The organism is Acinetobacter sp. V89_4 (assembly GCF_029967875.1).
GTDB classification, from domain to species: domain Bacteria; phylum Pseudomonadota; class Gammaproteobacteria; order Pseudomonadales; family Moraxellaceae; genus Acinetobacter; species Acinetobacter oleivorans.
In genome coordinates this window covers 346,029-403,699 of record NZ_JASCAI010000028.1, presented here as the reverse complement: position 1 = coordinate 403,699, position 57,671 = coordinate 346,029, and the positions used below count along the sequence as shown (strand labels likewise).

Annotated in this window: 50 protein-coding genes (2 of these 50 cut by a window edge); 17 read left to right on the top strand and 33 right to left on the bottom strand. The window is 37.0% G+C overall.

The window, feature by feature from the left end:
• The 7 genes from QLG01_RS13575 to QLG01_RS13545 all read right to left on the bottom strand — a co-directional run.
• Positions 1-1,425: the 5' portion of an acyl-CoA dehydrogenase gene (locus tag QLG01_RS13575; RefSeq protein ID WP_282496703.1), read on the bottom strand. Its footprint begins 399 nt before the window's first position; only the first 1,425 of its 1,824 coding nucleotides appear in the window; the start codon lies at positions 1,423-1,425; the stop codon falls past the left edge of the window.
• Positions 1,426-1,437: 12 nt separating this feature from the next.
• Entirely contained in the window at positions 1,438-1,914 is a 477-nt protein-coding gene (locus QLG01_RS13570; RefSeq protein WP_282496702.1) for a MaoC family dehydratase, read from the bottom strand.
• Between the two features lies 1 nt (position 1,915).
• A complete protein-coding gene (locus tag QLG01_RS13565; protein ID WP_282496701.1) occupies positions 1,916-2,824 on the bottom strand; it encodes an SDR family NAD(P)-dependent oxidoreductase in 909 nt (302 codons plus the stop codon).
• 105 nt (positions 2,825-2,929) lie between these two features.
• Positions 2,930-3,694, bottom strand: coding sequence for an SDR family oxidoreductase (locus QLG01_RS13560; RefSeq protein ID WP_282496700.1), 765 nt, complete (start codon positions 3,692-3,694; stop codon positions 2,930-2,932).
• Positions 3,695-3,781: 87 nt separating this feature from the next.
• The gene (locus QLG01_RS13555) at positions 3,782-4,474 is read right to left on the bottom strand and encodes a histidine phosphatase family protein (protein ID WP_282496699.1); all 693 of its coding nucleotides are present in this window, start codon (positions 4,472-4,474) and stop codon (positions 3,782-3,784) included.
• Positions 4,475-4,489: 15 nt separating this feature from the next.
• A complete protein-coding gene (locus QLG01_RS13550; RefSeq protein ID WP_282496698.1) occupies positions 4,490-5,551 on the bottom strand; it encodes a phosphotransferase family protein in 1,062 nt (353 codons plus the stop codon).
• Complete coding sequence (locus QLG01_RS13545) at positions 5,551-6,813, bottom strand: acyl-CoA dehydrogenase family protein (RefSeq protein WP_282496697.1); 1,263 nt, start codon at positions 6,811-6,813, stop codon at positions 5,551-5,553. The genes QLG01_RS13550 and QLG01_RS13545 overlap by 1 nt, the downstream gene beginning before the upstream one ends.
• Before the next feature lie 83 nt (positions 6,814-6,896).
• Between QLG01_RS13545 and QLG01_RS13540 the strand changes: the two genes are divergently transcribed.
• From QLG01_RS13540 to QLG01_RS13530, 3 genes are all read left to right on the top strand, one after another.
• On the top strand, positions 6,897-7,853 hold the full coding sequence (locus QLG01_RS13540; protein WP_282496695.1) for a LysR family transcriptional regulator: 957 nt from the start codon (positions 6,897-6,899) through the stop codon (positions 7,851-7,853).
• Positions 7,854-7,969: 116 nt separating this feature from the next.
• A complete protein-coding gene (locus tag QLG01_RS13535) occupies positions 7,970-9,586 on the top strand; it encodes an AMP-binding protein (protein WP_282496693.1) in 1,617 nt (538 codons plus the stop codon).
• 74 nt (positions 9,587-9,660) lie between these two features.
• Positions 9,661-10,515 (top strand): acyl-CoA thioesterase domain-containing protein, encoded by an 855-nt coding sequence (locus QLG01_RS13530; protein ID WP_282496692.1) that lies wholly within the window; start codon positions 9,661-9,663, stop codon positions 10,513-10,515.
• 78 nt (positions 10,516-10,593) lie between these two features.
• Here the strand turns inward: QLG01_RS13530 and QLG01_RS13525 are convergent, their stop codons facing one another.
• The 5 genes from QLG01_RS13525 to QLG01_RS13505 form a co-directional block, all read right to left on the bottom strand.
• Positions 10,594-11,925 (bottom strand): FAD-binding oxidoreductase, encoded by a 1,332-nt coding sequence (locus QLG01_RS13525; protein WP_282496691.1) that lies wholly within the window; start codon positions 11,923-11,925, stop codon positions 10,594-10,596.
• Between the two features lie 338 nt (positions 11,926-12,263).
• On the bottom strand, positions 12,264-13,523 hold the full coding sequence (locus QLG01_RS13520) for an outer membrane protein transport protein (RefSeq protein WP_282496690.1): 1,260 nt from the start codon (positions 13,521-13,523) through the stop codon (positions 12,264-12,266).
• 97 nt (positions 13,524-13,620) lie between these two features.
• On the bottom strand, positions 13,621-14,310 hold the full coding sequence (locus QLG01_RS13515; RefSeq protein WP_151768691.1) for a DUF4386 domain-containing protein: 690 nt from the start codon (positions 14,308-14,310) through the stop codon (positions 13,621-13,623).
• Complete coding sequence (locus QLG01_RS13510; RefSeq protein WP_151768692.1) at positions 14,297-15,670, bottom strand: FAD-binding oxidoreductase; 1,374 nt, start codon at positions 15,668-15,670, stop codon at positions 14,297-14,299. Before QLG01_RS13510 ends, QLG01_RS13515 begins: the two co-directional genes overlap by 14 nt.
• A 380-nt stretch (positions 15,671-16,050) precedes the next feature.
• The gene (locus QLG01_RS13505; RefSeq protein WP_005040635.1) at positions 16,051-16,656 is read right to left on the bottom strand and encodes a TetR/AcrR family transcriptional regulator; all 606 of its coding nucleotides are present in this window, start codon (positions 16,654-16,656) and stop codon (positions 16,051-16,053) included.
• 430 nt (positions 16,657-17,086) lie between these two features.
• On the opposite strand from QLG01_RS13505, the gene QLG01_RS13500 reads away from it, so the two are divergent.
• Both QLG01_RS13500 and QLG01_RS13495 read left to right on the top strand, forming a co-directional pair.
• A complete protein-coding gene (locus QLG01_RS13500) occupies positions 17,087-18,619 on the top strand; it encodes an NAD(P)/FAD-dependent oxidoreductase (protein WP_282496689.1) in 1,533 nt (510 codons plus the stop codon).
• A 73-nt stretch (positions 18,620-18,692) separates the two neighbouring features.
• Positions 18,693-19,607, top strand: coding sequence for an alpha/beta hydrolase (locus QLG01_RS13495; protein ID WP_282496688.1), 915 nt, complete (start codon positions 18,693-18,695; stop codon positions 19,605-19,607).
• Between the two features lie 106 nt (positions 19,608-19,713).
• Here the strand turns inward: QLG01_RS13495 and QLG01_RS13490 are convergent, their stop codons facing one another.
• The 5 genes from QLG01_RS13490 to QLG01_RS13470 form a co-directional block, all read right to left on the bottom strand.
• On the bottom strand, positions 19,714-21,018 hold the full coding sequence (locus tag QLG01_RS13490; RefSeq protein WP_282496915.1) for an MFS transporter: 1,305 nt from the start codon (positions 21,016-21,018) through the stop codon (positions 19,714-19,716).
• Positions 21,019-21,209: 191 nt separating this feature from the next.
• Positions 21,210-21,764: a TetR/AcrR family transcriptional regulator gene (locus QLG01_RS13485; RefSeq protein WP_282496687.1), complete on the bottom strand. Its 555-nt coding sequence runs from the start codon at positions 21,762-21,764 to the stop codon at positions 21,210-21,212.
• Positions 21,765-22,460: 696 nt separating this feature from the next.
• A complete protein-coding gene (adeC, locus tag QLG01_RS13480) occupies positions 22,461-23,861 on the bottom strand; it encodes a multidrug efflux RND transporter AdeABC outer membrane channel subunit AdeC (protein WP_013197864.1) in 1,401 nt (466 codons plus the stop codon).
• Positions 23,862-23,939: 78 nt separating this feature from the next.
• A complete protein-coding gene (adeB, locus tag QLG01_RS13475) occupies positions 23,940-27,050 on the bottom strand; it encodes a multidrug efflux RND transporter permease subunit AdeB (protein ID WP_013197863.1) in 3,111 nt (1,036 codons plus the stop codon).
• Positions 27,047-28,237, bottom strand: a complete 1,191-nt coding sequence (locus QLG01_RS13470) for an AdeA/AdeI family multidrug efflux RND transporter periplasmic adaptor subunit (RefSeq protein WP_192837024.1) — start codon at positions 28,235-28,237, stop codon at positions 27,047-27,049. Before QLG01_RS13470 ends, adeB begins: the two co-directional genes overlap by 4 nt.
• A gap of 144 nt (positions 28,238-28,381) precedes the next feature.
• On the opposite strand from QLG01_RS13470, the gene adeR reads away from it, so the two are divergent.
• On the top strand, positions 28,382-29,125 hold the full coding sequence (gene adeR / locus QLG01_RS13465; RefSeq protein WP_191900826.1) for an efflux system response regulator transcription factor AdeR: 744 nt from the start codon (positions 28,382-28,384) through the stop codon (positions 29,123-29,125).
• A 31-nt stretch (positions 29,126-29,156) separates the two neighbouring features.
• Positions 29,157-30,227, top strand: a complete 1,071-nt coding sequence (gene adeS, locus QLG01_RS13460; protein ID WP_282496686.1) for a two-component sensor histidine kinase AdeS — start codon at positions 29,157-29,159, stop codon at positions 30,225-30,227.
• 18 nt (positions 30,228-30,245) lie between these two features.
• Here adeS and QLG01_RS13455 read toward each other — a convergent pair whose 3' ends face one another.
• The gene (locus QLG01_RS13455; RefSeq protein ID WP_005305407.1) at positions 30,246-30,653 is read right to left on the bottom strand and encodes a hypothetical protein; all 408 of its coding nucleotides are present in this window, start codon (positions 30,651-30,653) and stop codon (positions 30,246-30,248) included.
• A gap of 217 nt (positions 30,654-30,870) precedes the next feature.
• On the opposite strand from QLG01_RS13455, the gene QLG01_RS13450 reads away from it, so the two are divergent.
• The 4 genes from QLG01_RS13450 (at position 30,871) to QLG01_RS13435 (ending at position 33,804) form a co-directional block, all read left to right on the top strand.
• Positions 30,871-31,764, top strand: a complete 894-nt coding sequence (locus QLG01_RS13450; RefSeq protein WP_002050117.1) for a LysR family transcriptional regulator — start codon at positions 30,871-30,873, stop codon at positions 31,762-31,764.
• Between the two features lie 103 nt (positions 31,765-31,867).
• The gene (locus QLG01_RS13445; protein WP_005305413.1) at positions 31,868-32,272 is read left to right on the top strand and encodes a DoxX family protein; all 405 of its coding nucleotides are present in this window, start codon (positions 31,868-31,870) and stop codon (positions 32,270-32,272) included.
• A gap of 75 nt (positions 32,273-32,347) precedes the next feature.
• Complete coding sequence (locus tag QLG01_RS13440) at positions 32,348-32,947, top strand: dienelactone hydrolase family protein (protein WP_282496685.1); 600 nt, start codon at positions 32,348-32,350, stop codon at positions 32,945-32,947.
• 92 nt (positions 32,948-33,039) lie between these two features.
• Positions 33,040-33,804: an isochorismatase family protein gene (locus tag QLG01_RS13435; RefSeq protein WP_174724500.1), complete on the top strand. Its 765-nt coding sequence runs from the start codon at positions 33,040-33,042 to the stop codon at positions 33,802-33,804.
• Positions 33,805-33,871: 67 nt separating this feature from the next.
• Here the strand turns inward: QLG01_RS13435 and QLG01_RS13430 are convergent, their stop codons facing one another.
• Positions 33,872-35,644, bottom strand: a complete 1,773-nt coding sequence (locus tag QLG01_RS13430; protein WP_282496684.1) for an amidohydrolase — start codon at positions 35,642-35,644, stop codon at positions 33,872-33,874.
• 522 nt (positions 35,645-36,166) lie between these two features.
• Here QLG01_RS13430 and adeT1 point away from each other — a divergent pair.
• The 4 genes from adeT1 (at position 36,167) to QLG01_RS13410 (ending at position 39,566) form a co-directional block, all read left to right on the top strand.
• Complete coding sequence (adeT1, locus tag QLG01_RS13425; protein WP_282496683.1) at positions 36,167-37,162, top strand: putative multidrug efflux protein AdeT1; 996 nt, start codon at positions 36,167-36,169, stop codon at positions 37,160-37,162.
• A gap of 242 nt (positions 37,163-37,404) precedes the next feature.
• Positions 37,405-37,722, top strand: coding sequence for a hypothetical protein (locus QLG01_RS13420; RefSeq protein WP_282496682.1), 318 nt, complete (start codon positions 37,405-37,407; stop codon positions 37,720-37,722).
• Positions 37,723-37,762: 40 nt separating this feature from the next.
• Positions 37,763-38,830 (top strand): SagB/ThcOx family dehydrogenase, encoded by a 1,068-nt coding sequence (locus tag QLG01_RS13415; protein WP_282496681.1) that lies wholly within the window; start codon positions 37,763-37,765, stop codon positions 38,828-38,830.
• Positions 38,820-39,566 (top strand): hypothetical protein, encoded by a 747-nt coding sequence (locus QLG01_RS13410; RefSeq protein WP_282496680.1) that lies wholly within the window; start codon positions 38,820-38,822, stop codon positions 39,564-39,566. Before QLG01_RS13415 ends, QLG01_RS13410 begins: the two co-directional genes overlap by 11 nt.
• A 224-nt stretch (positions 39,567-39,790) precedes the next feature.
• Here QLG01_RS13410 and QLG01_RS13405 read toward each other — a convergent pair whose 3' ends face one another.
• Entirely contained in the window at positions 39,791-40,309 is a 519-nt protein-coding gene (locus QLG01_RS13405; RefSeq protein WP_282496679.1) for a GNAT family N-acetyltransferase, read from the bottom strand.
• Positions 40,310-40,497: 188 nt separating this feature from the next.
• Here QLG01_RS13405 and QLG01_RS13400 point away from each other — a divergent pair, with 188 nt between their 5' ends.
• Positions 40,498-42,435 carry an ATP-binding protein gene (locus tag QLG01_RS13400; RefSeq protein WP_282496678.1) on the top strand — a complete coding sequence of 646 codons (1,938 nt, stop codon included), beginning with the start codon at positions 40,498-40,500 and terminating at the stop codon, positions 42,433-42,435.
• Between the two features lie 69 nt (positions 42,436-42,504).
• On the opposite strand, the gene QLG01_RS13395 is transcribed toward QLG01_RS13400, so the two are convergent.
• Positions 42,505-43,053, bottom strand: a complete 549-nt coding sequence (locus QLG01_RS13395; protein ID WP_282496677.1) for a TetR/AcrR family transcriptional regulator — start codon at positions 43,051-43,053, stop codon at positions 42,505-42,507.
• An 805-nt stretch (positions 43,054-43,858) separates the two neighbouring features.
• Between QLG01_RS13395 and QLG01_RS13390 the strand changes: the two genes are divergently transcribed.
• The gene (locus QLG01_RS13390) at positions 43,859-44,299 is read left to right on the top strand and encodes an HD domain-containing protein (RefSeq protein ID WP_282496676.1); all 441 of its coding nucleotides are present in this window, start codon (positions 43,859-43,861) and stop codon (positions 44,297-44,299) included.
• Positions 44,300-44,334: 35 nt separating this feature from the next.
• On the opposite strand, the gene QLG01_RS13385 is transcribed toward QLG01_RS13390, so the two are convergent.
• The 12 genes from QLG01_RS13385 to QLG01_RS13330 form a co-directional block, all read right to left on the bottom strand.
• Positions 44,335-44,979 (bottom strand): hypothetical protein, encoded by a 645-nt coding sequence (locus tag QLG01_RS13385; protein WP_192835541.1) that lies wholly within the window; start codon positions 44,977-44,979, stop codon positions 44,335-44,337.
• A gap of 11 nt (positions 44,980-44,990) precedes the next feature.
• Positions 44,991-45,962: a 5'/3'-nucleotidase SurE gene (locus QLG01_RS13380; RefSeq protein WP_282496675.1), complete on the bottom strand. Its 972-nt coding sequence runs from the start codon at positions 45,960-45,962 to the stop codon at positions 44,991-44,993.
• 232 nt (positions 45,963-46,194) lie between these two features.
• Positions 46,195-47,358, bottom strand: a complete 1,164-nt coding sequence (locus QLG01_RS13375) for a hypothetical protein (protein WP_282496674.1) — start codon at positions 47,356-47,358, stop codon at positions 46,195-46,197.
• Entirely contained in the window at positions 47,351-48,679 is a 1,329-nt protein-coding gene (locus tag QLG01_RS13370; RefSeq protein ID WP_282496673.1) for a TolC family protein, read from the bottom strand. The genes QLG01_RS13375 and QLG01_RS13370 overlap by 8 nt, the downstream gene beginning before the upstream one ends.
• Complete coding sequence (locus QLG01_RS13365) at positions 48,676-50,262, bottom strand: GH3 auxin-responsive promoter family protein (protein WP_282496672.1); 1,587 nt, start codon at positions 50,260-50,262, stop codon at positions 48,676-48,678. The genes QLG01_RS13370 and QLG01_RS13365 overlap by 4 nt, the downstream gene beginning before the upstream one ends.
• A complete protein-coding gene (locus QLG01_RS13360) occupies positions 50,259-51,047 on the bottom strand; it encodes a hypothetical protein (RefSeq protein WP_171056769.1) in 789 nt (262 codons plus the stop codon). Before QLG01_RS13360 ends, QLG01_RS13365 begins: the two co-directional genes overlap by 4 nt.
• Before the next feature lie 188 nt (positions 51,048-51,235).
• The gene (locus QLG01_RS13355) at positions 51,236-52,783 is read right to left on the bottom strand and encodes a DHA2 family efflux MFS transporter permease subunit (protein WP_282496671.1); all 1,548 of its coding nucleotides are present in this window, start codon (positions 52,781-52,783) and stop codon (positions 51,236-51,238) included.
• Between the two features lie 24 nt (positions 52,784-52,807).
• Complete coding sequence (locus QLG01_RS13350; RefSeq protein WP_282496670.1) at positions 52,808-53,869, bottom strand: HlyD family secretion protein; 1,062 nt, start codon at positions 53,867-53,869, stop codon at positions 52,808-52,810.
• A gap of 696 nt (positions 53,870-54,565) precedes the next feature.
• Positions 54,566-56,026: an indoleacetamide hydrolase gene (gene iaaH / locus QLG01_RS13345; protein ID WP_282496669.1), complete on the bottom strand. Its 1,461-nt coding sequence runs from the start codon at positions 56,024-56,026 to the stop codon at positions 54,566-54,568.
• A gap of 91 nt (positions 56,027-56,117) precedes the next feature.
• Positions 56,118-56,837: a helix-turn-helix transcriptional regulator gene (locus QLG01_RS13340; RefSeq protein WP_282496668.1), complete on the bottom strand. Its 720-nt coding sequence runs from the start codon at positions 56,835-56,837 to the stop codon at positions 56,118-56,120.
• A gap of 199 nt (positions 56,838-57,036) precedes the next feature.
• The gene (locus tag QLG01_RS13335) at positions 57,037-57,465 is read right to left on the bottom strand and encodes a hypothetical protein (RefSeq protein WP_035331565.1); all 429 of its coding nucleotides are present in this window, start codon (positions 57,463-57,465) and stop codon (positions 57,037-57,039) included.
• Between the two features lie 174 nt (positions 57,466-57,639).
• Positions 57,640-57,671 carry the 3' end of a hypothetical protein gene (locus QLG01_RS13330; protein ID WP_023274231.1) on the bottom strand. 520 nt of this gene lie beyond the right edge of the window, so the window shows 32 of its 552 coding nt (coding positions 521-552); its start codon lies off the right edge, out of view; the stop codon is at positions 57,640-57,642.

Here is a 57,671-nt window from a genome sequence, read left to right as displayed (position 1 = left end):
TAGCCCATCATTGATACGAGTTTTTCGATCCAACAAGTCTAGCGCCTGAATACCAAATGTACCTTCGTGAATTGGATTTAGTCGGTTATCTCGATAGAACTGTTCTACATTGTATTCACGGGTATAACCATATCCGCCATGAACCTGAATAGCTAAATCGTTTGCGACCAGTCCCCACTGAGAAGACCAACTTTTTACCACAGGCGTTAATAAGTCTAGTAATGCATTAATATTCTGGCGTTCTTTCTCGTCTTCAACAGAATGGATATCATCTACAAGACGTGCTGCATATAAACATAAGGCTAAAGCGCCAGAAGCATATGATTTTTGTGCCAATAGCATACGGCGAACATCTGCATGCTGAATAATTGGAACTTGAGGTGAATTTACATTACGGTCAGCTCGTGGACGACTCTGCAATCTAGTTTTAGCGTAATCGAGAGCATGTAAATAGCCTGTATAACCTAATGCTGCTGCTGTCAAACCCACCGAGATCCGGGCTTCATTCATCATATGAAACATGTAGGCTAAGCCTTTCCCAGGTTCACCAATTATCTCGCCTAATGCTCCCGCTTCGCCCTCAGGTTTAAACCGACCTTCTCCAAAGTTTAATACACAATTTACCGTGCCGCGGTTACCCATCTTATGGTTGATACCAGCGAGTACAACATCATTACGCTCGCTTGGTTGGCCATTTTCATCCAGTACTTTACGTGGAACTGCAAATAATGAAATTCCTTGCACACCTGGTGGTATTTGGCCGTTTTCATTCGGTATTTTAGCTAAAACCAGATGGAGTATATTTTCGGATATATCGTGATCCCCGCCGGAAATCCACATTTTATTACCGAATAAGCGATATCTTCCATCAGCCGTCGGGACAGCACGGGTACGGATGTCAGCTAGACTAGAACCTGCTTGAGGTTCAGATAAACACATTGTTCCAAAACAATTTCCTTCCGCCATTGCATTGACATAAGGAGAAACTTTGTCCTGTTTACCATGTGCGATCAAAAGGTTCGCATTTGCAATTGTTAAAAATGCATAACCCGCCGTGCCCGTATTTGCTGCTAAAAGATATGCCATTCCTGCTCGCTCAACCGTACTAGGCAGACTCATTCCGTTCCATTCAGGAGGAAATGCAGCACTCATTAACCCAGCATCAGAAAAAGCACGTAAAGCAATTCCCACCTCAGGATTTACTGTGACTTTCTCTCCATCAAATGAAGGCTCGTTACTATCATTCTTCTTGTTATGAGGAGCAAACAGATCTTTAGCTAAACTTTCATAAACATTTAAAACTGACGTATAGTCAAAACGATCCTGACCAGAAAAATGTGGACGCTGATTTAGCGATTCAATATTCAACCAATCAAATAACAAAAAATCTAGATCATTGCGAGAGAGAATAAGTTCATCTGTCATGATATCTACCTACTATAAATTTAGCAGTGAGAGCCATTCAGCGACAAGGGCTGGTTTAGTCTCATCTTCGATTTCAATAGTTACTTCAAGCGTCATTTGATAACGTCCGACAGCTTTTTCTGTAAGTGCTTTTAATAAAAAATGCCCACACACTCGTTTTCCACTACGTACAGGATTAATAAAGCGCAAGCTATTCATTCCATAGTTTATGGAACTCGTTAATTCTTTAATGGGAGGCATTGCATCTGCTGCCATCGCAGATAATAAAGACAGTGTAAGAAATCCATGGGCAATGGTCCCACCAAATGGACTCTGACTTGCGGCTTGCTCATCTACATGAATGTATTGCCAATCTCGAGTCACATCAGCAAAGGCATTAATAGAGCCTTGATCAATCGTAATCCAATCAGAAATACCTATCACTTCACCTTGTAAATCAAAAAGTTGTGCAATTGAAAGTGGAGTTTTTTGTGCTAGAACATCAACCATTTTATTCTCCCACTTGTAAACCAGCTTTGTTCAATTCAAGGTTCCCTTGAGCAAAACCTGTGGCAGGAATGAATTCACCGTTACGATCTGAAACTTCTGATAGTTTTGTCGCTAATACATGACATGTGTCGTCACCAGTTCCGATATGAATGCCTTGAGTCATTGTGATATGTGCTGCTTCAAAGCTTCCTGCACCTGCGCATAAAATCATTCTGGTTGGTGCATCTTCACTAACAAGTACAGCAACCGCAGGACTTACCGCACTTGGAGCAAGTGCTTTAAGAGATGCTTCAGGTAATAAACCTTCTAACATACGTGTTGCAGCGGTTGGGGCAAGACAATTGACTCGTACGTTGTGTTTCTCACCTTCGAGTGACAAAGTTTGCATTAAACCCACTAATGCCATTTTGGCAGCACTATAATTAGACTGACCAAAATTTCCATATAAACCAGATGAAGAAGTTGTCATTACAATACGGCCATACTTTTGCTCACGCATGATATCCCATACCGCTTTAGTACAATTTACGGCGCCCATTAAATGCACTTCTACAACTGTTCGGAAATCATCTAAGGACATTTTGGTAAAGGTTTTATCACGTAGAATCCCGGCATTATTAATTAAAATATCTACTCGTCCCCAACGCTCAATCGTTTCTTTTACCATTGCTTCTACTTGCGAAGCTTCTGTGACTGATGCACCGTTTGCAAATGCTTCTCCACCCACACTTACAATTTCATCAACGACTGATTGAGCCGCATTTGTTGATCCGCCATTTCCATTGACATCACTTCCTAAATCATTCACTACTACTTTTGCACCGAGACGAGCTAATAACAAAGCATGTTCTCTTCCTAGACCTGCGCCAGCACCAGTCACAATTGCTACTCGATTTTTTAAATCAATCATTTTTTAATCCATTAATATAATTATCAGTAATATCAAGACACTTTAGCCTTGCTACCTAAGCTATGAGTAGTAACTATAATGTAAAAAATATAGTTACTACTTCTTTTAAATAGTTAAGCCACCATCAACAACAATACATTCGCCATTGGTATAGCTAGAGGCCTCTGAAACGAGGTATAAAACTGTTCCTGCCATTTCACGTGGTTCAGCATGACGGCGTAACGGAATTTCAGCCATTAATTTTTCATATAGTTCAGGGTCACTGAACAATGCGCTTGCAAATTTGGTCTTAGTAAAACCAGGAACCAAGGCATTAACTCTAATTCCAAAAGGCCCACATTCTTTTGCAAATGTTTTGGTCATATTGATGACAGCAGCTTTCGTAATTGAATAGATGCCTTGTTTATCGCCAGGCTGTAATCCATTTACCGAGGCAGTATTTACAATTGCACCGCCACCTTGTGATTTCATTAATTTCCCTGCCTCAATAGACATGAAGAAATAACCGCGAATATTCACTTCTACCGTTTTGTTATAGGCTGCTAAATCTGTATCTAAAACATGGCCAAAATATGGATTTGCCGCTGCATTATTAACAAGAATATCTAAGCGGCCATGTTTATTGCGAATATGTTCAAAAATAGAAGATATGTCTTCCATTTTTCCAACATGACATGCAAATGCTTCAGCCTTTCCACCCAAGGCAATAATTTCTTCTGCAACAATTTTACAGTCTTCAATCTTTCGGCTTGAAACGATGACATAAGCACCTTGTTCTGCTAATAATTTAGCAATTTCTTCACCAATGCCTCGACTAGCTCCAGTCACCAGCGCTATTTTTCCTGATAAATCAAAAAGATTAGTTGCCATGCTTTTATACTCCTCTTTCCCTTTTCTTCTATATGTTTTAAAAAATTAATCATTTCCTTAAAACACATAAATCCTTGTATTTTAAAATTAATGCCAAGTTAATAAGTTTATGCCATATTCACGAAAATGCTGATGCTCGTTCAGACTTAAAATGCTATGACGTTTACTATCACTTAAAATTTGCGTGATACCGCAATTCACCATTGACCAATTCAACTCAAAAGTAGCTTGATCAGTTAAACCTAGCAGTGATTGTATAATTACGGAAATCACGCCTCCTGAACTGAAAACAACAACATTTTTTCCTTTTGAGCTATTCACAATGTCTGTAAAAGCACTAACACATCTATGCTGAAACTCTTTCCATGTTTCACTATAGTCAGAATCATATTCACCGCTTTGCCAACGGTTTACAGCCTTACCAAACATGACTCCCATGGTTTTTACAGGATGAGACGAGCTCTTAATTTCCTCTAAAATTTCAGCTTTACTTGAATATTTTTTCTTATCCAAATTTACTAAAACTTGATCATGATCAAATTCATTTAAACCTTCATGGGGTAAAGCTATAAGTGGTAAATGCATTTCTGCTAAACAATGTTCTGCTGTTTGTTGATGTCTTAGCATTCCTCCTCTCCATGCACTGTCGAAAGATTTAGCTTGATCATCAAAAACTTTACCTAAAACCCTAGCTTGCTCAGCACCTTTTATGGATAGCTGATCATATTTATCAGTACCCCATGATGCCTGACCATGTCTTACAAAAGTAATTAGAGCCATCTCATCCTCTTATTTTTACTTAGCCTGCCAAGTCAGTTGTAAACAACGTACAAACATAGCTTCCACAAAAACTCCAAAATCTTTAAAAGCTGGGTTTTGTGTTTCCTTGTGGTAATAGCGATAATAAATTTGCTGAACAATGGCTGCTAAACGGAATAATCCAAAAACCTCATAAAAGTTCCAGTTATCTGTCTGTAGACCTGTTTTCTGCAAATAATATTTAACGACTTCCTTGCGGCTAAACATTCCTTTTAAGTGTGTTGGTTGGCGTCTTGTCGATTTCAACAAAACGCTATCATCATCTTGTATCCAATAAGCAAGTGCACACCCTAAGTCCATTAATGGATCTCCTAAGGTTGCCATTTCCCAATCCAATACGCCGATGAGACGAGTTGGATCTTTAGGATCTAAAATGACGTTATCAAACCGCCAGTCATTATGAATAACACATGTTTTAACGTCTTTAGGTATATGGTTTAGAAGCCATGTTCTTATAGCTTCAAAACTAGGTACATCTGGTGTTTTCGCTTTTTCATAACGCTTAATCCAACCTTCTACCTGTCTACGACAATAACCTTCACCTTTACCTAAATCTTCTAAATCTGTGCCTTTGTACGGCACCTGATGAAGTGCGATTAATGCATCAATCGTATTCATGCACAACTGATTGACTTTTTTAGGCGTAAAATTTAAATCTTCGGGTAGATCTGCTCGAGGAATCACACCTTCAATCCGATCCATCACATAAAAATCACAACCAATAACGGTCTCATCAGTACATAATGCAACCATATCTGGAACTAATGGGTATAAAGGCTTAAGTGATTTTTGAACTTTATACTCACGGTTCATATCATGTGCAGATTTTGCTTTGGTTCCCGCTGGCGGACGGCGTAAAATTAAATCTCGATTATCGTAACGAATACGATATGTCCAATTAGAAGCACCACCTGAGTACTGGGTAACTTGCGGCATCCCATTTAGAACAACTCCCTGTTCCTTCAACCACTGGTCAACCGCTTTAATATCCAGCTCCTCACCTCGGCGGACAGCTCCTCCTACATCGATGACATTCATTACGCGATCTTTCCCTTTAATGGCTGAGTAGTACGGCCATAACCACGTTTTTTAAGCTCGATTTTTGTGATTACTCGCTTGTGTACTTCATCAGGACCATCAGCCAATCGTAAAGTACGAGCAGCGCCAAAGAAGCGTGCTAAAGGTGTATCGTTGGCTACGCCCATTCCACCATACATCTGAATTGCCATATCCATGACTTGCTGCATTACATTTGGCGCAATGACTTTAATGGCAGAAATTTCTGTCATGGCTGCTGTATTTCCAACAGTATCCATTTTCCATGCAGCATAAAGAGTCATTAAACGTGCTTGAGCAATAGCAATTCGTGCATCGGCCACTTTCTCTTTATTTCCACCTAACTCTAAGATGGGTTGACCAAATGCAATTCGACTCATGCCTCGATCAATCATTAATTCTAGTGCACGTTCTGCCGCACCTACACATCGCATGCAATGATGAATTCGTCCCGGTCCTAAGCGCCCTTGTGCTATTGCAAATCCTTCACCCGGACCACCAATAAAATTCTCGACTGGTACACGAACGTTTGTAAAACTCACTTCTCCATGACCATGAGGCGCATCTATATCACCAAAAATCGGTAACATTCTTTCAATTTTTACTCCAGGTGTATTGATAGGTACAAGAACCATGGAGTGCTGTTCATGTCTTCCTTTTTTGGAATCAGGAGTGTGAGCCATAAAAATTAAAAGTTTTGCATTTGGATCACCTAAACCTGATGACCACCATTTACGGCCGTTTAAAACAATTTCATTGCCATCAACAATAGCTGTAGCTTGCATATTGGTTGCATCACTTGAAGCAACTTCTGGCTCTGTCATACAAAATACAGAACGGATATCACCATTCAATAAAGGTTCTAACCATTGCTTTTTTTGTGCCTCACTGCCATAACGCCATAGCACTTCCATATTTCCAGTGTCTGGCGCGCTACAATTGAAAACCATTGGTGCTAAAAAGCTACGTCCAGTTTGTTCTGCAATATGTGCATATTCTTGAATACTTAATCCAGCTCCAAGCTTTTCGTCTGGCAAAAACATATTCCATAAACCAGCTGCTTTCGCTTTTGCTTTTAAAGTTTGTAGTGTTTTAGGCCATTTCCACGTTGTCCAATCTTCCGGATCACAAGTCCGATGTACCTCTTTCCAGAAATCATCTTCAATTGGAACAATTTCATTCTCCATGAACTGTTTTGTTTTTTCTAAGTACGCCTTACCTTTTGCGCTAAGTTCAAAATCCATTATCTTTAACTCTGTTTCTTGGTATTTGCCAAGCGTACATAAGTTTGTATAATGAATAAAATGAATTAATTTTATAGTGAATCATGCACAAAGATAATGAAAAAGTAGCATCGCTAGCTCGAATTGATCTAAATTTATTTCGAGTCTTCGCAACAATTTATAAAGAGAAAAACTTAACACGTGCGAGCGAGCAGCTATTTCTTAGCCAACCTGCTGTAAGTCATGCACTTGCTAGATTACGTGAACACTTCAATGACCCCCTGTTTATTAGAGATGGACATGGAGTAATGCCTTCACAAGTTGCAAAACGAATTTGGCCAAATATTGAACACTCACTTGCTTTATTAAATGAAGCTATTCAAAGCACCTTAGATTTTCAACCAGAAAGGGATTTAAAGAAAATAACTATTGCAATGAATGATGAGTTTGAACCCATATTACTGCCACTAATCATTCAACATTTTTCAAATTTTAATGATGAATTAAAAATAAATAGTGTTCGTATTGATCGTAAGAATTTACGTCAAGAACTCGCATCTGGAAGAATTGATTTTGCGATAGATGTTACACATTCAATTGAAGAAGGCATTGCTCAACAAACGTGTATGAAAGATAAGTTTGTTATTATGTGCCATGAAAAACATCCCATCCTAAAATTAGGCTTAAATATAGAAAATTATTTAAAAACTGAACATATCACAGTCTCAGCTCGACCTACGGGAAGAGTCTTTGAAGACTTTATATTGTCAAAACAAGGATTAAAAAGATCAATCAAACTCAGATGCCAACAATACCAAACAGCGATTAGTATGCTCACGCAATCAAACTATTTGCTTACCATTTCATATTGCCAAGCACTGTATCTTAAAAAAAATCATCCAGAGATTAAAATTTATCCTCTTCCTGTGAACATTGAAGGATATGAGATGAATCTATATTGGGATGAAGAAAAAACAAACGAGCAAGAAACGTCATGGTGTAAGACTCAATTACTTCAAGTAATGGCTAATCTACAAGCAAGTTTGACTGAGAAGAAATAAGTCTGACAACTTCAAACGATTAGTTTGATGCATAATTTAATATCTATTTTATTCATTTTATTCATCGTATAAAAAGCTTTAAGCTCATTTTATTTCATGGAAGACGGAAATTAAAAATGAGTAAAGTTTGGCAACAAACATACATTGAGGCTGGTATCCCTGATGAGATCTGCTTACCTCCAATAAGTAGCTCAATGATTGACATCTTTGAACGAAACAGCAAAGAATTTGCTGATAAAACTGCCTATATTTTTAGAGATGAAAAATTAAGCTATAAACAAGTTGATCACTTATCTTTGAAGTTTGCTGGTTTTTTACAATCACTTGGACTTAAAAAAGGCGCACGTGTCGCTGTCATGCTACCAAACATCTTGCAGTACCCTATTTCAGTGATGGGTATTCTTCGAGCAGGATTAATTTTAGTAAATGTAAATCCTTTATATACGCCAAGAGAGCTTGAGCATCAATTAAAAGATTCAGGTGCAGAAGTTATTATTGTTCTGGACAGTTTAAAAAATACTTTTCAGCAAATTGCTGCTAACACTGCAGTCAAACATTTAATCGTAACGAGTATAAATGAGTCTTTAGTTGAACCATTTGCACAAACAAACAATGATGAGTCCATCTTATTTAGTTCGGCTTTAGCGTCTCCTATATCAACGTACACTAAACCTGACCTCACTTTAAATGACACAGCTGTTTTGCAGTACACAGGTGGCACAACGGGTGTTTCTAAAGGCGCTGAATTGACTCATCTTAATCTGGTGTCAAATCTATTACAAAATAACGCTATTTTTGGACCAATCTTGTTAGGTGGAAAACAAGAACAGCAAAATATGATTTGCGCTTTACCTCTTTACCATATTTTTGCATTTCAACTTTCCATGGTATCTCAATATGTTGGATTTGCATGTGTGTTAATTTTAAACCCGAGAGATACTCCGAGCCTAATAAATGAAATGGTTAAGCACCCACCTGTGCTATTTCCTTCAGTCAATACGCTGACAAATGCATTAGTGAACCATGAAGATATTCATAAAGTTGATTTTAGTCATATAAAATTAGCAACGAGTGGTGGAATGGCAACGTTACCGACAACGGCGGAAGCTTGGCATAAGTTAACCCAAAAACCGTTACTTGAAGGTTATGGCCTATCTGAAACTTCCCCCGTAGTTTCGGTTAATCCTCCAAATATCAAAGGATTTACAGGAAAAATTGGTATTCCACTTCCGTCAACAGAAATTGCGATTATTGATGATAATGGACAAGAAGTTCTCTTAAACCAAGAAGGCGAAATTGCGGTTAGAGGCCCTCAAGTCATGAAAGGCTACTGGAACCGTCCTGAAGAAACCGCCCAAGTAATGACACACGATGGATACTTCCGTACCGGTGATATTGGTGTAATGGATTCAGCTGGTTTCGTTAAAATTGTCGATCGTAAAAAAGATATGATTCTCGTATCTGGTTTTAATGTTTATCCAAATGAAATTGAAGAAGTCGTCAGCAGACATCCTAAAGTTCTAGAAGCAGCAGCTATAGGCGTTATGGATGAAAAAAGCGGTGAAGTACCAAAATTATTCATTGTAAAAAAAGATATTAACTTAACTGAAAATGAAATTTTTGAATTTATTTCAGATAAACTCACGGGTTACAAACAACCAAAATATATCGAGTTTTTAGGTGAATTACCCAAATCAAATGTGGGTAAAATTTTACGTAAAGAACTGAGATAATAAGTTAATAGGTATCTGAAGAGGCATATATTCATGACTATGCCTCTTTATCTGTAAATAATAGAGCATAAATAATGGATAACTTTACTCAGGACTTAATTACTCTATTAGATGTAAAGCAAATTGATAGTTTGCTCTTTCAGGGAAATTGTACGCAGATATTTGGTTCTCATTTATTTGGTGGACAGCTTTTAGGTCAATCTTTAGTTGCTGCGGCAAAAACGACTGATCGTCCAGCGCATTCACTTCATGCCTACTTTCTTAAAGCTGGAGTAACTGACGCACCGATTTTATATCAAGTCATAAAGTTACAAGATGGCTCTACATTTAGCCGAAGAGAAGTAAAAGCGCTACAAAATGGACAATTAATTTTTACAGCTTTGATTTCCTTTGCACATCCTGAACAAGGAGCAGAATTTCAAACTCCACCTCCAAACTATCCATCTCCTGATCAATTACAATCAGAGATCGATCATAAACTTGAAATTTCAGAACAAATCCCTGAGCACTTTAGATCTGAATTTTTAAATCCTTTTCAAATTGAAATTAAGCCCGTTAAATTCTTTAATCCTCTTAATTCAACCAAGTCTTCTTCCTATGCGGAATATTTCAAAACACATAGTAAATTAACAACTCGAAAAGACTCAATTATTTTATCTCAAGCAATTACTGCCTATTACTCAGATTATAACTTGCTATCTGTTTCATTACTAAAAAATGGCTTTAGCTACTTAACAAAAGGTATTAGAGCTATAAGTTTAGACCATACTATTTATTTTCATCATCATTTTGAAATTGATGAATGGTCTCTTTATGATTTAAATACAACTGTTAGCTCACAAGCAAGAAGTCTAAACTATGGAAAAATCTGGCAAAATGAAAAATTAGTATGCAGTACAGTACAAGAATGTCTAATAAGAAAATTTTAAATTGGTTATAAACTTAGCCTGAATAATAAAAAGTAAGGTTAAACCCATGTTTCAACCTTACTAAAATATAATTTCTATTTATAGACCTTTGACTTTTTGATTAACTTTTTCATCAAGCCTACTTGCTGCATACAATGCGCTGTTTAGTACACACCAACGAAATGGCTCTGGTAGTGTTGAAGGGTTTTTATGAGCCATTAAAAAAGAAAGTAGCGGATTTTCATCTTTCTTCTGGATCTTTTGAGCAATCATATGCCCAACCATTCCTTGTGTACCCAATCCATGTCCAGAACAACCTGTAGCATAATAAATATTATTGCTAGAACCTAAAGTTCCTACGACTGGAATCGAATCATTCGCATAGCTAATATAGCCACTCCAACAACTTTTAATAGAAATATCTTTTAAGAATGGAAAACGTTCATTTAAAGCATTTTTTAATGCTCTATAGTGAACATAATCTGGTTTATTGGGAGTATTTGATCCATAGATATAACGTAATTGCTTAGTTGTACAGACCAACGTATTTCTTGCCGTCAAACGATGACTTTCCATAATATGATGTGATGTGGTTATGCCTTCGCGTCCTGGCCATCCGAGTGCATCTAATTGTGCTTGAGAAAGAGGCTCTGTTTCTATCGCTGATACGCGTAAAGGTACTATTTTGCTAGCGAGCACACCCATTTTTGGGGTAAAAGCATTACTCGCAAATATTAAATTTGGAGCATTTACACTTCCATTAGGGGTCTTAACATTAATAACGGCCCCCTCCGTAAAGGAAATTAGAGGTGTATTTTCATATAGCTTTACACCAGCTTGTATGGCTGCTTCTCTTAACCCTAAAATATATTTACCGGGGTTAAGCGTTCCTCCTCTAGGAATATAGCTACCAAATAAAAAGGCTGAAGGAATACCTTTAGCACGCATTTTAGAATTGTTCCAAAACTCAAGTGAACACCCTAATTCTGCGGCAATTCTAATTTCTTCATGGATTTGCTTTTCTTGAGATGGGTGTATCCCTGCCCTAATCAGACCAGACTGGTTATAGTCACATTGAATATTATATTCTTGAAATATCTTTTCGGCGAAGTTAACACCTTCTTCATAAAAATTAACAACATTCTTTGCCGCTTCATTTCCTAACTTCTTTAGAAAAAGTTCATATTTTAAACCTAATGCGCCACCTAAATAGCCAGCGTTACGTCCGCTTGCACCAAAACCTGCAAACTCTTTCTCAAGTACAACAACCTTAGAAACATCTTTAACAAGTTCTAAAGCAGCACATAAGCCTGCTAGTCCAGCCCCAATAATGACGACATCGGCAGAAATATCACCTCTAAGCTCTGCTTGAATGTTCTTCGGCTTTTCTTCCCACCCACCGATTTCTCGAAATTTGTCTTCCAAATCCATAGCCTAATATTCCTTTATAAATTCATAAGGTTTAAAACTAAAACTTAAAATCTATATAAGAAATTAAAAATTAGTTCACGCCTTTTCTGTAATTTTAAAACTATAGTCTATCTATATACTTAATTTAAATGAATTTAACTAATGGTTTGATATAAATGTAATTTATAGTAAAAATATTTAATACAGACAGACTTCTTAAAATAAATTTTAAATAATCAAATAGAGAGAATAAAACAACTTTAAATATTTTATAAATATATTTTGGCAATTAATATTATTTTTCTTTTAATATTAAAATCAACAAATGGAGCAGTTAAAATCAACCGCTCCATTTAAATTTAAAACCGATATCCAAATTTTAGACCATAGGCGATTGCATGATTGTCTTTAAAATCTGCCTGTTCTGCGAATGGTTTAATTCCTTCTATTGGCAAGTAATAAGTTCCATCTTCGGTTTTTGTATCACCTAACCAATAATATTTTATGCCACCAGCTATAAAGTAGTTTTTAGCGGGGTTAAATTGGACACCTAAACCAAGCGACCATGAACCTTTGATTGGTCCCATTGTTGACGCAGGATCACCCGTACCTGAATCCCAACTTACATCTGTTGAAGCAGCCCATTTTTCTGTAAATTGATGTGCGAGACCGACAGTCGCACTATATTGATCGTTCTGATAAGAATCGAGCTTAAAGCCTTGGGTATAAGCTCCACCAGTTGCCTCTTTCATAATAATTTCAGATAGAGCGCCATATTGCGGAGGGCGTGTTTCAAACTCTTTCCAATTCACCCATCTTAAATTCATATAAATAAGTGATTGTTCAGAAATGCCTGTTTGAAAATCAATATTTAATGATGCTGGAGTCTCTAATTTGGTTTTCTCATTTTCAACGAGTTTTAGTGGTTCACCATAAATATCTTCATCTACTTGAAATTTATATTTGATTTTGGACCGATAGGTTACCGCTGCTTTTAAGGCAAGATCAGGTAATTGATAACTTCCTCCTAACAACCAACCGACTTCGCCTTCTTGTTTAAACTTAGCATTATAGCCATTAAAAGCCTGAGTATAGGCATTGCCCCGAAGACCTAGGTTTGCTTTTACGGTTTGATAAACTGGTCCACCGTAAATCTGAAAATGCTCAACTGGTGAATAACCCACAATCATACTTAAATTTTGAGTATCGGCTTTTACGAACGTACCTTGATGGCTAACGTCATTATCAAAATAACTATTATTAGAACGTGCCGGATATTTAATGTCAGCACTAAAAGGCTGATCGTATAACACACCAAAACTTAAACGATCTGTAAGTTGTAACTTTAGAGCAGCTGTATAGAACTGCGTACTTTCTGCAATATCGCCTGTATCACGACTTTGATGATCTCGTACAAGATCGGCTCTATCGTTGACTATGCCAGAAACAGATGAATCGACTGCAAATAAATTCGCTTCTGCATAATTACCGTTTTCTAGAAATGGCAAGATAGATTGGCCTGATTGTTCCAAGGCTGAAGCGTGACTAATGTTACTCACAAATACGCCAAGCATTCCTATTAAAATCGGATTTGTCCTATTAGTTGGCATTCCATTCATACCTATATCCTTTTTCGTTGTTATTTCCCAAAATCCTTAGGATAGTTTTTTATGTTTAGAGCCATATTTCACAACATGGCTCTAAAATTCTTTACATCTATTTTCGTAATAAACCCAAACCGAAAAGACTTAGCCATACGACCTGCACTGGTAATAAAAACAGTTCAAGAAGTAAGGCTACTTTAGGAAAGCCTGAGAAAAGAAGTGCAGCAAATCCAACATATCCCAACCCAACCAAAACCAATGGGAAACCTAATGCAGATTTGTTTTTTCTCAGAAGTAGTCCGTTAACTATTGCCCAGAAACCGATTGTCGGTCCTTCCATTGGCCATAAGCCATTTTGAGAGCCTTGCGAAATGGTAGCCCAAACAGTGCCCGCTGCCTGTTTAGCCATTTCATTTCCCGACATATATGTTTCAGCAAGTGGTCCTAACACAGAGGCCTGTAAAACAGCCCCTGCTATACCTAACATGGTTGAAATCACAAGGAATAAAATAGCGATATCGGACAACAACCCTCCTGAAGAGCGCAACTTTCGCCACAGATATACGCCCACAGCCAGAAACGGAAGATAAAAACCAAAACAATCAGAAATCATTGAAGTTCTGAAAAGTGCTTGGTCTTTTGCCGACAAAGTTAATGCAAATTCAGGTTTAAATATTTGATGCAAATCAAAACCTGTAACTGCAAGAAAACAAAGTAAGCAAGTTGCAGCCATTACCGTACCGATTAGTGCAACCCACGCTGTAAATACGTGTCCATCATCATATTGTTTAATCGAGTCCAAGGCGTCTTCTCCTAGAAAGTGCTGATACTCGTTCGTATTCGAAATAAGTACGTAGCGCAGCGATGAGACCCGGAATTAATGGGAAACGTTTAAATTTGGCATGTCCTTTTTCTCCATTGGCAACAAACCAATGCTCGGTAAGCTCCGTTTTACGTTGCAATGCAAGATCAGCTAAAATTCGGCCATAATTTTGTGACATCATTACGCCCGCACCACTGTATCCATAGGCATAAGAAATACGACCATTATGAAGTGTGCCCACTTGAGACCTTACGTCAAAAGGAATAGAACAAGCGCCACTCCAACGTTGAGCAATTTTTAATTTCTGAAATGCAGGAAATACCTTTTTATACATTCGCTCAGCGGCATCATAAAACTGCACTTTCTGAGCTTCGTCCATAGAGCGCCCTTCACCCACGTAGATATCACATAGGTTAAATTGCAATCTTCCATCTACAGTCGTTCTACAGGTTGGAGGACAATAAGTTGTTTTGTCATAAAACTGACCACGATGTTTCCAACCAAGCGCTTTCCAATCTTCATCAGTTAAAGGTTCAGTAATTAACTGATACACAAACATTGGAAGTTGTGCGCGTTTAAGCCCCAATTCTGGTTGTAGTAAATGGGTAAAACCATTTGTTCCCAATACAATATGTTTGGCTCTAACCTCACCTTCTGGGGTTTTGAGGATAAAGAACTTTTCCTTATCTTCTATATCCAGTACTGGTGTTTGCTCAAAAATTTGTGCGCCCGCAGCTTCAGCTATTCGCTTGAGTTCTCGAGAATGCTTTACAGGGTTGACTTGTCCAGAATGTGGCATTCGGCAACCACCAGAAAATGCATCACTATTTAGAGCTTGGCTGACTGTAGCTCGATCCATATACACACTGTCTTTTGAGCGAGGTTGATCGTGCCAGTATTGAGTAAATTGCTCTAATCTTTTTTCATGGCCGCGAAGTGTCGTAAATGTCACACCTGGCATTTCAAAATCGCTATCCATATTTTCGCGTTTGATGAGGTCCTGCACATAGTCCAGACCATTCCATGCGAAATTTTGAAGCTCAGTTAATCTTTCTTTTCCATAAAGTACTTTTGCAGTGGTAGGGTCAAGTACTGGAACTGGCACAACCCAACCAGAAGTACGGCCTGAGGCACCAAATGCCACACATTCGCCTTCAAGAACAGCCACTGATGCAGCAGAGTCGGCTTTTTTTATGTGATAGGCGGTAGATAATCCAGTAAACCCTCCTCCAATAATCACCACATCTACATCGATAGTACCTTTAAGAGGTGGTGAAGGAATGTATTCGCCTGAGTGGGCTAACCAGAATGACTTATTTGCATGTGGAATATTATTCATCTAATGCTCCTTCCTTTGATATTTGATATTGCTCAGTCCACGTACCCATACTTTCGCCTATTCATTTTTTTTCAAAAAAAAGGCTTATCGCAAACTCAAGACATAATTTCTTCCCTGAAAAAATGTTGAGTGCTTTATCGCAATGCGTACGAAATCGTAGAGCTGAATATATATTGCTCCAACAATTACACAGTGTCAATGACACTGTGTAATTAAAAATAAAAATTTAGCTTCTGATAAGAATGTTTAGAAAAAAGGAAAATGAGATTGAAAAAATAATTGAAAAAATTTTATTAAATATTAAACACATATATTTTTTAATTATAGAAATGAATGAACAATTCCTTTTGAACATTCATAAATTTATAGTTAATATTTTTTTAATTAGCACCATAAAGTGTCGATAACCAAATGTTTTGAAGTACCCTTATCGCTACCTTTGGATCAACTTCTGATGGACGTCCGAAAACTTCAGAAAGATATCTTTCTTCAAGCCAGATAAGTGCTTTTGCTGTTTCTTCTACATCTAAATTTTTCTTAATTCTACCAGCTTCTTGTTCTTCTTTAATATGTTGAGCAGCAGCGTTAATAAAGTCTTGCACTAAACTCCGATATGCATTGTCCACACGTTCATCGCCTCCTGCTGCTTCTCCGAAAGCTCGTAGTACACGCCCATGCTGCATGTAAACTTCTACCAAACCAACTAAAGTACGGCGCAAATCTTCTTGAGGACTATCACCTTGCAGCCACCTATCTGCAATAGTAAATAATTCTTTCCCAATATTTTCAACAAGGCGTAAGGCCAAGTCATGCTTATCTCGGAAATGTACATAAAATGCTGGACGTTTTAAGCCCGTTCGGCGCATGACCTCATCTACATTGAGTTCACGAAAAGGATGTTCACTTAAAAACTGTTCAGCAGCATTTAATATTTCATTTTCAGAAACTTTAGGGTCGTGTTTGGGTCTACGTCTTGTAGTTGTCATACTATCCAATTTCTCATTGACACGATGTCATTGTAGGTATTAATAAATTATTCGACAAGCATTAATGCACTATTGTGGAACAAATTCTTGGAAAAAAAATAAATAAGAAGATTTTTATACTTAATAACACAATCAGAATTATATATTTTTAAAATCAAACTTTTCAAATATTTAAATAATTATTTAGAAATTCTCAATAACAAAATAAGCACATTTACACTGTGTCATTGACATTGTGTAATTATTAAATTAATAATATTGAACAGCCCCTTTTTATGACGGGGACTTCTTAAATGAAAACATACTGAGCTTAAGTAAGGCGTTTGTTCATCAGTTCCATGGATCAGGGAAAATGAAGATTAATAAATTCATCATCTTAGAAAATCTAACTGATGCTCAATTTACTGAAATTTGTAGAGAGGAATAAGATATGAATACATCAGAACAAGTTACTACTACTGATGTTTTAATCATTGGCGCAGGGATTGCTGGTATTAGCGCAGCGTACCATTTAAAGAAATATCGTCCTAATTCAAGCTTTTTAATTCTAGAAGGCCGAGAAAAAATCGGTGGCACTTGGAACTTATTCCGCTACCCTGGCATCCGCTCCGATTCAGATATGCAGTCTTTTGCATTTGGTTTTAAGCCTTGGACCGAAAAAAGGACTTTCGGTAGCGCGCAAATGATCTGTGATTATTTGCAGGAAACCCTTACTGAAAATGGTATTGACCAACATATTCAATTTAACAGCTATGTAACGAGTGCAGAATTTTCATCAAGTGAAGGCATTTGGACTGTTAACGTCAAACAAAAAGACCAAAAAAATTTAGTCACCTTACGTTCGCGCTTCCTGCTTATGGGCACAGGTTACTACGATTATAATAATGGTTATTCGCCTGAGTTTCAGGGAAGCGAAGACTTCAAAGGTCAAATCGTTCATCCTCAACACTGGCCAGAAAACCTCAACTATTCAGGCAAAAAAGTTGTCGTAATTGGCAGTGGAGCTACAGCGGTAACCTTAATCCCAGCTATGGCTAAAGATGTTGAACATATCACCATGCTTCAAAGATCACCTAGTTATGTGATTGCGATGCCAAGTGTCGACCCTATTGCACTGGCTTTAAATAAAGTTCTCTCGCCTCAACGTGCATATGAAATTATTCGCAAGAAAAATATTGCACTCAGCCGAGGAATGTATAAATTAAGTCGCCGTTTTCCAGATGTGATGCGCCGCCTACTGATTGCAGATGTAAAACGCAGACTGCCTAAAGGTTTTGATGTCGCAACTCATTTCTCGCCAAAATACAATCCATGGGATGAACGCTTATGTGTTGTGCCTGATGGAGATATGTTTAAAGCAATTTCTTCGGGCAAAGCTTCTGTTGTGACAGATCATATTGACCGCTTTACTAAAGATGGAATCTTACTGAAGTCAGGTAAAACACTTGAAGCAGATATTATTATTACTGCAACGGGTTTAAACATGCTGGCATTCAGCAAGATTCAACTGACTGTCGATGGTAAGAAAATCGATTATCCAGATACCACCATTTATAAGTCTATGATGCTATCTGATATTCCAAATTTTGCCTTTGCATTTGGTTATACCAACATCGCATGGACCTTAAAAGTAGATCTAGTATGGCGATACTTCTGCCGTCTACTTGACTACATGGATGAGAATAAATACGGAACATTTACGCCAGTGATTGCTAATCAAGACATGAAGCGAGTTCCGTTTGTTGATTTGAGTCCGGGATATGTTCAACGTGGTTTAGCTCAGTTCCCTAAGGCAGGAACAGAAGGACCATGGGAATTTCAACATGATTATGAGTTTGATTTAGAAAGGCTCAACAAAGGTCCTGTTGTCGATAAAGCATTACATTTCACTGCTCTTTTACCTAAGAAAAAATTGGCAGTTGTTCCAGAGTCAAATTCAGATGAATTGAAGATCAAAGCTTAATACTACCCTCAAAATTAAGGTCTCTTATTTAAGTAAAACCTAAATAAGAGACTAAATATATTAGGTAAACATTATGGAAAATATTAAATTTACCAGTAAAGGAATTACATGTTCGGCTTGGTATATCCCGACCACATCCGATAAGTACAAAAGCTCTCGAGGGCGCCCCTGCATTATCATGGGAAATGGCTTCGGAGGTACAAAAGATACAGGGTTATTACATTTTGCAGAGCCATTTAGCAAAGCAGGCTTTGATACATTTATATTCGATTATCGTAGTTTTGGGGAGTCTAGCGGTTTTCCAAGACAGAATGTGTCCTATAAAAATCAACGTGAAGACTATCATGCAGCAATTGCAGCTGTGCGAAGCTTACCCAATGTAGATCGAAACCGTATCGCACTTTGGGGCACGTCTTATTCTGGTGGACACGTAATGGTCGTTGCAGCTCAAGATCCAAAAATCTCAGCTGTAATATCAATGAATCCAGCTACAGATGGGCTAGCTGCACTTACCCAGATCTTACGTTACGGCGGGCTTAAGCAGTTAACAGTTGCCGTGGCTCACGGTTTAAAAGACTTAGCCCGCTCACTGTTAGGTCAAGAAGCACATGTTATTCCAATTGTTGGGCAACCTGGCACGGCAGCCATGATTAGTACACCGGGAGCAGAAACTTCCTATAAATCGATGGCTGGACCAACGTGGCGTAACGAAGTATGTGCCCGTACAGCTTTAGAAGTTGCAAGAAATCGACCGATTAATTTCGCTCGTCAAATAAAGTGTCCTTTACTAGTACAAGTTGGTTCAAATGATCAAGTTGCTCCACCTGAAGCTGCACGCAAGTCCGCTAATTTAGCAAGTGGTAAAGTTGAATTAGCGGAATACCCAATCGATCATTTTGATTTTTACAGCGGAACATGGCAAACAAAACTATTAGATGAACAAATCAACTTTTTAGCAAAAGTTTTAAGCCATCCAAAGGCGAAATAAAATTTTATAGTCATCAATAAACATATGAAAATAAGCTGATTAGGAATCTATCTAATCAGCTTATTTGAAGCCATTATCTCCATAACTTTTATGTATATAGTTAATCTTATGATCGGTACTTGGCCTGAATCATCAGCATGATAATAACGAACAACGAAGGTATTGCCGCAATCACAAATAAATGGGTAATGACAAGAAATTGAGAAAGATAACCACCAAATAACGGCCCAATGACCGAACCCAAACGGGCAATCCCAATACTCCAGCCCACCCCAGTGGTACGAAGTGAAACTGGGTAATAACTCGCAGACAGCGCATTAATAGCAGGTTGCCCACCAACAATCGCAAAGCCCGCAATAAAAATGATGACAAATAATAAAACAATATGGCTAACAGCATAGCCAATTAAAGCAACACTAATCACTGCAACTAAAAAAACAGGAATTAATACTTTATAAAACCCAGTCTTATCGATTTTAAGGCCCATCACGATACTACCAATCGTACCGCCCAATTGTAGAGTAGAGCCGATCATGAGTGCCTGATTTAATGACAGCCCTGACTCTTTAGACAAAGTCGGTAGCCAGTTCGCCAGAAAATAGAGACTGATCATATTTAAAATACTGATGATCCAGATGGAATAGGTAAAAAACGCACGCTTATTTTTAAATAACTCAAGCGGTGACTTCTTAACCTGAACTTCAGTCGTATTGATGATTTTCATCTCTGAATTAAATGTTAATGCAGGATAAAACTTCTTTAACCAAAACAAAATCTTGGGCGTATTTTTACTATTTTCACTTAAAAAATATAAAGACTCTGGTAACTTAAAGAACGTGATAAAGAAAATAATTAAAGGAACAATACCGCCAAAATAGAAAATCGCCTGCCATCCTCCCCAAGGAACTAACAAGGCTGATATGCCTCCCCCCAACATTGCCCCGACCGTATAGCCACAAGAAATGACCATCATGGTGAAAATACGAGATTTATATGGAACAATTTCGGAGCTATAAGCCATGACATTTGGCATGATACCTCCTAAAAAAATTCCTGTAACAAAGCGGATTGCAGTCAATTGCTCAATATTGCCAACATGTGGTGTTACCAGCATCAATATGGAGAACATAAAGGTTGAGATCAGTAATATGGGACGGCGTCCAAAACGATCAGAAAGTGAACTTAATAAAAATGATCCAACAAACAAACCAAATAAGCTGGCGCTAAACACAACGCCTAGCATGGTTTTATGAACGCCCCATTCTTCTATAATCATTGGGGCTGCGTAAGCCATGGACTGAATGTCATACCCATCCATAATCATTAGTAATAAACAGGTGAACAAAATAAATTTCTGATAACGCCCAACTTTCTGCTGATTGATCAGATCACTTAATGCAACTTCTTTCATGGTCATCCTTTCTCCATGTTGCGCTTTCAATTATTTTCATTTTAATTACGTTATTCGTAATTAATTTATGAATAACGTAAAACAAAATAACAATATTCTCCCCCAAAAGTCAAAACATTAACTTTTTCGGCTGATCGCACAGCGCTCATGATTTACTCATCACACCATATTTTTAAATTATTCTTTTATATTCAAATGCTTGTTTTAAAAAACTGCTCTAGGATGACATTTATCTCTTCCAAACTATTGGAACTTAGAAATTGCATCATCAAGCCATCGATTAGGTTTAACACCATTTGGGCATCGGGTTTTATTGCACAAGTTTCTAGACTAAAAATCAGATCAAAAATCTCATGAAGTAGCCATTTTCGATATTCAATCGCCATGCGGTAACCCTGCGAATAAACGAGTTTAATTTCAAATATGGCTTTGAGTAATAAGTGGTACAGGTTATTAGAACAGACATGTAAGCGCACAATTTCTTTGAGTTTATCGCTTGAAGTGTAGTAACGGTTTGAGTAAATAATTGACAGTACTTCTTCTTTAAGGAGTCTCTTTTGAAAGGCAATACACATTTCAATCAGGCGCTCTTTTGAGGCAAAGTAATTATAAAAAGTGGTTTTGGTTATTTCAGATTCTTTCACAATCAGGTCTATTCCCGCTGTGTGAAAACCATGGCTGGTAAATAAGCGTATCGCCGTACGAATAACCTGTAATTTTTTGGAAGAGATTTCTAAATTTGACATAGTTTTACCGTTATAAATTCTTGTTGTTTCTAAAAGAGATACTTTTCTGAGAGAAAAAAGGCATAGCAAAGCCGTAAGACTGTGCTTGGCACATCTCAAGTTTTATTGTTGATGCAAATTTTTTGAGCCGTAATGACTTAAAGCCTGAAAACCTTTTGGTGATCAAGCTGCTTTAAATTTTTAAGTTGTGTCGTTATAGCTTTTGGCAAGGACTGCCAAGAAATAATGAATGTGCAAAGCCAACTCCTTCTATTGGGAGTTCTGCCAGACATTTTAAATTATGGTGGCAGAACGGAAGAGGGTTAGCAGACTAGTAATAACTCAAACTAGCACACCCGTAGGTGTCCCTCTCCCGTCCTACCGCTACGGGAGGGAACGAGTAGTTCACCACACAAGGCTGTTCCTCAGAAGGAATGGCTCTGATGCGGGAGTTATTATGCGGTCTGCTAAAACCGACTGGCAATGTGGCCAGCAGGCAAATGGTAATCTTCAAAAATTAAGGTGTCAATGTGAAATTGGCTATAAATTATTTAATTAATTATTGTTTTTCATTTAATTACATAATTAAGGAAAGTCTTAAGTAAAATTGAATAATCATTTTGTTTTTTAAGTTTTCTAGTTGAAGATACTCTTTTTTCATTTGCGCTGATTTAAGAGATTGGAACAAGCTTCAACTAGAAATATGAATTACAATTATTATGATTCTTTAGATAATCCCCCTCCTAAAACTTTATAAATTTCAATTTGGTTATTTAATTTGACCTGTTCAAGTGCCAGTAAGCCTTGCTGTGCTGCGTACGCAGAACGTTGTGCATCTAAAACCGTAAAATAACTATCAACTCCAGCTTTATAACGTGCCATTGAGAGTTTATATGTTGCGGATGTGGCAGAAACTAAACGGCGCTGAGCATCTAAGCGTTCTTCAATATGTGCATGGGTAGCAAGCGCATCATTCACTTCTTTAAAGGCTGTTTGAATAGACTTTTCATATTCTGATAAAGCAACTTTTTGGTCTATTTCAGCAATTTTAATACCCGCCTTTCTTGTTCCCCAATCAAAAATTGGTAGATCAATGCTTGGACCAACTGACCATGCAAAATTACCCGACTTAAATAAATCTTTAAGTTCAGTAGATGCATAACCCGTAGAACCAGTAAGGCTTATGGTTGGGAACATTCGAGCCTTCGCAGCACCAATGTTTGCACCTGCCGCTCGCAACCCATATTCAGCCGCTTTAATATCTGGACGATGATTTAACAAATCACTTGGTAAACCCGCTGCAAAATTCTTCTCAAGGGTAATATTTTTAATTGAATCGCTTGGAAGTAAGTTTTCAGGAATAGGAGAACCTGCTAACAAATCTAGTAGATTTTTTGCCTGTAGAATTTGAGTCTTATAAGTTGCGACATCATTTCTAGCAGTCTCTACAGAAATTTGTGCTTGTTTTAGTGGCACTTCACTGTCAATACCAACATCAAAGCGCTTCTTGTTTAGGTTATAAGCATCGACTTGCGCTTTTAAAGTCTGCTCAGCAAGATTTAAATTGGCTTGTGCAAAAGCATAATTTAACCAGACCTGCGTGATGTTACTGATTAGACCAATTTGTACAGCTTCTTTCGCGCTTTGAGTTGCAAGATAGTTATTTAATGCTGCATCCTTTAAATTTTGAACACGACCCCAAAAGTCTAGCTCATAGGCAGTCATTCCTAAGCCCACTTGAAATGTAGAAACTGGGTTATTGGGGTTAATAGATGGGCTAACCTGCCGCACTGCATTTCCAGTTATCCCAATAGTCGGGAGCTGGCTATTTTTTGTGATTTGATATTGTTGCTGTACACGCTCAATATTAAGCGTAGCAGTCCGTAAATCCCGATTATTGTTTAGCCCTATTTCAATGACCTGTAATAATTTAGGGTCAGAAATAAACTCTTTATAACTTTTCTCCGCAATGGTGGTTCCTGAGGAATTCTGAGCAAAATTTTGAGGAATATGAGAAATCGCTGTCGGCTGTGGTGCTTGCATATTTACACATGCGACGAGTGCAACAGAAAGTGCAGAAACAACGAGTCCACGAGATACGATTGCCACTTTCGACATAGTATTCTCCAAATAATAAAATGAGTTGAGCATAGGACGCATCAGAGGAAATGGAGTATTTCCCCTGACGCATTTAACTTAAGATGAGATTTTTTTCTTAGATGAAAATAGCTTTTCTACGGCGCCCAAAATGAAGATGAAGAACACGGGAACAAAGAAAATAGCTAGAATCGTTGCCGAGATCATGCCCCCAAATACACCAGTACCTAAAGCATGTTGAGTCTCAGAACTTGCACCTGTTGCAATGACTAGAGGAATTACACCGCATGTAAAAGCAAGAGAAGTCATCAAGATTGGTCGTAAACGAAGTTTGGCTGCTGCAACTGTGGCTTCAATCAAACTCATGCCTTCTTCTTTTAGCATCTTCGCAAACTCAACAATCAAGATGGCGTTCTTTGCGGATAGACCAATAATCGTAATGAGTCCAATTTTGAAGAAGACGTCATTCATTAGACCTCTCGACATAATGGCAATGATTGCACCGAAAATACCAAGTGGCACAACCAACATCACAGAAAGTGGAATCGCCCAGCTTTCATAGAGTGCAGCCAACACTAGAAACACCACTAACATTGATAAACCAAGTAAAAAGGCCATTTGAGATTCAGACTGCTTTTCTTGTAGAGAAATGCCTGTCCATTCAAAACCAATGCCTTTAGGCAACTTAGCAATCAACTGTTCCATTTCACGCATCGCCTCACCCGAAGATGTATCGAAGTTAGGAATGCCGGCAATACTTAAAGATGGTCGTCCGTTATAACGATTATATTGTTGCGGTGCTTTGTTCCATTGAGGTGTTACCACTTCAGACAAAGAAACCAATTGACCACTCGAACCCATCACTTTTAAGTTCAAGATATCTTTGAGTTGCATACGTGATTTAGCTTCAACTTGTACAATCACTTGTTGCATACGACCCTGATTAGGGAAATCATTGATATACATTGACCCCATTGAGGTTGAAATGATGTCTGAAACGTCTGAGAATTTAACACCCAGGGTATTAAGCTTTTCACGGTCAATTTTTAAAGAAATATTGTCGCCTTGTGGTAAACCCTCATTCCAAACCATATAGAACTTTTTATTCTTGGCAGCCATCTGCATAAGTTGGTCTTGGGCAGCCAATAATGCAGGCATACCTAAGTTTGCACGATCTTGTAAACGTAAACTAAAGCCTGAGAATGTACCCAGTTCATCAATAGCAGGTGGAAGTACCGCCATTGTTTCCCCTTCCGAACTGTTCGCCATTGATGCATTGACTGCATTTGTCATTTCAGTTGCCGAAGAAGTACGTTCTTTGAAATCTTTTAAAGTCGTGAAAGCAACACCTACGTTTTGTCCTGCACCACTAAATCCCCATCCCATAATCGTCGTATTACTTTTGACATCGGGTTTGTCTTTAAGCGAATTTTCAAATTCATTCACTACATTTCGAGTACGTTCTGCCGTTGCATCTGATGGTAATTGGAAAGACGTCATAAACCAGCCTTGATCTTCCTCTGGCATAAATGCTGTTGGCCAATACTTCATTCCTGCAAAAGTAATGCCTGTAATCACCACAAAGATCATCATGACCGGAACAGTATGTTTGATGATTTTAAGTAGCATCAATTCATACTTTTTCGTCACTTTGTCAAAGCTACGGTCAAACCATGCAAAGAAGCCTTTCTTCTGATGATGACCATCAATTGGTTTTAAAATGGTTGCACAAAGTGCAGGTGTTAAAATGAGTGCCAATAAAGCCGAGAATAAAATAGACACCGACATGGTCAGCGTAAATTGTTTATAAATGATCCCGACCGAACCACTCGCAAAAGCCATTGGCAAAAACACAGCAGACAAGACTAAGGTAATACCAATAATAGGACTGGTAATCTCTTTCATTGCCTTAGATGTTGCTTCTTTAGGATTTAATCCTTCAGTCGCCATAATCCTTTCGACGTTTTCAACGACGACAATCGCATCGTCGACAATAATACCGATGGCGAGCACCATACCGAACATGGTGAGTACGTTAATCGAAAACCCGGCAAGCAGCATCACGGTAAAAGTACCGAGCAAAGCAATAGGTGCAACAATGGCTGGAATGAGCGTATAGCGTACATTGTGTAAGAACAAATACATCACAATGAAAACCAGAACCATCGCTTCAAGTAATGTATGAATTACCTTTTCAATTGAAATTTTAACAAACGGCGCGGTGTCGTAAGGAATACTAAACTGCATGCCTTCTGGTAAGTTCAACTTTAATTCTTCAATTTTTGCTCTAACACCTTCTGCTGTTTTTACGGCGTTAGCGCCCGGGCTTAACTGGATTGCGGCAGCGGTAGCCGGTTTACCATTTTCTAAAATAGCAAAGTTGTAGGCTTGTGATCCGATTTCAACATTTGCGACATCTGACAGACGAATTACACTTCCGTTGGTTTTGCTTTTTAAGCTGATATTCCTAAATTGCTCTACGCTTGATAGCTGACCTTGCGCTGACAATGGAATCGTAATCAGTTGACCTTTATTTGCAGGTAAATCACCTAGGCGCCCCGGTGCAATTTCAACATTATTTTCACGAATTGCATTGTTTACATCACTAATTGATAAACCATAAGAAACCAATTTATTTGGATCGACCCAAATGCGTAGAGCCTTCTCTGCACCGAAAGATTGGACTTTACCAACGCCTTCAACACGCTTTAGTTCTTCTACGACATTTCGAACCAGATAATCACTTAAATCTACTTCTGAATATTGGCCATTAGGAGAGTTAATACCCACCAGCATCAAGAAACCCGAAGATGATGCTTCAACCTGTAAACCTTGCTGCCGCACAATCTGTGGTAAGCGTGCTTCAACAGCCTTGATTTTATTCTGGACATCGACCTGAGCCATTTCGACATCTGTACCCGGTTTAAAGGTGGCAGAAATTTCTGCTGTGCCCGAAGTATCGGTTGTCGCACTATAGTAAAGTAGGTTTTTTACACCCGATAACTCTCGCTCAATTAAAGTGACAACACTATCGTTAATGGTCTTTGCTGTTGCTCCCGGATAAGTCGCACTAATGTTTACTTGAGGAGGCGCTACACTAGGGAAACGAGCAATCGGCAATTTTGGAATACTCAGTAACCCAAACAATATGATAAATATCGCGATCACCCATGCAAAAACAGGACGTCGAATAAAAAATTGAGACATCATGGTTGAGCTCCTTGATTTGTAGAAGGTTTTGTTTCTACATTTGAAGCACTATTTTCTGATGCAGGCTTTTTCCACGTCGTCATTGCAAGTTTTTGATTTGGCTGGATACGCTCCATACCTTCAACAACGACTTTATCACCGACTTTTAAGCCTTTATTGGCGATATAGTACTGTTCATATTGCTGTCCAATTTCAATAGGACGAATTTCAGCCGAACCTTTTGCATTGATCACATAGACCTGAGGCTCACCATTGATATTGCGCTGAATCGCTTGAGCTGGAACTAACAAGGCTTGTGGAATAGAAGCTCGGTCAATATTGACTCGCACATACATACCCGGAAGTAGTTTTCTCTCGGTATTATTCACTTCAATACGGAAAGTCACATCACCTGTTTCAGGGTCAACATTAATATCTTCAAACAACATCTTTGCTGTGACGTTATATTCCTGTCCGTGGCTATTAGAAATACGAACCGTTTTTTCACTGTTTGCAGATAACTCACCAGTTTTTAAAGCCGCTTGTAGACGCTCGTATTCACTAATTGATTGTTTTACATCGACGTAGACTCTATCAATCTGTTGGATTGTGGCCATGGTATTCGCATCACCTTGACCAACCAATGCGCCTTCAGTGACAAAAGATTGCCCAATACGACCAGAAATCGGCGCTCGAACAGTTGCATATTGCAGATTCAAATTTTGTCTGGTGAGCAATGCTTTCATTTGCGCAACATCAGCGAGAGCCTGACGATATTGAGCTTGAGCATTACTCACTTCTTGCTTACTAATTGCATTACTTGGTAAGAGCTGCTCATAGCGATCTAATTGAACTTTCAGTCTCGCAACCTCTGCCTCAGCTTTGTTAAGTGAAGCTCTATTGCTATTTACATCTGCTTCAAAGGTTTCAGAATTAATTTTATATAAAGCTTGGCCTGCTCTAACTTCACTACCTTGTTTAAATAAAACTCTTTCAATAATTCCTCCGACTTGCGGTCGAATTTCAGCAGTACGGAATGCTTGTACGCGTGCAGGAAGATTTTCACTAAAATTAACTGATTGCGATTGAATGCTTAATACACTTACTTTCGCTGGTGCTGGCTCAGCTTGAGCCGTTTCTTGTGAACCACACCCCTGTAATATCAGCCCAATAGATAAAAATAAAGGAAGTAAAAGATGCTTTTGCATACTGTCCAAACCAAGTGAGTTTTCGATGCTGACATTATTTTTGATGAGTGTGTAGCAATCGTCACTAAAGTGTGGAGTAAGTGTGGAGAAGTACCAATAATTTAGCGTATGATGAGTTGAAGCATTTTATATAGCCCGTTTTCTATGTTTGATCGTTCTTTTTCTTTTGATTGTCACGATAAAGTTATCCTCGTTGTAGAAGATGATTACGACATTGGCGACATTATTGAAAATTATTTGAAACGTGAAGGAATGGTTGTTATTCGTGCTATGAATGGAAAGCAAGCCATTGAATTGCACTCTAGCCAACCCATTGATTTAATTTTACTTGATATTAAATTACCCGAGCTCAACGGCTGGGAAGTGTTAAATAAAATACGTCAAAAAGCTCAGACCCCAGTGATTATGCTAACGGCGCTAGATCAAGATATTGATAAGGTCATGGCATTACGAGTTGGTGCAGATGACTTTGTTGTTAAACCATTTAACCCAAATGAAGTGATCGCTAGAGTTCAGGCAGTCTTAAGACGTACTCAATTAACAAACAAGCCATTTAACAAAAATAAGGTCTACAAAGATATTGAAATTGATACAGATACGCATAGTGTTTATCTGCATGCTCAAAATAAGAAAATATTGCTTAATCTCACCCTGACTGAATATAAAATTATTTCCTTCATGATTGATCAGCCCCACAAAGTTTTTACACGTGGTGAACTTATGAATCAGTGCATGAACGATAGCGATGCTCTAGAACGGACTGTAGATAGCCATGTGAGTAAGCTTAGAAAAAAACTAGAAGAACAAGGAATACTCCACATGTTAGTTAATGTGCGTGGCGTAGGATATCGACTCGATAATCCGCTAGCTGTAAAAGATGATGTCTAAATAATATTAAAAATATGGCTAGGGAATTTTTATGAAAAGTAAGTTAGGAATCAGTAAGCAGCTTTTTATTGCTTTCAGTATTGTTAATTTAAGCGTTACCCTGTTTTCAGTTTTATTAGGTTATTTCATTTATAACTTTGCCATCGAAAAAGGTTGGCTGACTTTAGATACCCTACAAGAGGATTGGACAGAATTTCATTTCATAGATTGGATTTGGATGTCTGCCGTCATTTTCTGTGGTTGTCTTATTTCACTTGTGATTGGCATGCATCTCGCAAAACGTTTTATTCTACCCATTAATTTCTTAGCCGAAGCAGCCAAAAAAATTAGTCAGGGTGATCTCTCTGCTAGAGCTTACGACAACAGAATTCACTCGGCTGAAATGTCTGAGCTTTTACATAATTTTAATGATATGGCTCAAAAACTAGAAGTTTCTGTGGAAAATGCACAGGTTTGGAATGCTGCCATCGCTCATGAATTAAGAACTCCAATCACCATTTTACAAGGCCGCCTGCAAGGCATCATCGACGGCGTTTTTAAGCCTGATGAAATTCTATTTAAAAGTCTTTTAAATCAAGTTGAAGGTTTATCTCATTTAGTAGAAGACTTACGAACAATAAGTTTAGTTGAGAATCAACAGTTAAGATTAAATTATGAGTTATTAGATTTTAAGTCTGTGATTGAAAAAGTTCTCAAGGCCTTTGAAGACCGCCTAGAACAAGCAAACTTAAAGCCAGAACTTGATTTAACCACTACTCCTGTATTTTGTGACCGTCGCCGTATTGAGCAAGTTTTAATTGCGTTAATTGATAATGCTATTCGTTATTCAAATGCAGGAAAACTTAAGATCTCTTCAGAAGTGGTCTCAGAAAACTGGATATTAAAAATTGAAGATGAAGGCCCCGGCATTGCAACTGAGTTCCAAGATGATCTATTTAAACCCTTTTTTAGATTAGAAGAGTCAAGAAATAAAGAGTTTGGTGGTACAGGCTTAGGATTAGCTGTTGTACATGCGATTGTGGTTGCGCTTAAAGGTTCTATTCACTATAGCAATCATGGCTCAAAAAGCACTTTCACCATAAAAATTTTGATGGATAAGTAAAAACGCTGAGTTATAAAATTATTCTTCACTTTCTTTTACTCTTCTACGAATTTCTTCACGCCATTTTGTGGCATTTTCTTGTTGCTTATTCAATAAAACACCCAGCATAAAGGCTGTAGCTGCGGCTCCAATTAAGGCAATGCCAGTTTCATAAATAATATCTATAACAAACTCTAATACGCCTTCAGATAGGAAATCTAAGGTGCCAGAAAACTTAAGAAATTTAGCTATGGCAACCACGATAACACCCAATAAAGCACCAGCCCACAAGAATATTTTATGAATGTTTAGAGGAGCTGTGACTTGATCGATCTGATCGGGATATTTTCGATAGTACTCAATTTCATCCTCCGTCACTTCAGAGTTGGACTTAAATAACAATTTAATAAAGAGCTTATCTTGGTCGAGTTTTGAGTTTTTCTTCATAGATGTTATGTATGATAAATCTTCTAAGGTTTCATGTTACTCATTTTTTCTTTACTGAGTAAAAGTTTTTAAACGTTCTCTATATTTAAAATAATTTATAGCGTTACTCTCACGTTTTAATTTTACCTAGTTAACTTATCCAAATTTTTTATGCTAAAACTACGATTACTAATTTAAGTAAAAATAAATCTATATGAATAGACTTGAATGTAATCGCATGTTTATTTCGATCATTGAGCAAGGAAGTTTTGTTAAAGCTGCCGAAAATTTAAATACAAGCGTCGCACAAGCATCCAAGCTTATTTCAAAACTAGAGAACGAATTAGGCGTACAGCTTCTAAAAAGATCGACACGCTCATTGAAGCCAACAGAACTCGGATTAGCTTATTACCACCGAATTAAGCAACTTATGGCAGAGTTTGATGAAATTGAAATTAGTATTAAAAATCAATCTCGCGCCCCAGTCGGTAAACTAAAAATAAGTGCTCCTAACTCTTTCGGAACAGTGCAATTAAGTAAAACACTGGTTAACTTTGCCCAGAAATATAGTCAAATTGAATTAGACGTGAGCTTTACTGACCGTACGGTGAATGTAATTGAAGAAGGATTTGATATCGCCATTCGAATTGGAGAGCTTAAAGATAATAATTTAATTGCGACTCCATTATCTCAAATTAGATTTGTATTGGTCGCATCTCCCCTATACTTAGAAAAATTTGGCTATCCTCAAAGTCTACAAGACCTAGAATCTCATTCCTGCATCATAGATACAAACTTTAAAGATCCGTATGAATGGGCTTTTTTTGAAAAATCACCTTCGAATGTATTACATACAATCAATGTAAATGGTCGGATTCATTTTGCGAATACAGAAGCCTGTTTAGCTGCAACCATAGCAGGACTTGGCATCGCCAGATTACCCATGTTTATTTTAAAAGATGCACTTATCGATAAAAAGATTATTCCTATTTTAGAAAACTATGAATTACCGCGAAGAGGTCTCTATGCGGTTTACCCACCAGCAAAACACCTAGCCAACAAGGTGAGAACTCTAATTGATTATTTAAAAGAGCAATATGCGTACCCTGCCGAATGGGAAATTTACGAGTAATTATTTCCAAAATAGAAATAAATATTCAATTTCAGCCTACTTAATCACTTAAAAAATCAACAGTAGTATGTATTCATCAAGTTAATTCTCATCGAGACATACAATGAATACATCAAACACCGCTCCTTATGCGGCATTATTACTCCGTATAACCTTAGCGCTTTATTTCTTTGCCCATGCTGGTCTTAAACTATTTGTATTTACACCAGCAGGTACAGCACAATTTTTCCAATCTGTTGGAGTTCCGGGATGGATGGCATATGTGACTATTCTCTGGGAGATTTTAGGAGCAATATTATTATTCGTTGGTTTTAAACCTCGAATTGTTGCCATTGCACTAATTCCTGTCTTATTGGGTGCAATATTTACTGTACATGGTGCTGCCGGTTTCTTTTTTACAAACCCTAATGGTGGCTGGGAATTCCCATTTATGTGGATTATTTCTTTAGTTGCTCTCGCACTCATTGGTGATGGACCGTTTTCTCTAAGTAAATCTTTTAAAAACTAAGCTCGTTAATAGATGAGATGCCATTGTATGAATGGCATCTAAACACCAAATATTCAGCTCATTCAGGATATTAAAATGAAAGATCTATTTATAATTTTATTACACGGCGTCGGTAGTAATGGTGAAGACTTAGAAGCAGTTGGAGAATTTTTTAAAGCCAATCATTCTAATTTGAATTTTGTCGCACCCAATGCTCCTTTTAGCTTTATGAACAGTAAAGAGGCCTATCAGTGGTTTAGCATCGCTGGGGTTAATGAGGAGAATCGCTTTAGTCGCATTAAAGAAGCCAGAACTCAGTTTGACCAAAAAATCCAAGAGATCCTTACCCAAAACCAATTAGAAAACCACCTAGATAAAGTCGTTTTTTTAGGATTTTCTCAAGGTGCAATAATGGCTTTAGATGCGGTCGTTTCAGGGCGTTGGCCTATTGCTGGGCTGATTAGCATCGCTGGAAGATTAGCAAGCCCAATCAATAATGAAATTAATAAAAACACGAAAGTTTTATTAATTCATGGTGAGTCAGACACCGTTATTTCTCCAACTGAAAGCCAAAGTACATATCAACAAATGCGTGCAGCAAACTTAAATGTTGAGTTGAATATTTTACCCGCTACAGGACATACCATTTCGCATTCAGCGTTTCAGTTAAGCCTTGATTTTTTAAACACTATTTAATCCATTTGGCCTAAACATCCAAATCAGAACTTAGATCTTCCTAAATCTAAGTTCCGTACTTTCTCGTCTCAAATTATTCTTCGGAGTTAAAAATGACTACATCAATCCGTGCAGAAGATATTATCAGCCCCATTACTGATACTATAAAAGCGAATAAAAACTCACCAAAAGAAGCAAAAAATCTAGGTTTATTTGCTTACGATAAACCAACCCCAGAAAATACAGTTTTATTACTTATTGATCATCAAGTTGGTTTAATGGCTAGCGTTCGTGATACGTCAAGCCTCGCTGAATTAAAAAGTAATGTTCTTGGTTTAGCACGTACAGCCAAAGCTCTTAATATTCCAACACTCATTACATCATCAAACGCACAATGGCAAAACGGCGACACTCTCCCAGAAATTAAATCATTGTTTCCTAATAATTCAATTTATCGACGTACAGGGATCATTAATGCATACGAAGACCCGACTTTTCGTAGAGCACTTATTAATTTACTAGAAGCAACAGGTCGAACCCATATTATTATTGCAGGCGTAACCATTGGTACTTGCTGTACTTTCCCAACACTATCGCTATTAAATGATGGATATAAAGTCTACCCAGTCATTGATGCATGTGGAGCATGGAATCAATATGAAGTTCAGGCCGCTACATTACGCATGGCAAATGCCGGTGCAGAACCCGTAACGACCTTTAGTCTAGCTTGTGAATTACAGGCTGACTGGAAAAAGCCTTCAGCAGATCAAATGCTTGAGCCTTTCAAAGAGAACTTATCGGAATATGGGTTTGTACTACAAAACTTCTGGGATAATGTAGGTACCCCAGCAGTTGAAGATCCTTTTAAAATCAAATAACTGATTTTACTTAGCTTTGTATCTTTGATTTTTAGATAAATCTATAGATACAAAGCTTTCTAGCTTATTACCGCTGATAAACTTTCTTCCCATTAAAAATGGTCCACACCACTTTTGTTTCAGCCAACTGTTCAGGCGAAACGTTAAAAATATCTCTATCTACTAAAATCATATCGGCCTTTTTGCCCGGCTCGAGCGTACCAATGCTTTTATCTAAATAAAGCGCTTTCGCTGAATTAATCGTATAAGCCTTAAAGACTGTATCTCGATCAATGGCTTCTGCTGGGTTTAAAACTTCGCCTTCACTTCCTTTTCGTGTAATTGCAGTCGCCATGGCGACAAAAGGATTGGCTGTTGAAACTGGTGCATCACTTGCTCCTGCAATGGTTGCGCCGTTAATTAACAACGAATGTGCAGGATACATGCCCTTATAAGAAGTTGCATCGATATAAGGTTTTACCAGTTCTTTGTTAAAGCTGTCTTCATAGGCCCATGCCAATTGCATCGATGCAATCACATTATTTTGTTTAAAGCGCTTATAGTCGTTAGGGTCAACGAGTTGTAGATGGGTAATGCTATGAGGGACGTTGCTCTGACGCTTTGAGCGAGCATACTCAAAGGCATTTAAAGATTCCTGTACAGCTCTATCACCAACAGCATGAATATGAACAATCATATTTCGCTTATCTGCTTCAGCAACAACCAACTTAAACGTATTTGGGTCAAATAACAAAGTCCCTTGCTTGTTACTATTAGAGTACCGACCAAGTAATGCAGCCGATTGGGCTGGAATCTCTAATACACCATCCGCAAAGACTTTCACACCGACTAAATTAAAGTTATCTATGTTTTTATATTTGCTATTGATTGACTCAATGATGTTAAAAACTTGAGGTGTACTTTTTGAGTTAATGACATGTAAACCAGAAACTCGTGCTGTTAACTCTCCTTTTTGAGATAATTCTTTATACATTGGAATCATCCCTAGGGTTTCCTCTGTATTTTTAATATTGGTAATTCCTTTATTTGGACTGGCGTTTGCAGCGATATCCATCCATGCCGTGAGACCCAAACTGTTATAGTATTTGACTGCTTCTTTCGAGCCTTTATAAAGCAGATCATGTGATACAGATGGAATTTTATCACTCACCATATCCCAGCCAGAGTCAATCACAAATCCAGTGGGTTCAAAGTTTTCATTATGTGCAACATTTTGCTGGTCATTTAGGCTTAATTGCTGAATGAAGTTTGCATCTATACCAGCTTTCTTTAGGAGTGCTTGGTTTGCCCAAGCTGTATGATGGTCACTACCGACTAAAGCAATAGGACGATCTTTCCATTCATTATTATTAAATACATTTGAGAGTTGGTCAGCTAATTCCCAATATTCTGACGATAGACCATTTAAAAATAGAACATCTCCAGCAACACCCGTACCATCCAGACTCGATTGTCTAAGTTTTGCTTCCACTTTAGAAATATCTATGGTTGTATCGCCGCTATCTATAGTTGCTAATACTGCCTCTACACCAGAAGCTAAAGCATGAATATGACTATCAATTAAACCTGGCATTAAAACCTTGTTATCAAGGTCAAAAACTTGTGTATTGCTATCTGCAATTTTTTTAATTTCTTCGTTACTACCCACTTTTATAATTGTTCCATCATGGGCAACGGCGATTGCTTGCTGAAAAGAGTCTTTATCTTTAGCGGTATAAATTTTTCCATTAACATAAATACTTTCAGCACCAATATTGTCGGCACTATCATTGTCTGTACATCCTAAGTTTATAAAGAGCAAACCTAGGCAGAGTGCTAAAAATCCTTTTTTAAATCTCATATTTAACTCCCAAAAATAATTTAAATTCTAATAATCGTTTTCCAATCTTCTTGTTGATATGTTTACATCCAGTCTTTGAGCACTTAGGTCTATCCATCGACTACGGTTTGCTTATCATTGATACATTTAGATAGTTCAATGCGATGCTTTGCACTACTCGCTAGAATCTCTATTTCACTGTTTGGTAGGCCTGTTAGTCTTGAGCCCATAATTGCAATTTTTGTTTTTAAGATTTCCATAAATTAATCTCCATTCGGTAATGGATAAACTAATTTTTAAGTTTATTTAAGGATATAAAAAGAATAGAGAAAATACCGCTTTATGAGATTTTTGTCCGTTAATCGGACAAAAAATATTCTAAAAATAATCGTTATTCTGGTTTTATAGTGATGAACTAGAATGGCTTCCTGAGTCAAAACTGTCTTTTGACTTTTTCCCTTAAAATTTTTGTTTAAATGTCATATCTAATCTAACTACGACTTATAAAATAATTTTTATAATTTAAATAATGGATAACTAAATATGGATCGTTTTAAAATTATTTTATTTATTACAAGTACATGTTTAACAACAACTCTTTATGCAAAACAACAAGTCGTCTGCGTTTTTGACCCCATTGGTAAATCGGGAGATGCTTTCGCTTTAGCCAAAGACTATGCACTTGAAGCCAAAAATTGGGGAGCTGATCTATCTTTAAAAGCGTATGTTGATGAACGCGTTGCGGCTGAAGATTTAAAAGTTGGAAAATGTGATGGCGCTATTATTAGTGGCTTACGTGGCCGTCAGTTTAATAAATACACAGGATCTTTAGATGCTGTTGGCGCATTAACAAATATGAAAACGGCAATTAATGCCTATAAGCTGTTGTCTTCACCAATGGCCGCAAAAAATATGGTTGTAGGTCCTTACGAAATTGCAGGTTTAGGAACAATTGGCCCTGCATATTTGTTTGTTAATGATAGAAGTATCAATACACTCGCTAAAGCTGCTGGTAAAAAAATTGGGGTATTTAAATACGATGAAGCCCAACCCAAGCTTGTTCAACATGTCGGAGGTCAGGCTGTATCTGTAGACGTGACCAATGCTGGTGCGAAGTTTAATAATCATGAAATTGATATTGTGCCCGCTCCTATTGTGGCATTTAAACCTTTTGAACTACACAAAGGTTTGGGGGAGAAAGGAGCAATCATTCGTTTTCCTTTGACTCAAATTTCAGCAAATTTTATTATTCGTAAAGATCAGTTTCCAGCAGGTTTTGGGCAAAAGTCGCGGACTTGGGTAGCCAGCCAACTAAATAGAACCTTTGGTATTATTGCTAAATATGAAAGTGATATTCCTTCAAAGTATTGGATGGATATTCCTAAAAATGAACAAGTAAATTATATGAAAATGATGCGTGAGGCACGTATACAGCTAACAAAAGCAGGTATTTACGACCCTAAAATGATGAATTTTTTGAAAAAAGTAAGATGTAAAGAAAACCCAAGTAATTTTGAATGTGCGTTAAATGATGAATAAACACTCAAAACATATGGACATCTTATTTGAAGTATTTATATAAGTGTTATGAGGAATAATGAGACAGAATTTTCCTCTATGTTCTATATTAAATTTAAATAAATTAAGTGAAACTTATTTTAAATTTATATAGGAAAGTTAATTTAAAATGTAACTATCGATGTACAAGGGAAATAAGTGTATTGCAACTTAAAATTAATTATAGTATTTATATATCATAAAAACACAAAAGGAATTTTATTATGTTAAAAATAATTCAATTAGAAGATATATGGTATGCACAAGATAATAATCAATTATTACGATGCAATAATGTTTTAAGTGGTGCAATAAATGAATGGAATATCGTAGAAAAACTTCCTCGTCCTATTTTTTTTCAATTAGCAGCAGAATTTGGAGATGCTTTATCTAATGTAAAAATTGATGAAACTTCTCTAACTAATTCTGATAAATCAATGTTAACTCCCAATAATGTAACAGAAGTAAAACTTGAAAATATATTAGGTTCTGATAAATATGTAACTTACCATTGCGCAATAACTACTGCAAAAATAAGTTAGAATATATTTTAGAAAAGTTTTTTATTGAGTTGGCATTTACATGGAATTAGTAGTTAATGAAGATGTATTTTTTTTGTTTATAAATGACTCTTATTTTGCATGGAACTATAAGAGTCATAAACAACATAAATTAAGTTTAATAGCTATAAATGTTATAGCTGATTTTAGTTTACAAAAAAATTATCCATCTGTTGTTGAAGAATTGATTTCTGTTAATATTTTAATATCTAAAAAGACAAGTAAAACACATTGGAAGTGGGATGTATTATCAAAAATATTTCATTTTGGAACATTGCGGTATTCAAATTCTAATTTTGAGAAAAATGCAAAAGATTTATCAAAGGGATATGTTGAGTATTGTAACTCAATTATAGAGAAAATACCTTTAGATTGTTTTGATATTTGTTATGGACAAACTAAATATGAAACACTTGAAAAAAATTTTCCTGAATTCGATTTATTAAAAAAGATTTTGGAAAATAGACATACTAATAGAACATTTACGAACAAAAATATACCATTTGATAAAATTTCTTTAATTCTCAATTATACGTTTGGTTATCGAGACCACGATAAAAGGGAATATGAGAAAAAAGGACTTCACACACCGACTAAGAGAAGAACTTCATCATCTGGGGGATCTCTACAGAGTTGTGAAGGGTATTTAATTAGTATGAACATAGATGGGATTGAACCGGGTGTTTACCACTTTAGATCAAATCAAAGAAATTTAGGAAAAATTAGTTCTATTCCTTTGGAATTTAGTTTTGGTTCTTTATGCGGGGGACAATATTTTGCTGATAATTTAAATGCAGCAATAGTGATTACTTGTAGATTTGATAAATTAATGTGGAAATATCAACATTCACATTCTTATAGAGTGGCTCTATTAGATGCTGGTCATTTATCTCAAACAATTCAACTTATTGCTAGTGTTTTAGATATTCGGACTTGGGTAACAGCAGCTTTTTATGATGATATATTACTGAATTTACTTCAGCTAGATGAAGAGCTAATGGAATATCCTCTAATAATTTTAGGGCTAGGTACAGGTCCTAAAAATCCTTTTGATGCTAATTTAGAGGATATATTTGTAAATGAATGCTAAAGACTTAAAAAAAAATGAAGGTGTTCTATTATCTGAATTAATTAATTCTTATAAGAGAAAAAATCTAAATTTCACAAAAACTATTCAAACTGATAAAAATAACATTATTAAAGTTTATCAAGATATTTTATCACCTAAAAGTATTAGAGAATTATCAATTTTCGTTAATAAACTTTTTGCTTTTAAGGTAAATACATCTTTTTGGTGTGAAGCAAACAAAGAATCTGAATGTTGGGAAAATTTTTTTTCAAAAATTGCTAGTGTAATAGAAATTAAAGATATAAGTGGCGTAGAGTGGTGGGTTAGAAACCGCCCTATTCATGAATCAATGAATTTTCATTTCGATAAAGACGAGAGTCTTTATAATTTAACAGGAAAAGTAAAAGTTCCTAGATTATCAACTGTTTTATATCTCAGCTCTTGTTCTTCTTATACATTAGTGTCAAACCAAATGGTTGATGAAAAAGGAGCTGTTATACCCTCTTTCCCTACCTCTATTACTATAGTTGATTGCGAAATTAATAAGCTTTTATGTTTTTCAGGAAATCTAAGTCACGCAGTACAGGGAATTAAAGAAAATGGTAAAAGGATAACTTTAATTATGAATTGGTGGTGTAATTATATTCCTTTAAATATTCCGAATAGTCCTGATATAGTAAAATTTCCTTTACTTGAGATTGGTAGTGTTAAATTAGGTAATACATATACACTTCAAGGTGAACTTTTTAAATATTAAATATTTAGTTTTATTTCTATATTTAGTAATCTAGATTTAGTCAGCTATATAACTTTAAAATAAACACAGTTCTAGTTAAATGGGAACCGCATGTATTGGAAAATAAAAGTAGAAAGTGTTCTACATTTTTTTATGAACCGTTCACCACCCTATAGTTCATATCTTAAAAATACTGATATTATATGACCTCCTTTTATCTTGCTACAAATACCTTATCCTCCCCCTCAATCAAGCTTTTTATAATAAATCGCTGTGCTGTCATAGTTCCCATTTGAACTTAATGCAAAACTTGGAATGACACCGACATGAACAAATCCAATTTTGCTATATAACAGCTCGGACACATCGCCTTCACGTGTATCTAATACGAGTAAACGTAAATCCTTTTCTCGTGAAAAATTTTCTAGTTCATTCATTAGTAATGTTGCTATTCCTTGTTTTCTTGCTGTTGTCAGAACCATGAGTTTTTCAACTTCTGCTCTATGAACGCCGTTCTTTTTACTTACCAAAGACAATTGAACACTACCTACAATTTTTCCTTTTTGTATAGCAATCCATAGACGGCTATTACCTTGTGCTAATTTATGGTTGACCTCACGCCAATAATTTAAGACATCGTTCTTTTCTACGGGAGCTAAGAAACCTATAGAAGCTCCGCTATTGATAGAATCCTCTAACAATAGCGATAAGCCTTCTTCATAATCGCCAATTTCATTGATCTCTAAAATTTCAATATTTTTCATATTTTTTCTCGAAGTTATTTGAATAAAATTTACTAGAATGGTTCTCAATCCTTAATTAGATTTAACATGTGTAGAAAGGACAGCTTTAAATTAAGCAATTTTCTCATCATTGTTAACATTTTTATAGATTAATATTCTAAATCTACAAGATTAATGGTAACTTAGCCAATAAATTTCAGAGTTTTAAAATGGATAAAAAACTATATTACTGGGCAGATGATTTAGAGCAATATTCTTCTGATAATGAAGAAGATTATAGCGAAATTATTGAAATAAAGCGTCTAAATTTTTTTATTGGTAAGAATAATTCTGGGAAAAGTCGTTTTATTAGAAATTTATTTATTTCTAATTATCCAAGTAATTTTTTTAATAATATTGAAATAATAAAAAATCTAAAAAGATTGCAAGATTTTTTGTTGATTAAAGATTTTTCTGCTCATACTGAAAGATTAACAGAGTTAGAAAAACTTGTTAAAGATTTTTTTGTAGACTCTAAAAATGGAATTTCTGATCAACTTATATACTACACATCAAGAATAGATCAAGTATTAGCTAGATTACCCTTAAATTATCGTTCAGAAGCTAATTATAAAGATATTAACTTCAATCGAGATGATATAGATAAATTAAATGAGCTTTTTCAAGATAAGTTTTATATTCCCACTTTAAGAGGTATGCGACCTGTAACAGATATAAATAATAAGCAACCTTATATAGAGCGTGCCCAAAGGGATTACTTTAAAGATAGTTCTAAATTTAATGCTAAAAATATTATTACAGGAGAATGTTTATATCATGAGTTAAAAGTCCACTTACTTGGTAAACCAGAACAACGTGAACTTATCAAAAAATATGAAGAAAAGTTAAGTCAATATTTTTTTGACAATGAAATAGTTACTTTAATTCCAATGTTTGGAAAAGATGAGAATGGAAATGAAAATGATGTAGTTCATATTAAAATTGGTGATGAAGAACAATTTCCAATTTATAAATTAGGAGATGGTTTACAACAAGTTATCATTATGACCTATGAGGCTTTTATTAAAAAAGATAAGACTCATGCTTTTTTTATAGAAGAACCTGAACTACACATGCACGCAGGAATGGTGCGTCAGTTAATGAATTTCTACCTAAATGAAACATCTCATTATTATTTCTTTACTACCCATTCTAATCACTTACTAGATATGGTAGATGAATCAGATCAAGTCACAATTCAAAAAATTATCAAAGAATTAGATGATAAGAGGTTTTTGTTCAAAATTTATAATTGTGACAAAGACCATGAATTATTAACTTCTTTAGGAGTTCGCCCCTCATCTGTTTATCTAGCCAATTGCACAATTTGGATCGAAGGTGTTACTGATAGAATGTATTTATCTAAGTTAATGGATAAATATTTAAAAGAAATTGAACTATTTGAACCTGAAAAATATAAAAAATATAAAAGCTTTATGCCTAATTTTCATTATACATTTATCGAATATGCAGGTGGAAATATTACACACTGGAGTTTTATTGACGATTATCCGTCAAAAGAAGCGGCTCTAGAATTTCTTGAACACAATAAAGGCCTTACTGCCAAAGCTATTTCTAAAAACATTTTATTATTGGCTGATGGAGATAATGAAGGAAAAGCAGAAAGATTACAAGAATGGGAATCTGAGTTAAAACCAGAGAATGTATATATTCTCCCTTGTAAAGAAATAGAAAATACATTGGACTCATCGATAATTCATAAGGCATGTTTGATAAAGTTTCAAGGAATAAATAAAACAAAGGATCAAATCACATTAAACGATGAAACCATTATCAATCTAAATCATAGAGGATTTACTAAAGATACTTCTAATTTTGATATTGATCAATTGAATTCTTCTACTAATTTTATAAGTAATGAAGGTATCGGAAAAATTATTGATGAGATTATTATCAAAGATAAGAACTTATTACTTCAATCAAATCCACCTCGCTTATTTTCAGATGCTTCTGGTACAATTGATGATAAAGTCGGTTTTTGTGAAATATGCAAAATTTTAATGACTTACGAGGATTGGGTGCTCACCGAACCTGCAAAAGAACTTTGCGAAAAGATCTTTGAACATATTGAAGACTGCAATACTTAATTTCTTCTCAGTAAAGCACCTAAACTTACATTCTTAAAAGGGTATTATAAAATAGCTATAATAATACCCTCACCCCATCCCCCTCAAAAACACCTCAACCATTCTTTCATCAACCTCACCCAAACTTAAACGCTGAATGACGGCGCCTTCGATAAGATATAAAAATAGTTTCGCATCAGTGAAAGAAACATCGGGGTTAAGTGCTCTAAGCTGGCTATATATTTCATTGATGAGCCATACTCTGTAACGCACGGCGGTTTGATAGGCTTTTGGATGAGTCAGTTTTGTTTCAAAAATGGCTTTAAATAACAGGTAATACAGCCCGTCTAGGTCTGTGTGTAAAAGATAGAGCTTTTTGAGTTTGTCGATTGGGTTTGTGTCATGGTCATATTCGACCACTGAGACCACTTTTTCTTTTAATCGTTCTTTTTGCACAATCAGGCAAATTTCAATCAGCCGCTCTTTAGAGTGAAAGTAGTTATAAAAAGTTGCTTTGGGTACTTCACACTCTTTCACAAGTCTGTCGATGCCGACCAGATGAAATCCGTTGTAGTGAAATAACTCAATTGCCTTATTTACGACTTTTAATGCACGTGTTGGGAGAACTAAATGTGGCATATTTTTACCGTTATAAAATTATTGTTGTATATAAATGAGATATAAAAGCCGCTACCTCTTGGGAGAAAAAAGGCATAGCAAAGCCGTAAAGACTGTGCTCAGCACATCTCAAGTTTTAATTGTCTAAGTTTTAAGTAATAACGAGCTAAAGCCTGAAAAAGCCTTACGGCGATCAAGCTGCGTTAAATGTTTTAAGCTGTGTTGTTATAGCTTTTGGCAAAGGTTGCCAAGAAATAATGGATGCGCAAAGCCAACTCCTTATATAGGGAGTTCTGCCAAGACATTAGAATTATGGTGGCAGAACGGAAGAGGGTTGACAGACTGGTACGACGCCAGCACACCCGAGGGTGTCCCTCTCCCGTCCTACCGCTACGGGAGGGAACGAGGAGCTTACACATAAGACTATTCCTCAGAAGAAATAATCCTGATGCGGTCGTATTGCAGTCTGCGACAACCGACTGGCAATGTAGGCCAGCCCGCAAATGGTAATCTTCAATATTTGAGGTTTTAATGTGAAATTGGCTAGAAATTATTTAATTAGTTATTATTTTTCATTTAATTAGATAATTAAGGAAATTCTTAAGTAATATTTTTAATCTACCCTTATATCATTAAGTTAAAGTTTAAAATTTCAAAAACTTAAAGTCTGAATTGTCCTGTTTCAACTAAACATGAATACATAAAAAGAGACTCTACTGTTATTAAGAGATGTTTTTAAGAGTCCCTATCCAGTATAAAATTATGACTTAAGCGACCTATCTCACAAATTAGGCCGTGTCATATACTTAAAGTGATAAGAGCAAAAATGACTCAAAATAAAGTTGAACTCGCAGAGAAATTGTCAAAAGAATCGCATCAAGGTCAAAAGTATGGTCCTCATGATTACTTTGATTACCATATTAAAGGTGTGGTCAACTCATTAATTGAGCACCAATTTTCAGAAGTCTATATTATTACAGCCCTTCTACACGATAGCGTTGAAGACACACTTCTTACCCTAGACAAAATCGAAAGTTTATTTGGCAAAGAAGTCCGTGATGCCGTTGATGCATTAACTAAACGGGAAACTGAAACACGCGAAGAATATTTAATGCGTTGTAGTTCGAATCCGATCGCTCGAGTTGTGAAACTTCATGATGCAGCCTTTAATGCGCATAACTCGCATAAGGACAATAATCACTCACGTGTAGATTATTACCTTCAAACCATGTTAATTGTTTCAACAGCCCAAGATAGGTTGGAATGAAAAGACAACGAAATGAATCCGTTGCCTTTTTATTCTTAAGATTGTGCAAATGCCCAAATGTCTTTTGATGCAACTGTGTCAGATACAAGTCTAAAACTCATAGGTTCTAAGTCTTCATCTACCACAACATAACCTTTCGAGTTATTTTTTAGCGCATCACACTTGTTATCGGTCAGTTGATAGCTTGCTGTATTGGCTAATGCACTTTCAGTAATAACACCTGTAAACACACAATTTGAGTCTTTCGAGACAATTTTGCCTTGTGCATTCACCTCGGCATTTACCGTTGTTCCATCTGAAAAAGATAAATCATAATTGCCGACCAATTGATTCAGCGTAATTTTCTGATCATCAATTTTTTCATAATGTGCTAATTCAACTGTCAGCGCTTGGTTAGACTGGTTGCTCTGCCAAGCTTTGGTTTTTGTGTCGTAGCTCATCACAACCTTGGCACGGTTTTCGTCATCATCTAAAACCAATAACTTAGAACCATCTGCGCCAGAATAGTATTTACCCGCCATTGGTAACTCTTCATTAGTTTCAGTACTAATAATATAAGTACCGACGTCTAAGCTCGGAGCTAAGGCAGGTTTTTCAGTCGAGACTTGGTCATCATGATCATTGTCATTACAAGCCGCCAAGCCAAGCCCAAGGAGTAAAACCAACAAACAACGTTTCATGGTCTTTCTCCTTACTTGTTAAATAGGCTTTTTAAACGAATTTTGAGCCATTCTTGAGCTGCAGGTCGCTGATCGTAAGCCACTTGCATTGCAGTCACAGCAATTTTGCTTTGCATTACGGCGCTTTCATCCGACATTTGAGCGGCTGTTGGAGCCGATGGTGCCGCGTCTATTCCTAGGCCAAATTGGTTATTGCCTTTATTGTCTTTAGTCACTTGGAATTTCAGTTTATATAGGTCATAAGTTCCAATTTTTGAAAAAGCAAACGGTGTGCTGGTTGTTAAATTTTTAGGGAAATTAACATTTAGCGTGATGCCTTTTGGCAACAATTGGCCTTTGCCTGCCTTAGCTTGTAATTCTTTTAATAACACTACGGTTTGTTTTGCCACAATCGCAGAGTTAGGGTTGTTTAAGGTTTTGTCATCTACTGTGTTGGTATCGGCGCTTAAGGCAATAGAAGGAATACCACGTCCTGCCGAAAACTGTACATTGCCAATGGTGCCAGAGTGTACAACGACTTTTCCGACATTTTGTCCTTCATTCGGGCCCGATAAAACTAAGTCTGGTGCTTTACCCCAGCGTTTTGGTGCAACCACATCTAATCCATAAACGGTTGCCATCACTGGTGTGCCATGTGTGTAGTTCCAGTCACCATTGCTATAGCCCGCTTTAGTAAAGGTTCCAGCCGCAGGTGCGCCGATTGGGGCTGCACCATTGTGACAACCATTTTCAGCCGCAATTTGCTTATCATTATCTGCGGTAATCGTTGTTGAGCTGTACATCACGATTGCGCCACCACGACCACTTTGTGGTGAACAAGGTACAGACACAAGCACGTTATGACCATTTGCTTTTAATTCATCATAGAGTGCTTTGACATTGCTGGTTAGACCGTCATCGTTAACCAATAAAATATTTAGTGCAAAAGCTGGAGTTGTACACAAAGACAGAATAAGGCCGCCCAATAAACTTTTTTTCATCACTTAACTACCATGTTCTTAAATTTCGATTTGTATAGTAGTTGCGCTATATGTACGTTTAGTGACTACGCATCAATAAAAATTAAAATAATTTTCCATTAAAAATTAAATAATTATATTATAAATTATTGCTATATTTTCTTTTATAAACTGATCTTCAACTTCAGCGCTCATATTCAAAATGACAAAACCCACATTTGTGGGCTTCATTCAAAGTATCAATTCAAGCTTTAAATTAAATACGTCCAACCTCTAAGTATGGAATCAAGTTTTTATCAAAATGTGGTCGTGGGTCGCCCTCATAACTAATAAAACCATGCATTCCAGTTAAACGTTCACCTTTATAAAACTGGTTTAACTGATAGCGCGGGTCTTTATGTGAAAGCGTAAAGCTCACCACCCCAACGCCCTGCTGTTTTGACTTGTTATAGGCATCTTCGAGCATTTTATGATGCAAAGCCAAATCTTCTGGATGGCACATAAGCGTATGTAGCACATGGTACTGAATAGAGTCGCCAAGTTTAGGCAAACGCATGCCCTTAGTAATTGGAGTTAGCAAGTTATAAACGGGTCTAAAAATTCCAATGACTGAACTGTAATGCAAAATTTTGGTTTGCTTAATACTGTGCTGATCCCACAAACCAAACATGCCCACCAGTTTTTCACCCTTAAAATAAAGTGAAAAGTCTGAGAGTTTTATCCCTGAAAAATACCGATGACCTTGGGCCAGTTCTTCAAAGTTATAGGCAGGAATGAAATTATAAAACTCTGCCATGCCACTAATAAATTGGTTCATCGCTCCCACATGTTGAGCTTCAGCGACACAACTATGGATCTTTTGAAGATCACTCTGTTTATCAACCTGCTTTAAAAAAGCCGTGATTTTTCGTTTTGCACCTGTACTCGTCAGGCTTAGTGTCTCTATAAGCCCTTCGTCATAATAATCAGGCATTCCCGTTTTACCCGTTTGGATGGCAGCGCGTGCGGCATGGTTATCATCAAAAATAATCATTTGGCTATAGTTCGGTTCATGCATAGTTTGTTTTACATGCTTTGCTAAAACCTTAACCAGTGATTTGCCACGATAGTTATGATCTACCCGTAAATCACCCGCGTATCGTAAGTTTTGAATGTTCCGATCGACATAACACGGACGGTAACCATTGCTATAACAAGCGACATTTTTCTGACTTTCAGTGTCTTCAATCAACACATGTAATTTATGTCGATAGACAATGTCAGACGCTCTAAAATAGCTCGGTTCGCGCTGAAAGCTAATTTGTATACCTTTGGTGGTCATGGGTACGGCAATTAAATCTCGTAAAGCCTGATCATCTGCCAAAGTTGCTTCTCGGGTAATCAGCGTATTGTCAGCAAGTGGTGGATTTGTTTTATTCATTATTCACCTGTTGTGCGGTCTGTACGGGGACCAAGTTATTTAAGCGTCCCATTTGGTCGAGTAGCTGATAGACAAACACCACTTCGTCTTGGTCATTTACGGTTTTCTGAGTTTCTGCATCGAGTAACTTTTGCTCGGTATTGAGCAAATCAAATGTGGTTTTAGTGCCAACATCGAACTCTTTACGCGTGTAGACAAAGGCAATAGATGCTGCCTCTATGGCATTTGCCAGTGCTTCTTTATTTTGTCGAATGGTTTGAAGCTGTGCATAGGTGGTACGGGTGCGCTTGTTCAAGTCCAGTTCAAGACTTCGCGTTTTTTGGTTAGCTAAATCGATATCGGCCTGTGCTTTTTTAACGTTGGCCCGATTTAAGCCATCGTCATAGAGCGGTACATTAAGTTGTACCCCAACCATATAGTTATTGCTTTCAGAGCCGATATAGCTTGCTTCATCTTGCTTTCCAGCACGGCTGGTGAGCATCACGGTTGGCCACAGTTCCCGCTTGGTTAAAGCATATTGTTTCTCGGCGGCCTGCTTTTCGTATTTGCTGCGCATTAAAGCTGGATGGTTCTTGGTTTGCGCCAAAATTTCATCTAAGCTCGCGGGAATAGCGGGTAGTTGCTTAATGGTAGCAAGGTTTTCAGGCGTTTCACCTGTCACTTGATAAAACTGCGCTTCGCTTACGGTTAGGTTAGATTGGGCCTGTGTAATATCGGCTTGGCCTTGTGCGACTTGCGCCAAAACCTGAGCCAAGTCCGCACGGGTAATCATACCCACGTCAAAACGGCGCTTTGACTCATATAAAGACCGTTGTAGATTTGCCATGGTCTTTTGTCTGAGTTCTAAAATGGCTTTCTTTTTTAATACGTCGGTATAGACCATTACGGTATTTAAAATGGTTTCCGACCGTTGATCTGACAAACCTTGGTTTTGTGCAGAAATCTGACTTTCGGCAACATCAATTCCTAAACGGTGTCGTCCAGACGTATAAATCGGATAATCTGCTTGCAATTGTAAACTTCGGCCTTTACGATTTCCTTCGGTTGGAAACAGTACGTGTGAAGGCGTATCTATTCTTTCATAGTCCAGTTGCCCGACTAAATTGACTTTAAGTCCATCACGCTGTTTAGCCTGTTCAAGCACTGCGGTGGACTGGTTCACGCTTAAACGGCTGACTTCAAGCTGACTTTCATGCCTTAAACTAGCCGACAAAGCCTCATCTAAAGTCATGGCATGTGTATTCGACACCAACAACACGCCTAAATACAAGGCGTGTCGAAGTGTTAAAAACCGAGTATTAAATTGCTTCATCCCTTTCATAGTTGTTCCAAACTATTGAGGGTGACTTTTTTAAGTGGCTCAGGTTTGATATTGCCTTCAATAATGCCATCAAACATGACCAGTTTTTTATAGGCATTCCACCCATTATTGGCTTGGCGAATCTGAGGTTGATCAAGCTGTCCCAAGTTTCGAGCAAGTTCGTAATGGAAGTTTTGACGCAAAATACTGTCGATATATTCATTGCTAATGCTGTGATGGATGTCACCCTCAAAAAGCACGCAATAAAATGGTTTAACCTGTTGCTGGGTATCAATCGCCAGTAAAGAAATCGCTTTCGATTCGGTTTCATTTAACTGCGACAATAACTGATGAGCTGTTTCAGGCGCGAGTTTTTCACCGACCAGATCTACCCCAAAACGGCGGCCTTGGAACTCAAAACACGGAATTTGCTCTATAAAGCCAGTGACGCGTAAGCAATCATCCAAACAATAACGAAGTAAGCCATTACCCGAAGTAATCAGTGGGCTGACCACATCACCTTGTTTAAGCTGCCATGATGGAATGATTTGACCTTGCTTCTCACCTTCTAAATATTCAAATTCGTAGAAGTGACTTTGATACGCCAGCGGGTATTGGTCGTTGTAGGGAATCGTGACGACACCTTCAGTCGCCCATAGACCTTTTCCTTCAAACTGAACACTGGGTAATTTCTCTTGTAATTTTTCTGCCCAAGCTTTTGAACCTGCGGTATCCCAACTCGACACTAAACTTAACTTAGGCCATAGCTGTTTGAAGTCGATCTGTTCGCCGTTTGAACTGTCAATTAAGGCTTGAGCGCTTTCAGGACTATGCGGTGCAGTCACTTCTTTTAATGAAGCCTGACGATTACCCCATGAACCACTTTGTAAAACTTCAATCACGTCTTGTTGTAGTAACTCCAAACGCTCAAGCAATTGCAACGCAAAAGTTGGACTCCACACCGAAATCATGGCTAAGTTACGGTTTGCCACCAAATAGCAAATCGTTGCAAAGAGTGCATCGTCGGCATTGGCTGCAAATGCAACATTACTTGGAACCGCTTGGGTAAACTTAGATAAAATTCGCTTACCTACACCCAGTAGCGCACTATCATCATTTAGATTTTTATCTTTTAAAACCTCACGCTGGCTTTCTGGTAACCATGACACCGACCAGTAATGTGTTCCCGAACTAAGCTGCGGACATTTGCGGTATAAACTCGCCATCCACGGCGCAATCGCATGGTCAAGCTCATCTAAAAACAGTTTGGTGTATGGAATAAACTTGATTTGTTCACTCGAGCCACTGGTTGGCTGGAAACGAACCAGCTTACTACTAGACAATGAAAGTTTCTGTTCGCGATAACGTTGAATGTCTTCTCGCCATGCGCCATAACGTGTCGCAGGAAATGATTTTACAAACTGCTCATAGCTTTGAACTTTTTTGTCTTTAGCAAATGTAGAGGTCTGTAAAATCGAATGCAGAATTTGACGTTGTGTCGCTTCTAAAGCATTAAACTGTTTTTGAAAATTACGATCGGATGCATCACACCATTTTTTTAAAATCAGATGCGAACCCAAAGTTAGCCATTCATTAGATTTCATTGGATGGCCTCTCTACGTTTTGTTTTATGCGTTACACAGGCTTCAAATTTTCCCTTACTCGTGGGTTTGGTGATGAGCTTTACTGGGAAACGCGCAAGATCTTTCCAGCCTAATCGACCAATACACGGTAATTCTGTACCCGCACTCCATGTTGGATTCATTTGCTCAAAGAAATGAATATTTGGGTTCTTTTGTCTCATTTCGGCAGTAATCGGTGCGACTTCACCTTTTAATGGTTGATAGTCATCACCAAAGTTTAATAAGCCAGCTTCACGGTCGTAGTATTCCCCAAAGAATTTCTCACAGTAGTGCTCAACCACTTCCGAGAGATGCTGATTTTCATCTTTAATATTTGGGTAATACACATAATAGTTATTGGCAAGTAAGAGATAGGTTTTATAGCCTTTAGAAATGAGAAGCCAATAGAGCTCGTTAAATGGATATTTGATTCGAAGCTTGATCATGAGTTTGAGCATGGTACTTTGCAGACTACGCGTGCCCCAAAACTTCTTCAAAATGACCGTATCACCGCTAAATAACACGGTGTAGTCTTTACCGTTTAAATAGAAGTGCTGCACAACAACGGTTGAGAACCCCACAATCTCATCTGTTTCCGAGTCAAAAATTAAGATCGCACCACTTTTATTTTTAAAATCATCTACGAAAATAGAAAATCTCGTATTTTCATAATACTGTTCGTAAATGGAATACATCACTTTTAATCGCTCTGTATCGATTTGCTCTTTTTCAAAATATTGACCATAAGTCGTGTTTTTCAGGTTCAATTTTGAAATCAATTTATACGTTGTATTAATCATAATCCTTTAACCTTCCACCTCTAATTTGCGAGTTCCCCGATCTCATCTACCGATATAAGAAAACTCATAAAAATGTTCTTTTTCTATGAAGGGATACGTTTTGATATGCCCTATTGTTTTTCATTCTTTGAAAGCTGCCCTTTATTTCTAAATCGCTACATATTCATTTTCTTCCCCCGATCCATAAAGATGGTTAAAAAGGCGGTCACAAACATGATGATTGCGAGCATGCGTAATAAATCATTAAAACTAGATGTAAGCGCCTGAAAATGAATGTCACGATAGATCACGCTGAGCGCAATTTGCTGTGCATTTGAGCCGACTTCCTGATATTGCGCCGTGAGTTGGTCAAGTCGTTCTGTAAAAATCCAGTTTTGCGGTGTCATCGACTGATTAATCTGGGTAACATGAAGCGCAGTCAGCCAATCTAAAGATGAGTTAATGAGAGCTAGCCCAACCGCTCCGCCAATATTACGCATCAGGTTATAAATACCGCTGGCATCGGCAACTTTACTGAGTGGCAAAGTGCTCATGGCTAAATGCGAAACCACAATCAGACAGATCATGAGGCCAATGCCACGATAGATTTGCGGCCAGAACATAAAGTCATAATCGCTGTGAATGCTGAGGTGAGAATTGAGCCATACACCAAAACCAGCCAGAATCATTCCGACAAATACGGTTTTTCGGGTATCAAAATTGGGAATAAGCCACGCAAGAAATGGCGCAAAGCAGAACATGACAATGCCTGTCACCATCATGACGTGACCAATTTGGCTACTGTTCATTTCACGGACTTGCCCAAGAAACACGGGAATCATGTAACCCAAGCCATAGAGCGCCATGCCAATCACAAAAGTTGTGATAGCACTTAAGGTAAAGTTTTTGTTTTTAAATACGGATAAATCGAGCAAAGGTTTAGGTTGGGTAAAACTTCTAGAGAAGAAAATCATGCCGCCCACAACGCAGATCATAAACGCTACTCGAACACCTGTGTCTGCAAGCCAGTCATGCCGTGCGCCTTCATCAAGGAAATACTCAAGCCCACCCAAAAACATCGCCATACCAACGAGGCTAAACCAATCCATGCTTTTAATGAGTGAATAGTTTGCACGGTCAATATTTGGACCCGAGTAGATGACCGTAGCAATGATAATGCCCGGAATAATATTGATCAGGAACATCCAGTGCCACGAGAAATTATTGGTGAGCCAGCCGCCAATGGTTGGACCAATGGCGGGCCCCAAAGTACTGATCATTCCAAACATGACTAAAGGCAATGAGCGTTTTGCATCAGGGAAAAGTAGATACAATGCGGTCATGGAAGTCGGAATCATTCCTCCGCCCATAAAACCTTGAATGCCACGAAAAACCAATAAACTTTCTAAGTTCCATGCCAATGCACAAAGTAAAGAGCTGACCGTAAAACCAATTGCACAGATGGTGTAATACACCCGTGTTGAAAGCACTCGCGAGACAATACTCGACATTGGAATTGCAATAATCTCGGCAATTAAATAAACCGTTTGCACCCAAGTGACTTCGTAACGACTTGCACTCATTCCAGCTTGAACTTCGTTTAAAGAACTCGCCACAATCTGAATATCAAGAATCGCCATAAAGTTGCCAAAAATCATGGCAGCAAAAATTGCCCATGCCGTCTTTGCGGGAAACATCCACTCGGCGTCAACGTGCTTATTCATGTCTTATTACCTAAAATTTTATTATTAAGTTCTTAGGTCAACGGTGGCACTTACCGACATACCAGGTTTTATCAAATCGATATGCGGGCTTGAATCTATGGCAATACGTACAGGAATACGTTGAACAACTTTGTTAAAGTTTCCTGTGGCATTGTCTGGTGGCATGAGTGAGAAAGTTGCGCCTGATGCTGGTGAAAAACTCTCAATTTTTCCGCTATAGGTTAGGCTTGGATAGGCATCAAGTTTGAGTTCAACTTTCTGACCAATATGCATTTTTTCAATTTGGGTTTCTTTGAAATTCGCTTGTACATACAAACTGTTTTCAGGAATGATCGCCATTAAGCGCGTTTGCGGAGAAACACGTGAGCCTTTTTGAATTGCAAGACTACCGATTTTGCCATCTACAGGACTTACCACTTTTGAGGAAGCCAGATCAACCTGATATAAATTTAAGTTTGCATGAGCACTTTGAATATCAGCTAAAAGCTGCGCTCGACTGGCTTTTAAGCTCCCCAACTGAGCTTCTGCTGCATTGACAGCTGCTTGTGCCTTACTGAGTTGTGCCTGAGCTGTTAAATATTGAGACTGAACCCCTTCAAAGTTTTGTCGGGTAATCACGCCATCTTTTAATAAATCTTGATAACGTTCAAAATCTTTTCTCAAACGAGTTAAGTCTGCTTTCGCTGCCACTACACCACTATTTGCTTCAGTAATGGAAGACTGAGCAGACTTTTCATTTTGCTGTTGTACACCAAGCGCCGCTTCTTTTAAGCTGACGACAGAACTCGCCTGATCATAACGCGCTTGGTAATCGCGGTGGTCTAATACCGCCAAAGTTTCCCCTTTCTTTACCACCTGATTATCGTTAATTAATAACTCAATCACTTCGCCTGAAATCTTTGGCATGACCCAAGTAACATCTGCCTGAACATAAGCATTATCAGTAGATTGATAAAATCGGTATACAAAAAAATAATATATAATGCCTGCGACTAAAAATAACAGCAGGACACTAAAAACACCCCAAGTTATTTTCTTTCGACTTTGGAAATTAGTGTCAGTTTCTAGCTGAGCTACGTTATCCATATTCATTCCGTTTATTTGTAATATTCGATTTTTTATTTACACCAATAAATTATTAGCGTCTTTTTTACGTAACTTTTCACTTGGTTTATTCAATGAATCGTGACAGCGTAAAATTTGGTGCAAATTATGGTTCTTAAATCGATTAAATATCATTGACCCTTTTGACATATATTTTTTCTATTTACGCCAATACACGTCATGCTATAAAAAATATGTTTAAAAATTATGTAATTTTATATTTTCTAAAAAATTTAATTATAAAAACTTTCTTTAAAAATTAATTTAAACAAATAAAATCAATAGATTAAAATTAAAATTATTAATATAAAAATGATTAATTGGTAGAAAAATTTATTGCATTAATATTAAAAATTGGCGTTTACTTTGTATAACTTGTGTTAATTTAATTAGAGCAATATGTAATTTAAAGAAATTCTTCGAGAATTTTTATAATATTTATAGAAGCATAAAATATAAATATGCAGATTTATCAACCATAGTAAAGCACAGCTTATTAAATATGTATTTTCAATATATTTACAATTAACCATATTAAGTGGAATAACATAAAAATTTTCAGACTAAATCCAACTTATTTTTAAGAAGCCGAGCATTATTCAAAAACAAAATTAATCTAAAAAAGAGTTATTTTTAACTCTTTTTTATTTAAAAAATAGAGAATTATCGGTTTATTTTTTACTTATTTAAAATCTTAAATATTTCTTCTAAAGTCATACCAATCGCAAGTATTTCACTATCCTGATGAGGTAAACCATCAATTTCTAATCCAACGGGTAGTTTCGATTTCACTCCCTTTCCAATGGGTAAACTCAGCCCTGGTAATCCGATATTACTGCCGGGGTCCGTATTTCGAATGAGTGTCTGGAAATTTTCAATTGAATTGGATTGTTCATTTGCGAGTGGTGCAACAATTGGTGACGTCGGAAATAATAAAGCATGTAAGTTATGCGCTTTAAATGTGTTTTGGTAGTGTTCAAGCAATTGTGGCCGAGCTTCACTGATGGCCTTTTCATAGAAAGGTAAAACAGGAACAAGTTGCCCAGTCTGATCTTGAATTAATTGAGGAAGGATATTCTGTTTAAAAATTGCCTGTACATCTGGGCTTGAGATCAGATCAACCACATTTTCAATAGTCAAATTTACATCATGATGTTTTAAATATTGAATAAGGTCATATTTGCCTTCATAGATGACTACAGGAAAAGAAATAGCGTGATTAAGTTGTTCTAAATTCGGCATATCGACATTAATAATTTCGACTCCTGCCTCTTTTAAAAGCCCAAGTGCAATATGCGCCTGCTCACGAACATCTTCATCTAAATGATTCCAAAAATATGGATTGATGCCGAGCCTAATTTGATGAGACTGTAATGGTTTTTTCTTTGGCTCTTGAGTAATAAGCTGATCAATTAAAATAATGTCAGATATTGTGTGTGCAATCGGGCCAGCCGTATCCCGCGTATGTGAAATTGGGGTAATACTGTTTTGTGAGTATCTTCCTACCGTTGGACGAAAGCCGACACAACCATTTAACGCACTTGGCAAACGAATAGAAGCACCAGTATCTGTACCAATCGAAATTGGAACCATTCCCGCTGCTACGGCCACAGCACTACCAGAAGAAGACCCACCAGCAATATGCAATGGATTTACGGCATTTCGTGTACCGACAACGCCCTCTATATGCATAGCAGTATTATAACCTGTTACTCCAAAGGCCAATTCGTGCATATTGGTTTTACCAACAATGATCGCGCCGTGATCAATAAGTTTTTGAATAATCGGTGCGGAGCTTTGAGGTTTAAAATCAGCTAAAGCTGGTGTGCCTGCACTATTCGGGAAACCTGCAACATGAATATTATCTTTAACTGCAATTAAAATACCCATCAAAGCTGGACATGGTTTTCCACTAAGCAGGTATTTATCCCAATATTGAGCTTGTTGAATTGCTGAAGCTTTATCTATGCTAATAAATGCGTTTAAAGACTGTTGTTTTTCAATAGTGTCGAAGTAATGATGCACGAGTTCTTCACAGGATACTTTTCTTTCATGAATCAGTTTAGTGATGACATCTACTGAAGCATTTGCTAAACCCTGTAATTCAATCCAATTATTTTTTTCAACTGCATTTGACATGATGACTTAAAATCCATTTAAGTTGTGATCTTAAGAACTTAGTACAAATTGCTCGATAATTCGTATCCTCAAAATTGAGGATTGCTTTGCTTTAATGTTGAATGAGTAAAGCCATTTCAGTGCGATTATTGCAGCCTATTTTTCTCATAGAATTATTCAGATGGGTTCTTAATGTGGTAAAACCAATACCAAGTAAACTTGCCACCTCTTTATCACTCAAGCCTTTAGAGACCAAATGAACCACTTCTTGTTCACGTGGTGTCAGACCATATTGTGTTGACAAATCTAGTGGTAAGGCTTGCGTAAGATAAGGTTCAAGCAGATTTAATATTCTTTTTTCACGCTCACCAAACATGTCAGCATCTTTTGCACGCCAAATGCGTAAATCGCCAATATCTATACCATTTCGGACAAAATAAATATTTATCCCGTGATACAAACCATAGGTTTTTAAAAACTCATTGTAATAGCCTGTTTTTTTCAGGTCTGCAAGAGGCATGACTTCATTTACAAATGTTGGTTTCTGGAGCTTATGAAGCTGTGCAGTAATGGGGTCATTAAATTGCCAAATACACTCATAATCCTCCATCGCTTTTGGGTCGATTTTCCATATCACACCATCTTTCGATAAGTTATGCCTTGAATCCCAAATATAAGACGCAGCAAAATCAGCCCGTAACAAGATGGCAATATCTGCAATGATATTTTCACGTAAATTATATTGCCCTTTTCCTGAGCCAAGTTTCCATAATATTTCAGAAAACAATGTAAACTCAGACGGGCTGAAATCCTTTTCTAAAAGTGCGGTCATCATCTACCTATTTAACGAAATCCATCGAACTTTAAGAAGATCGGTTAAGTGCTTCCTTTGAACTTAATACTCATCCCATCCTTTTCTATAACATATCTATTTTTTGATTTGGTAGGCAATAGCTATATTTTGTTCGTAAAAATATTAATTTTCTTGTTTTACTATGCCACTTTTAACTATTGAAATTTATCTTCTGAAATTACTTATCTAATAGGTACCAAAGGCTTCGATCAACTTTTCTCTCTTTTCTTTTTTGCTCCATTAGCTGTTCATATTCTTTTTCTGAAATTACTTTTCTATTAGGTGTAGATTCAATGTATGGTGAATAACCTCTATAATTAGCAAACTTATTTTCTCTGTAATATTGTGATTTATCATAATCAGTCATATTTGACGTTTGGAATAGAACATCTTTATCTCGCTCAGCCCTTCTAAAAAGTTGATTTGTACGATCTATTTTTTGTTGCATTGCTGACTCAAAAAAAACAACACTCTCACCACTTTTAGTATTTTGAGCCTCTTCATCTTTAGCAATTAAAATAGAAGGTTTTTTTTCGAAAAAATCATCAGCACTGTACACTGGACTAATAATTAATAAACTTATAAAAGATAATAATATTCTATTCATAAAATTAATGCGCTCATTACAAAATAGTGGAAAAGGCTTATCCATTTTTATAACCTTTGATATTTTCATGAATTATATCAAATAGACCTAGTTTTTAAATGCAAATAACCTGTATATAAAATAAAAAAACGATAATAATCGTTATTTAGCAGGGTTTTCCAAAGTTTGCTCTATCTATCTTGGAAGATATCTTTTAGAACCCGTGC

Bases quoted from the DNA above. Each gene is read 5' to 3' on its own strand.
- QLG01_RS13485 (WP_282496687.1), bottom strand. From the start codon at position 21,764: ATGTCAAATTTAGAAATCTCTTCCAAAAAATTACAGGTTATTCGTACG.
- QLG01_RS13430 (WP_282496684.1), bottom strand. From the start codon at position 35,644: ATGAGATTTAAAAAAGGATTTTTAGCACTCTGCCTAGGTTTGCTCTTT.
- QLG01_RS13335 (WP_035331565.1), bottom strand. From the start codon at position 57,465: ATGAATAGAATATTATTATCTTTTATAAGTTTATTAATTATTAGTCCA.
- QLG01_RS13520 (WP_282496690.1), bottom strand. From the start codon at position 13,523: ATGAATGGAATGCCAACTAATAGGACAAATCCGATTTTAATAGGAATG.
- QLG01_RS13340 (WP_282496668.1), bottom strand. From the start codon at position 56,837: ATGACCGCACTTTTAGAAAAGGATTTCAGCCCGTCTGAGTTTACATTG.
- QLG01_RS13495 (WP_282496688.1), top strand. From the start codon at position 18,693: ATGGAAAATATTAAATTTACCAGTAAAGGAATTACATGTTCGGCTTGG.
- QLG01_RS13570 (WP_282496702.1), bottom strand. From the start codon at position 1,914: ATGGTTGATGTTCTAGCACAAAAAACTCCACTTTCAATTGCACAACTT.
- QLG01_RS13440 (WP_282496685.1), top strand. From the start codon at position 32,348: ATGAAAGATCTATTTATAATTTTATTACACGGCGTCGGTAGTAATGGT.
- iaaH (WP_282496669.1), bottom strand. From the start codon at position 56,026: ATGTCAAATGCAGTTGAAAAAAATAATTGGATTGAATTACAGGGTTTA.
- adeC (WP_013197864.1), bottom strand. From the start codon at position 23,861: ATGTCGAAAGTGGCAATCGTATCTCGTGGACTCGTTGTTTCTGCACTT.
- QLG01_RS13370 (WP_282496673.1), bottom strand. From the start codon at position 48,679: ATGAAAGGGATGAAGCAATTTAATACTCGGTTTTTAACACTTCGACAC.
- QLG01_RS13550 (WP_282496698.1), bottom strand. From the start codon at position 5,551: ATGAATGTCATCGATGTAGGAGGAGCTGTCCGCCGAGGTGAGGAGCTG.
- QLG01_RS13415 (WP_282496681.1), top strand. From the start codon at position 37,763: ATGGAATTAGTAGTTAATGAAGATGTATTTTTTTTGTTTATAAATGAC.
- QLG01_RS13450 (WP_002050117.1), top strand. From the start codon at position 30,871: ATGTTTATTTCGATCATTGAGCAAGGAAGTTTTGTTAAAGCTGCCGAA.
- QLG01_RS13435 (WP_174724500.1), top strand. From the start codon at position 33,040: ATGACTACATCAATCCGTGCAGAAGATATTATCAGCCCCATTACTGAT.
- adeT1 (WP_282496683.1), top strand. From the start codon at position 36,167: ATGGATCGTTTTAAAATTATTTTATTTATTACAAGTACATGTTTAACA.
- QLG01_RS13355 (WP_282496671.1), bottom strand. From the start codon at position 52,783: ATGAATAAGCACGTTGACGCCGAGTGGATGTTTCCCGCAAAGACGGCA.
- QLG01_RS13395 (WP_282496677.1), bottom strand. From the start codon at position 43,053: ATGCCACATTTAGTTCTCCCAACACGTGCATTAAAAGTCGTAAATAAG.
- QLG01_RS13555 (WP_282496699.1), bottom strand. From the start codon at position 4,474: ATGGCTCTAATTACTTTTGTAAGACATGGTCAGGCATCATGGGGTACT.
- QLG01_RS13530 (WP_282496692.1), top strand. From the start codon at position 9,661: ATGGATAACTTTACTCAGGACTTAATTACTCTATTAGATGTAAAGCAA.
- QLG01_RS13455 (WP_005305407.1), bottom strand. From the start codon at position 30,653: ATGAAGAAAAACTCAAAACTCGACCAAGATAAGCTCTTTATTAAATTG.
- QLG01_RS13390 (WP_282496676.1), top strand. From the start codon at position 43,859: ATGACTCAAAATAAAGTTGAACTCGCAGAGAAATTGTCAAAAGAATCG.
- QLG01_RS13535 (WP_282496693.1), top strand. From the start codon at position 7,970: ATGAGTAAAGTTTGGCAACAAACATACATTGAGGCTGGTATCCCTGAT.
- QLG01_RS13470 (WP_192837024.1), bottom strand. From the start codon at position 28,237: ATGCAAAAGCATCTTTTACTTCCTTTATTTTTATCTATTGGGCTGATA.
- QLG01_RS13560 (WP_282496700.1), bottom strand. From the start codon at position 3,694: ATGGCAACTAATCTTTTTGATTTATCAGGAAAAATAGCGCTGGTGACT.
- adeR (WP_191900826.1), top strand. From the start codon at position 28,382: ATGTTTGATCGTTCTTTTTCTTTTGATTGTCACGATAAAGTTATCCTC.
- QLG01_RS13545 (WP_282496697.1), bottom strand. From the start codon at position 6,813: ATGGATTTTGAACTTAGCGCAAAAGGTAAGGCGTACTTAGAAAAAACA.
- QLG01_RS13445 (WP_005305413.1), top strand. From the start codon at position 31,868: ATGAATACATCAAACACCGCTCCTTATGCGGCATTATTACTCCGTATA.
- QLG01_RS13525 (WP_282496691.1), bottom strand. From the start codon at position 11,925: ATGGATTTGGAAGACAAATTTCGAGAAATCGGTGGGTGGGAAGAAAAG.
- QLG01_RS13365 (WP_282496672.1), bottom strand. From the start codon at position 50,262: ATGAAATCTAATGAATGGCTAACTTTGGGTTCGCATCTGATTTTAAAA.
- QLG01_RS13350 (WP_282496670.1), bottom strand. From the start codon at position 53,869: ATGGATAACGTAGCTCAGCTAGAAACTGACACTAATTTCCAAAGTCGA.
- QLG01_RS13410 (WP_282496680.1), top strand. From the start codon at position 38,820: ATGAATGCTAAAGACTTAAAAAAAAATGAAGGTGTTCTATTATCTGAA.
- adeB (WP_013197863.1), bottom strand. From the start codon at position 27,050: ATGATGTCTCAATTTTTTATTCGACGTCCTGTTTTTGCATGGGTGATC.
- QLG01_RS13540 (WP_282496695.1), top strand. From the start codon at position 6,897: ATGCACAAAGATAATGAAAAAGTAGCATCGCTAGCTCGAATTGATCTA.
- QLG01_RS13565 (WP_282496701.1), bottom strand. From the start codon at position 2,824: ATGATTGATTTAAAAAATCGAGTAGCAATTGTGACTGGTGCTGGCGCA.
- QLG01_RS13505 (WP_005040635.1), bottom strand. From the start codon at position 16,656: ATGACAACTACAAGACGTAGACCCAAACACGACCCTAAAGTTTCTGAA.
- QLG01_RS13375 (WP_282496674.1), bottom strand. From the start codon at position 47,358: ATGAATAAAACAAATCCACCACTTGCTGACAATACGCTGATTACCCGA.
- QLG01_RS13385 (WP_192835541.1), bottom strand. From the start codon at position 44,979: ATGAAACGTTGTTTGTTGGTTTTACTCCTTGGGCTTGGCTTGGCGGCT.
- QLG01_RS13405 (WP_282496679.1), bottom strand. From the start codon at position 40,309: ATGAAAAATATTGAAATTTTAGAGATCAATGAAATTGGCGATTATGAA.
- adeS (WP_282496686.1), top strand. From the start codon at position 29,157: ATGAAAAGTAAGTTAGGAATCAGTAAGCAGCTTTTTATTGCTTTCAGT.
- QLG01_RS13490 (WP_282496915.1), bottom strand. From the start codon at position 21,018: ATGAAAGAAGTTGCATTAAGTGATCTGATCAATCAGCAGAAAGTTGGG.
- QLG01_RS13400 (WP_282496678.1), top strand. From the start codon at position 40,498: ATGGATAAAAAACTATATTACTGGGCAGATGATTTAGAGCAATATTCT.
- QLG01_RS13510 (WP_151768692.1), bottom strand. From the start codon at position 15,670: ATGAATAATATTCCACATGCAAATAAGTCATTCTGGTTAGCCCACTCA.
- QLG01_RS13500 (WP_282496689.1), top strand. From the start codon at position 17,087: ATGAATACATCAGAACAAGTTACTACTACTGATGTTTTAATCATTGGC.
- QLG01_RS13420 (WP_282496682.1), top strand. From the start codon at position 37,405: ATGTTAAAAATAATTCAATTAGAAGATATATGGTATGCACAAGATAAT.